General features: G+C 56.0%; 52 protein-coding genes, 1 pseudogene and 1 riboswitch (1 of these 54 running past the window's edge). Of the genes and pseudogenes, 30 read left to right on the top strand and 23 right to left on the bottom strand.

All coding sequences use genetic code 11. The features are described 5' to 3' along the window. The 3 genes from OK412_RS04270 to OK412_RS04260 all read left to right on the top strand — a co-directional run. Positions 1-705 carry the 3' portion of a sugar phosphate isomerase/epimerase family protein gene (locus tag OK412_RS04270; protein WP_264352732.1) on the top strand. Its footprint begins 357 nt before the window's first position, so 705 of the gene's 1,062 nt are visible here — the last part of the coding sequence; its start codon lies off the left edge, out of view; it ends in the stop codon at positions 703-705. A 55-nt stretch (positions 706-760) separates the two neighbouring features. Beyond that, the gene (locus OK412_RS04265; protein ID WP_264352731.1) at positions 761-1,741 is read left to right on the top strand and encodes a LacI family DNA-binding transcriptional regulator; all 981 of its coding nucleotides are present in this window, start codon (positions 761-763) and stop codon (positions 1,739-1,741) included. A gap of 164 nt (positions 1,742-1,905) precedes the next feature. Further along, a complete protein-coding gene (locus tag OK412_RS04260; protein ID WP_031590637.1) occupies positions 1,906-2,631 on the top strand; it encodes a pirin family protein in 726 nt (241 codons plus the stop codon). A 40-nt stretch (positions 2,632-2,671) separates the two neighbouring features. Here OK412_RS04260 and OK412_RS04255 read toward each other — a convergent pair whose 3' ends face one another. Genes OK412_RS04255 through OK412_RS04240 form a run of 4 tightly spaced genes read right to left on the bottom strand, consistent with a single transcriptional unit; the run spans position 2,672 to position 7,458 of the window. After that, positions 2,672-3,493: an alpha/beta fold hydrolase gene (locus OK412_RS04255; RefSeq protein WP_010247190.1), complete on the bottom strand. Its 822-nt coding sequence runs from the start codon at positions 3,491-3,493 to the stop codon at positions 2,672-2,674. Positions 3,494-3,540: 47 nt separating this feature from the next. Continuing rightward, a complete protein-coding gene (locus OK412_RS04250) occupies positions 3,541-5,169 on the bottom strand; it encodes an MFS transporter (RefSeq protein WP_264352730.1) in 1,629 nt (542 codons plus the stop codon). Beyond that, a complete protein-coding gene (locus OK412_RS04245) occupies positions 5,156-5,578 on the bottom strand; it encodes a DoxX family protein (RefSeq protein WP_033769030.1) in 423 nt (140 codons plus the stop codon). The genes OK412_RS04250 and OK412_RS04245 overlap by 14 nt, the downstream gene beginning before the upstream one ends. A 2-nt stretch (positions 5,579-5,580) precedes the next feature. Beyond that, the gene (locus OK412_RS04240) at positions 5,581-7,458 is read right to left on the bottom strand and encodes an amidohydrolase (RefSeq protein ID WP_264352729.1); all 1,878 of its coding nucleotides are present in this window, start codon (positions 7,456-7,458) and stop codon (positions 5,581-5,583) included. A gap of 291 nt (positions 7,459-7,749) precedes the next feature. Here OK412_RS04240 and OK412_RS04235 point away from each other — a divergent pair, with 291 nt between their 5' ends. The 5 genes from OK412_RS04235 to OK412_RS04215 are packed head-to-tail and all read left to right on the top strand — an operon-like array spanning position 7,750 to position 14,947. Beyond that, positions 7,750-8,442 (top strand): hydrolase, encoded by a 693-nt coding sequence (locus OK412_RS04235; protein WP_010670331.1) that lies wholly within the window; start codon positions 7,750-7,752, stop codon positions 8,440-8,442. Between the two features lie 59 nt (positions 8,443-8,501). Next, complete coding sequence (locus OK412_RS04230; RefSeq protein ID WP_033773924.1) at positions 8,502-8,723, top strand: XapX domain-containing protein; 222 nt, start codon at positions 8,502-8,504, stop codon at positions 8,721-8,723. Positions 8,724-8,725: 2 nt separating this feature from the next. Then, positions 8,726-8,980: a XapX domain-containing protein gene (locus tag OK412_RS04225; protein ID WP_010247172.1), complete on the top strand. Its 255-nt coding sequence runs from the start codon at positions 8,726-8,728 to the stop codon at positions 8,978-8,980. A 43-nt stretch (positions 8,981-9,023) separates the two neighbouring features. Continuing rightward, positions 9,024-9,407 carry a response regulator transcription factor gene (locus OK412_RS04220; protein ID WP_010670332.1) on the top strand — a complete coding sequence of 128 codons (384 nt, stop codon included), beginning with the start codon at positions 9,024-9,026 and terminating at the stop codon, positions 9,405-9,407. After that, the gene (locus OK412_RS04215) at positions 9,407-14,947 is read left to right on the top strand and encodes an AAA family ATPase (protein ID WP_264352728.1); all 5,541 of its coding nucleotides are present in this window, start codon (positions 9,407-9,409) and stop codon (positions 14,945-14,947) included. The genes OK412_RS04220 and OK412_RS04215 overlap by 1 nt, the downstream gene beginning before the upstream one ends. A 29-nt stretch (positions 14,948-14,976) precedes the next feature. Here OK412_RS04215 and OK412_RS04210 read toward each other — a convergent pair whose 3' ends face one another. Continuing rightward, positions 14,977-15,597, bottom strand: a complete 621-nt coding sequence (locus OK412_RS04210) for a response regulator transcription factor (protein ID WP_033760375.1) — start codon at positions 15,595-15,597, stop codon at positions 14,977-14,979. An 820-nt stretch (positions 15,598-16,417) separates the two neighbouring features. Between OK412_RS04210 and fdhF the strand changes: the two genes are divergently transcribed. Beyond that, positions 16,418-19,390, top strand: coding sequence for a formate dehydrogenase subunit alpha (gene fdhF, locus OK412_RS04205; protein ID WP_264352726.1), 2,973 nt, complete (start codon positions 16,418-16,420; stop codon positions 19,388-19,390). Further along, a complete protein-coding gene (locus OK412_RS04200; protein WP_022624305.1) occupies positions 19,390-19,875 on the top strand; it encodes a DUF1641 domain-containing protein in 486 nt (161 codons plus the stop codon). The genes fdhF and OK412_RS04200 overlap by 1 nt, the downstream gene beginning before the upstream one ends. Before the next feature lie 16 nt (positions 19,876-19,891). On the opposite strand, the gene OK412_RS04195 is transcribed toward OK412_RS04200, so the two are convergent. Together OK412_RS04195 and OK412_RS04190 are read right to left on the bottom strand one after the other, a co-directional pair. Beyond that, positions 19,892-20,302: a GFA family protein gene (locus OK412_RS04195; RefSeq protein WP_033769017.1), complete on the bottom strand. Its 411-nt coding sequence runs from the start codon at positions 20,300-20,302 to the stop codon at positions 19,892-19,894. 156 nt (positions 20,303-20,458) lie between these two features. Beyond that, positions 20,459-21,229 carry a DeoR/GlpR family DNA-binding transcription regulator gene (locus OK412_RS04190; protein WP_264352725.1) on the bottom strand — a complete coding sequence of 257 codons (771 nt, stop codon included), beginning with the start codon at positions 21,227-21,229 and terminating at the stop codon, positions 20,459-20,461. Between the two features lie 120 nt (positions 21,230-21,349). Here OK412_RS04190 and OK412_RS04185 point away from each other — a divergent pair, with 120 nt between their 5' ends. After that, positions 21,350-22,501, top strand: a complete 1,152-nt coding sequence (locus tag OK412_RS04185; protein ID WP_249654743.1) for an MFS transporter — start codon at positions 21,350-21,352, stop codon at positions 22,499-22,501. A gap of 82 nt (positions 22,502-22,583) precedes the next feature. Here OK412_RS04185 and OK412_RS04180 read toward each other — a convergent pair whose 3' ends face one another. From OK412_RS04180 to OK412_RS04165, 4 genes are all read right to left on the bottom strand, one after another. Then, a complete protein-coding gene (locus OK412_RS04180; protein WP_264352724.1) occupies positions 22,584-23,225 on the bottom strand; it encodes a DUF1109 domain-containing protein in 642 nt (213 codons plus the stop codon). Beyond that, complete coding sequence (locus OK412_RS04175) at positions 23,212-23,766, bottom strand: sigma-70 family RNA polymerase sigma factor (protein WP_010247151.1); 555 nt, start codon at positions 23,764-23,766, stop codon at positions 23,212-23,214. Before OK412_RS04175 ends, OK412_RS04180 begins: the two co-directional genes overlap by 14 nt. A gap of 71 nt (positions 23,767-23,837) precedes the next feature. Beyond that, a complete protein-coding gene (locus tag OK412_RS04170) occupies positions 23,838-25,079 on the bottom strand; it encodes a protein-disulfide reductase DsbD family protein (RefSeq protein WP_010247150.1) in 1,242 nt (413 codons plus the stop codon). Positions 25,080-25,103: 24 nt separating this feature from the next. Further along, entirely contained in the window at positions 25,104-25,661 is a 558-nt protein-coding gene (locus OK412_RS04165; RefSeq protein ID WP_264352723.1) for a peroxiredoxin, read from the bottom strand. 369 nt (positions 25,662-26,030) lie between these two features. Between OK412_RS04165 and OK412_RS04160 the strand changes: the two genes are divergently transcribed. The 5 genes and pseudogenes from OK412_RS04160 (at position 26,031) to OK412_RS04140 (ending at position 30,797) form a co-directional block, all read left to right on the top strand. Further along, positions 26,031-27,239, top strand: a complete 1,209-nt coding sequence (locus OK412_RS04160) for an aldose 1-epimerase family protein (RefSeq protein WP_264352722.1) — start codon at positions 26,031-26,033, stop codon at positions 27,237-27,239. A gap of 272 nt (positions 27,240-27,511) precedes the next feature. Further along, positions 27,512-27,772, top strand: a complete 261-nt coding sequence (locus OK412_RS04155) for a type II toxin-antitoxin system ParD family antitoxin (protein ID WP_033780223.1) — start codon at positions 27,512-27,514, stop codon at positions 27,770-27,772. Positions 27,773-27,973: 201 nt separating this feature from the next. After that, positions 27,974-28,462: pseudogene (locus tag OK412_RS04150) on the top strand (substrate binding domain-containing protein); the annotation flags it as partial. A 453-nt stretch (positions 28,463-28,915) separates the two neighbouring features. Then, complete coding sequence (locus OK412_RS04145) at positions 28,916-29,686, top strand: ABC transporter substrate-binding protein (RefSeq protein ID WP_010670348.1); 771 nt, start codon at positions 28,916-28,918, stop codon at positions 29,684-29,686. 37 nt (positions 29,687-29,723) lie between these two features. Then, positions 29,724-30,797 carry a M14 family metallopeptidase gene (locus OK412_RS04140; RefSeq protein ID WP_264352721.1) on the top strand — a complete coding sequence of 358 codons (1,074 nt, stop codon included), beginning with the start codon at positions 29,724-29,726 and terminating at the stop codon, positions 30,795-30,797. Between the two features lie 2 nt (positions 30,798-30,799). Here the strand turns inward: OK412_RS04140 and OK412_RS04135 are convergent, their stop codons facing one another. Beyond that, positions 30,800-31,573: a 2OG-Fe(II) oxygenase family protein gene (locus OK412_RS04135; RefSeq protein WP_033780229.1), complete on the bottom strand. Its 774-nt coding sequence runs from the start codon at positions 31,571-31,573 to the stop codon at positions 30,800-30,802. Between the two features lie 99 nt (positions 31,574-31,672). On the opposite strand from OK412_RS04135, the gene OK412_RS04130 reads away from it, so the two are divergent. Next, complete coding sequence (locus tag OK412_RS04130; protein WP_033773944.1) at positions 31,673-32,581, top strand: LysR substrate-binding domain-containing protein; 909 nt, start codon at positions 31,673-31,675, stop codon at positions 32,579-32,581. A gap of 98 nt (positions 32,582-32,679) precedes the next feature. On the opposite strand, the gene uca is transcribed toward OK412_RS04130, so the two are convergent. From uca to OK412_RS04100, 6 genes are all read right to left on the bottom strand, one after another. After that, entirely contained in the window at positions 32,680-36,291 is a 3,612-nt protein-coding gene (gene uca, locus OK412_RS04125; RefSeq protein ID WP_264352720.1) for an urea carboxylase, read from the bottom strand. Between the two features lie 164 nt (positions 36,292-36,455). Continuing rightward, on the bottom strand, positions 36,456-37,091 hold the full coding sequence (locus OK412_RS04120; protein WP_010670353.1) for an urea amidolyase associated protein UAAP2: 636 nt from the start codon (positions 37,089-37,091) through the stop codon (positions 36,456-36,458). A gap of 10 nt (positions 37,092-37,101) precedes the next feature. Next, on the bottom strand, positions 37,102-37,830 hold the full coding sequence (locus OK412_RS04115) for an urea amidolyase associated protein UAAP1 (protein ID WP_033787021.1): 729 nt from the start codon (positions 37,828-37,830) through the stop codon (positions 37,102-37,104). Next, positions 37,827-38,612, bottom strand: coding sequence for an ABC transporter ATP-binding protein (locus OK412_RS04110; RefSeq protein WP_033780235.1), 786 nt, complete (start codon positions 38,610-38,612; stop codon positions 37,827-37,829). The genes OK412_RS04115 and OK412_RS04110 overlap by 4 nt, the downstream gene beginning before the upstream one ends. After that, positions 38,609-39,424, bottom strand: coding sequence for an ABC transporter permease (locus OK412_RS04105; protein WP_223564399.1), 816 nt, complete (start codon positions 39,422-39,424; stop codon positions 38,609-38,611). The genes OK412_RS04110 and OK412_RS04105 overlap by 4 nt, the downstream gene beginning before the upstream one ends. A 24-nt stretch (positions 39,425-39,448) precedes the next feature. Next, on the bottom strand, positions 39,449-40,504 hold the full coding sequence (locus OK412_RS04100) for a putative urea ABC transporter substrate-binding protein (protein WP_010247121.1): 1,056 nt from the start codon (positions 40,502-40,504) through the stop codon (positions 39,449-39,451). A gap of 59 nt (positions 40,505-40,563) precedes the next feature. Further along, a riboswitch (guanidine-I (ykkC/yxkD leader) is annotated at positions 40,564-40,662 on the bottom strand. 288 nt (positions 40,663-40,950) lie between these two features. On the opposite strand from OK412_RS04100, the gene OK412_RS04095 reads away from it, so the two are divergent. Next, a complete protein-coding gene (locus OK412_RS04095) occupies positions 40,951-42,000 on the top strand; it encodes an ABC transporter substrate-binding protein (protein ID WP_158132318.1) in 1,050 nt (349 codons plus the stop codon). Then, positions 42,000-42,686, top strand: a complete 687-nt coding sequence (locus OK412_RS04090; RefSeq protein WP_182505402.1) for a molybdate ABC transporter substrate-binding protein — start codon at positions 42,000-42,002, stop codon at positions 42,684-42,686. The genes OK412_RS04095 and OK412_RS04090 overlap by 1 nt, the downstream gene beginning before the upstream one ends. A 70-nt stretch (positions 42,687-42,756) precedes the next feature. Here OK412_RS04090 and OK412_RS04085 read toward each other — a convergent pair whose 3' ends face one another. Together OK412_RS04085 and OK412_RS04080 are read right to left on the bottom strand one after the other, a co-directional pair. Continuing rightward, positions 42,757-43,338 (bottom strand): DJ-1/PfpI family protein, encoded by a 582-nt coding sequence (locus OK412_RS04085; RefSeq protein WP_264352719.1) that lies wholly within the window; start codon positions 43,336-43,338, stop codon positions 42,757-42,759. A 151-nt stretch (positions 43,339-43,489) separates the two neighbouring features. Further along, on the bottom strand, positions 43,490-43,873 hold the full coding sequence (locus OK412_RS04080; protein ID WP_010670360.1) for a cupin domain-containing protein: 384 nt from the start codon (positions 43,871-43,873) through the stop codon (positions 43,490-43,492). 284 nt (positions 43,874-44,157) lie between these two features. On the opposite strand from OK412_RS04080, the gene OK412_RS04075 reads away from it, so the two are divergent. Further along, complete coding sequence (locus OK412_RS04075; RefSeq protein ID WP_010247110.1) at positions 44,158-44,955, top strand: MetQ/NlpA family ABC transporter substrate-binding protein; 798 nt, start codon at positions 44,158-44,160, stop codon at positions 44,953-44,955. A gap of 133 nt (positions 44,956-45,088) precedes the next feature. On the opposite strand, the gene OK412_RS04070 is transcribed toward OK412_RS04075, so the two are convergent. Continuing rightward, a complete protein-coding gene (locus tag OK412_RS04070; protein ID WP_010247108.1) occupies positions 45,089-45,796 on the bottom strand; it encodes a phage antirepressor KilAC domain-containing protein in 708 nt (235 codons plus the stop codon). Positions 45,797-46,185: 389 nt separating this feature from the next. On the opposite strand from OK412_RS04070, the gene OK412_RS04065 reads away from it, so the two are divergent. Beyond that, entirely contained in the window at positions 46,186-46,620 is a 435-nt protein-coding gene (locus OK412_RS04065) for a 6,7-dimethyl-8-ribityllumazine synthase (RefSeq protein ID WP_010247107.1), read from the top strand. Positions 46,621-46,675: 55 nt separating this feature from the next. After that, positions 46,676-47,149, top strand: a complete 474-nt coding sequence (locus OK412_RS04060) for a DUF1348 family protein (protein ID WP_010247104.1) — start codon at positions 46,676-46,678, stop codon at positions 47,147-47,149. 45 nt (positions 47,150-47,194) lie between these two features. Here OK412_RS04060 and OK412_RS04055 read toward each other — a convergent pair whose 3' ends face one another. Beyond that, positions 47,195-47,590, bottom strand: a complete 396-nt coding sequence (locus OK412_RS04055; protein WP_010247102.1) for a hypothetical protein — start codon at positions 47,588-47,590, stop codon at positions 47,195-47,197. 361 nt (positions 47,591-47,951) lie between these two features. Between OK412_RS04055 and OK412_RS04050 the strand changes: the two genes are divergently transcribed. The 3 genes from OK412_RS04050 to OK412_RS04040 all read left to right on the top strand — a co-directional run bounded on the left by OK412_RS04050 (position 47,952) and on the right by OK412_RS04040 (position 50,974). After that, on the top strand, positions 47,952-48,722 hold the full coding sequence (locus tag OK412_RS04050) for a MerR family transcriptional regulator (protein WP_264352718.1): 771 nt from the start codon (positions 47,952-47,954) through the stop codon (positions 48,720-48,722). Positions 48,723-48,844: 122 nt separating this feature from the next. Beyond that, on the top strand, positions 48,845-49,234 hold the full coding sequence (locus tag OK412_RS04045) for a DUF1090 domain-containing protein (RefSeq protein WP_010247098.1): 390 nt from the start codon (positions 48,845-48,847) through the stop codon (positions 49,232-49,234). A gap of 465 nt (positions 49,235-49,699) precedes the next feature. Further along, positions 49,700-50,974, top strand: coding sequence for a Glu/Leu/Phe/Val family dehydrogenase (locus OK412_RS04040; protein ID WP_010247095.1), 1,275 nt, complete (start codon positions 49,700-49,702; stop codon positions 50,972-50,974). A gap of 41 nt (positions 50,975-51,015) precedes the next feature. On the opposite strand, the gene OK412_RS04035 is transcribed toward OK412_RS04040, so the two are convergent. Further along, positions 51,016-52,185 carry an ROK family transcriptional regulator gene (locus OK412_RS04035; RefSeq protein ID WP_010247093.1) on the bottom strand — a complete coding sequence of 390 codons (1,170 nt, stop codon included), beginning with the start codon at positions 52,183-52,185 and terminating at the stop codon, positions 51,016-51,018. Between the two features lie 297 nt (positions 52,186-52,482). On the opposite strand from OK412_RS04035, the gene OK412_RS04030 reads away from it, so the two are divergent. Genes OK412_RS04030 through OK412_RS04010 form a run of 5 tightly spaced genes read left to right on the top strand, consistent with a single transcriptional unit; the run spans position 52,483 to position 57,512 of the window. Beyond that, entirely contained in the window at positions 52,483-53,730 is a 1,248-nt protein-coding gene (locus tag OK412_RS04030; protein WP_010247091.1) for an extracellular solute-binding protein, read from the top strand. A 9-nt stretch (positions 53,731-53,739) separates the two neighbouring features. Next, positions 53,740-54,648, top strand: coding sequence for a carbohydrate ABC transporter permease (locus OK412_RS04025; RefSeq protein WP_022624334.1), 909 nt, complete (start codon positions 53,740-53,742; stop codon positions 54,646-54,648). Then, positions 54,638-55,477, top strand: coding sequence for a carbohydrate ABC transporter permease (locus tag OK412_RS04020; protein WP_022624335.1), 840 nt, complete (start codon positions 54,638-54,640; stop codon positions 55,475-55,477). The genes OK412_RS04025 and OK412_RS04020 overlap by 11 nt, the downstream gene beginning before the upstream one ends. A gap of 2 nt (positions 55,478-55,479) precedes the next feature. Continuing rightward, a complete protein-coding gene (locus OK412_RS04015) occupies positions 55,480-56,427 on the top strand; it encodes a carbohydrate kinase family protein (protein WP_033768974.1) in 948 nt (315 codons plus the stop codon). 2 nt (positions 56,428-56,429) lie between these two features. Then, the gene (locus OK412_RS04010; protein WP_033760468.1) at positions 56,430-57,512 is read left to right on the top strand and encodes an ABC transporter ATP-binding protein; all 1,083 of its coding nucleotides are present in this window, start codon (positions 56,430-56,432) and stop codon (positions 57,510-57,512) included. Positions 57,513-57,671 lie beyond the last annotated feature (159 nt).

The following is a 57,671-nucleotide window of genomic DNA, read 5'->3' as shown; positions in this document are numbered from 1 at the left end:
CTAAAGCGTGCGGCTGCTGCTTCTGAAAAACTCGGCCTGCGCGCACATGCCACCTTTTCCGGCTCGCTCGCCTGGCCCTGGTTCTATCCCTGGCCGCCGCACCATGAAGCCCTGTTTAATGAGGCGTTTGCTGAGCTGGCGCGCCGCTGGCTGCCGGTGCTGGATAGTTTTGACCATCACGGTGTGGATCTCTGCTATGAGATACATCCCGGCGAAGACCTGCATGACGGTGTCACGTTTGAGCGCTTTTTGTCAGAGGTGAATCACCACCCGCGCTGCAATATCCTGTTCGATCCCAGCCATCTTCTTCTGCAACACATCGACTATCTGCAGTTCATCGACCTCTATCATCCGCGTATCAAAGCCTTTCACGTTAAGGATGCGGAGTACCAGTTAAATGGACGCAGCGGAGTGTATGGCGGTTATCAGCCATGGCTGGCGCGCGCCGGACGCTTTCGCTCGCCGGGCGATGGCCAGATCGACTTCAGCCGCATTTTTAGCAAACTGGCCCAGTACGACTATGACGGCTGGGCGGTGCTGGAGTGGGAGTGCTGTCTGAAGGATGGCGAGACCGGGGCGCGTGAAGGGGCGGAATTTATCCGCCGGCATATTATCCCGGTGGCTGACCGCGCTTTTGATGATTTTGCTTTAGCAGAGAACGCCCCTTCGGTGCGCCATCAGCTGGGTCTGGATCGCGACGTCTGAGGCGGCATGGATTCAAAGGTTTTCTGTGGGTGAGTTTTAAAACAGAGGGATCGCTATGTCTATTCAGAAAATCGCCCGGATGGCGGGTGTTTCGGTTGCCACCGTTTCCCGTGTGTTGAATAACAGCGACAGCGTAAAACCGGCTAACCGGCAGAAAGTCCTTGAGGCAATCGAAGAGAGCAACTATCAGCCTAACCTGCTGGCGCGCCAGCTGCGTACGGCGCGCAGCTCGATGATTCTGGTTCTGGTTTCCGATATCTCTAACCCATTCTGCGCAGAGGTGGTCAAAGGCATTGAGGAGCAGGCGGAGAGAAATGGCTATCGCATCCTGTTGTGTAACTCGGGCGCCGATATTGCCCGTTCGCGATCCAGCCTGCAACTGCTCTCCGGCAAGATGGTGGATGGCATTATCACCATGGATGCATTCACCAAGCTGCCGGAGCTGAGCCAGCTGATAGGCACGGCACCCTGGGTTCAGTGCGCCGAACATGATGATAATGGCCAGATCTCCTGCGTCGGGATTGATGATGACGTCGCTGCGCAGTCAGTGGTGCACTATCTGGCCGGACAGGGACGTCAGCGCATTGCGCTGATCAATCACGACCTCCGCTACCGATATGCCCGCCTGCGTCAGCAGGGCTACGCATATCAACTCAAAGAGCAACAACTGGCATGGCAGGCCATCGCTTACGCCAGTGAGTTAAGCTTCAGCGCCGGTAAAGCCGCGATGAATCAGCTGCTGGCGGGCGAGACACGACCGGACGCCGTGTTTGCGGTTTCCGATACGCTGGCAGCGGGTGCCATGGCGGCGATACAGCAGGCGGGTCTGCGGATACCTCAGGACATTGCCGTGGTGGGTTTTGACGGCAGCGAACTGGGCGACATGGTATCGCCGCCGCTGACGACTCTGGCTCAGCCCTCCCGGGAGATTGGCCGTCGTGCCTGTGAGCTGGTGCTGCAAAAAATCATCCGGCCAGACTCTCCGCCACAATGTGTGATCATGCAGGGTGAGCTGGTGGTACGAGCCAGTAGCTGAAGGATTAATCCGCAAAACCTGGCCCCGCTATAACCTCGCCATTATTGTCTACTAAAACGCGACAGTCATTGCCAGTTCACGCCATTGTGTGACTACCTGGTTTACTTATATGCTGTTTCCATCGAAGGGCATTCGCACTTCCCGAATCAACGAAGGGGCAGAATATGATTGAGCAAAGATTGTCAGAGCAACGCGGCGTGGGCGATCACGGCTGGCTGAATTCACGTCACACCTTCTCTTTTGCAAATTACTGGGATCCAAAGCAGGCGGGCTTCTCAGATCTGCTGGTGATCAACGATGACAGGGTAGCCAAAGGTCGCGGTTTTGGCGCCCATCCTCACAGCAACATGGAGATTATCTCCTATGTGCTGGAGGGCGCGCTGGAGCATAAAGATTCTATGGGCACCGGCTCTGTGATTGTTCCCGGGGATGTGCAGTTGATGAGTGCCGGTAGCGGTGTGACTCACAGTGAGTTCAACCACTCGGGCACCGAGGGTGTTCACTTTCTGCAAATCTGGGTGGTGCCGGCAGAGAAAAATAGCCCGCCAGGCTACCAGCAGGTCTCCGTCAGCGAAGCGGATAAACGCGGTAATCTGCGACTGATTATTTCGCCGGAAGGTGAAAACGGGGCATTGCGGGTGCGCCAGGATATTCGCATCTATGCGGGACTGTTCCAGGGGGATGAGCAGCAGACAATCACTCTGCCGGACGACCGCTATGCGTATATTCATGTGGCGCGCGGCAGTGTCAGGGTAAATGGCCTGCAATTTAATGCCGGAGACGGTGCGCGGGTTCGCAATGAGAAAACGCTGTCGTTCAGTCACGGTGAAGGAGCGGAGGTGTTGTTATTCGATCTGCGTCCCAACGAAGTGAATCATCCAACCCGTTAATGCGAAAACTGCGCGGCTTCCACCGCGCAGTTTTTTTGCATCACTGCGCGTTAAGAAACGCCAGCAGATCCTGATTCAGTTGATCCTGATGCGTCACCGCAAAACCGTGCGGCGCATTGTCATAAACCTTGAGTTCAGCACCCTCAATCATCTCCGCCGCCACTTTGCCGGTGGATTCAAACGGAACGATCTGGTCGTTGCTGCCATGAATCACCAGCGTCGGCACATTCACTTTCGCTACGTCAGCACGGAAATCGGTCTCAGCAAAAGCGGTGACGCAATCAACGGTGCTCTTCAGCGAAGCGAGCAGCGCGATGTTCAGCGTCTGCGTCATGACGCCATCAGAAACGGTCTGTCCGGCATTGGTACCATAAAACGGCGTAGCGAACTCTTTGATAAACTGCGCGCGATCCTTAAGCAGGCCATCACGAATCCCTTCAAACACCGACATATCGACACCCTGCGGGTAGTCTGCCGTTTTGCCAAAGATTGGCGTGACGGCACCCAGCAGCACCAGTGCCGCGACGCGATCGCTGCCATAGCTGCCGATATAGCGCGTGACGTCGCCGCCACCCATTGAGAAACCCACCAGCGTCACATTCTGCAGGTCAAGATGGGTGATCAAATCGTTGATGTCAGAAGCAAAGGTATCGTAGTTATTACCGGTCCAGGGCTGATCAGAACGACCAAATCCACGACGGTCAAAGGCGATAACCCGATAACCGTGCTCCGCCAGGAAGTTCATCTGGCTGTCCCACATATCGGCATCCAGCGGCCAGCCGTGGCTGAACAGAACCGGCTTACCGGTGCCCCAGTCTTTAAAGTAGATCTGTGTGCCGTCGGTCGTTTTAAAGGTGCTCATGGTATTGCCCTCTGTATGACGTGATGGATGAAAAGATGGTGTGCCAGTCACGCTGGCGCCACCAGATAGCGAACCTCGGGTGAATGTTCACCCTGATGAAAAGCGAAAACCCGTCGCTCTATCTTTTTGTCGTTGATGGTGTAGCGCTCTTTCTGACGCAGATGCTCGACCCAGGAGCCGACGACAAACGTCTCAACGAAAATGCCGGGCTGCAGAATATCTTCATACAGTGACCAGTTGATGGCGCCACCGCGACGCCTGACCCGACGCATATCCTGCATGCAGACGGTAAAGGCATGTGCATCATCAATAGTAATCCGGTATTCGTAATTCACCATCACCGGGCCGCGTTCGTGACGAATATCCAGTGCGGGCGCGTTAACGCCATCACCAATCATATCGAGATTGAGGTCGGGATCCTGGTCGAGCCGCCAGCGCCAGACGGTGCTGCTGGCCAGCACCATGCCCAGTGCGGCGATGCAGAGCGACAGCGGAATGCTGAAGTGCGAGGCGAGCTGGCCCCAGAGTGCGCTGCCAGCGGTCATGGAGCCGAAGAACACCGTCAGATAGACCGCCAGCGCGCGGGCTTTTACCCATTTCGCGGCGCTGCGCTGTGCGCCGAGATTCAGCGTCGAGAGCACGGCAATCCAGGCAAATCCGGTAAAAAATTCAAACGCATTCAGTAGCCAGAAGTGGCGTACAAAAGCCAGCGCCAGCATGGTCAGGGCGAAAACAAGACTGGCGAGTACCATCAGGCGATCGGAGCTCAGGTGACGACGCAGGCGCGGCAGCAGCACCGCGCCGGTAATCGCGCCAACACCGATACAGGCCAGCATGATGCCGTAGCCGCCAGGGCCAAGGCCGAGTTCACGACGCGCCACCAGCGGCAGTAATGCCCAGCCCGCGCTGCCAAACAGGAAGAAGGCAAAGGTTCGCACCAGCACATTACGCAACACCGGTGCCGCGTGAACGTAGCGCAGTCCGGCACGCACCGCCGGAAAGAAGTGCTCAGGCGGGAGGCGCTGCACGCTCGGCTCCGCCTTCCAGCGCCAGAGCACCCAGGTGACGCCCAGCACTGATAGCGCATTGAGCAGGAAGACCATCCAGGGACCCGTGAACGAGAGGATCAGGCCACCCAGCGCCGGGCCGATGGCACGACTGATATTAATACCGAGTGAGTTAAGGGCAATGGCCGCGCCCAGCTCCGGTTTCGACACCAGATCCGGCACCACCGCCTGAAAGGGCGGTGAACTCATGGCGGCACCGGCGCTCAGCAAGAAAGCTGCCACCAGCAGCACCTCGGGAGTGACATGGCCGGTCCAGGCGAGCACCGTCAGTCCACAGGCGGCGATAAAGGTCCATAGCTGGGAAAACAGCAGATATTTGCGGCGGTCAACGATATCCGCCATCACGCCTGATGGCAGCGCGAACAGGAACATCGGCAGGCTGCTGGCCGCCTGCACCAGCGCCACGGCCAGCGGATCGGCACTCAGCGTCAGCATGCTCCAGTTCACACCCACATCGTTCATCCATGAACCGATATTGGAGACGACGGTGGCGATCCACAGCATGCGGAACACCGGCCTGCGTAGCGGCTGTAACGGCGAAATCTCGCCAGTGGCCTGGACCTCAGGCTGCTCCTGCGCCAGCTGGTGGATATCATTAACCTGCGCCATGACGAACCCCCTGATGTTTCACCGCGCCGATTCGCCAGCCGCCAGGCCCGGTCAGCGCCAGCGTGGTAAAGATAATCAGCAGCAGCCAGCCGAACTGGCCTTCCGCCAGTGACCAGCCAGGGTGTACCACCAGCATCGCGACCAGCAGCACCGCGATGATCGGCAGGCAGGCAATCCGGGTACCCCAGCCGAGAATAATAAAGATCGGGCAGATGACTTCTGCCACTATCGCTGGCAGCAGGCTCATCATCGGTCCCAGACCAAACGGGTCTTCTATACGCGTCAGTTCTTCGCTGAAATGCAGAATTTTCGGCAGTCCATGCACCTGTAACAGCAGCAGGCTGCCGGTCAGGCGCAGGAAGAACAGCCCCGCGTTGATGCGGGGCGATTGAGTGATAGCGTTATTCATGATTAAAACGCGAAGCAGCTGCAGCCGAGCGCGCCCCAGAAGGCGTTATCTTCGGCAACCGGAACGCTGGAACCACGGGCGATCTCATGCGAGTGGCGATGAACACCGCAGGGGCCGCTGCAGTGGTGCACGGCGGGCATCATACCCGCACGGCTCTGCGCAACCGGCGGAGCGCTGCGATAGTGACCTGGCACATTCACCACCGGTGACCACTCAGGCAGAACCGGAATAGCGGGCGGCGCATCCGCGCTGAACGATCCGGCGGCATAGACAATATTGCCATCCACCACTGTCAGCACTGACTCAATGCCTTTAATTTCCTCTTCCGGCACGCTGAAGAAATCTTTGCTCAGCACGGCCAGATCCGCCAGAAGACCTACCTGAATCCGACCTTTTTTATTTTGTTCGCTGGAGAACCATGCGCTGCCCTGTGTCCAGAGCATCAGCGCCGTTTCACGGTCAAGGCGGGCATTGACGTCATACATCTGCATGCCGCCTACGGTGCGACCGGAAACCAGCCAGTAGAGCGCGGTCCAGGGGTTATAACTGGCGACGCGGGTTGCATCGGTGCCGAGTCCGACCGGGACGCCGGTTTCCAGCATTTTCTGAACCGGTGGGGTATGGCGGGTGGCTTCAATGCCGTAGCGTTCGGCAAAGTATTCGCCCTGGAATGCCATGCGATGCTGCACCGCAATGCCACCGCCCAGCTCTTTGATACGATCGATATTGCGCTGAGTGACGGTTTCCGCGTGGTCAAAGAACCAGTGCAGACCATTAAACGGGATATCGCGGTTGACCTTCTCAAAGACATCCAGAATCCGGCTGATCGACTCGTCATAGGTTGCATGCAGACGGAAAGGCCAGCGATGTTCCACCAGATGACGCACCACGCGCTCCAGTTCATCCTCCATGCCAGGCGCTAAGTCCGGACGTGGCTCCAGAAAATCTTCGAAGTCGGCGGCCGAGAACACCAGCATTTCGCCTGCGCCGTTGTGACGGAAATAGTCGCTGCCCTGGCCTGGCGTCAGCATATCCGTCCACTTCTCAAAATCTTCCAGTTCATGCCCCGGACGCTGAGTGAAGAGGTTGTAGGCGATACGCAGCGTCATCTGCTTTTTCTGATGCAGTTCAGCGATCACTTCGTAATCTTCGGGATAGTTCTGGAAGCCGCCGCCCGCATCAATGGCGCTGGTCAGACCCAGTCGATTCAGCTCGCGCATAAACTGACGGGTCGAGTTGATCTGCTGTTCCAGCGGCAGTTTCGGTCCTTTGGCCAGGGTGGCGTAGAGGATCATCGCATTGGGACGGGCGATCAGCAGGCCGGTGGGATTGCCGTTGCTGTCGCGCTGGATTTCGCCACCCGGCGGGTTCGGTGTCTCTTTGGTGTAGCCGACGACTTTCAGCGCTGCGCGGTTGAGCAGGGCGCGGTCATAAAGATGCAGCACGAAGACCGGCGTGTCGGGTGCCGCTTCGTTGATCTCATCCAGCGTCGGCATCCGTCGCTCGGCAAACTGGAACTCGGTCCAGCCGCCTACCACACGCACCCACTGCGGTGACGGCGTGCGCAGCGCCTGCTCTTTCAGCATTCGCAGCGCATCGGCAACCGACGGCACCCCTTCCCAGCGCAGCTCAAGGTTGTAGTTCAGACCACCACGTATCAGGTGCAGGTGGGAATCGTTCAGGCCCGGCACGGCGGTGTGACCTTTCAGATCGATCACTTTGGTGCCGTCGCAGTGATACTCCATCGCCTCTGCCAGTGTGCCTACCGCAACGAATTTGCCATCACGAATCGCAACCGCTTCTGCCACCGGATTGCTGCGGTCAACAGTATGAAATTTGCCATGGGTCAGTATCAGTTCTGCTTTACCCAGCGTAACCATAGATCCTCCTCAACGGGGTTGTCCGACGTAGTGCGGGACAGGAAGTGCCGCAGATAACAGGGCACGAATAAGCCGGATTATGGTGAGCGGGTTAATGCGTCGTCTAGTTATACAGAGGGATACCTATACCTTCGTATAGTTATACGCAGAGATAATAGTTTGCCTTCGCCCGTCGCCCTACACTGCGACCAGACAGACAGCCAGCAGCAGGACGTTAAACCTGCACTGACCGTCCTTTTGCTCCGCGCCAATTGGCGAAAATTCCGTTACATAACCTCTATGGGTGAACGCATGTCCAACGCTAAGCTTGAAGTCCTCACGCCACATAACAGCCAGATTATTTTCATCGACCAGCAACCGCAGATGGCCTTTGGCGTGCAGTCGATTGACCGCCAGGTGCTGAAAAACAACACCGTTGCGCTGGCGAAGGCGGCGAAAGTCTTCAATATCCCCACCATCATTACCACCGTCGAAACCGAAAGCTTCTCGGGCCACACCTATCCTGAACTGCTGGATGTGTTTCCGGGTCAGGACATTCTGGAGCGCAGCTCAATGAACTCCTGGGATGACCAGAAAGTGCGTGATGCGCTGGCCGCGAACGGCAAGAAAAAAGTGGTGGTGTCCGGTCTCTGGACGGAAGTGTGTAACAACAGCTTTGCGCTGTGCGCAATGCTGGAAGGGGATTACGAGATCTATATGGTGGCGGATGCGTCAGGCGGTACCACCAAAGAAGCGCACGACTACGCGATGCAGCGCATGATTCAGGCGGGTGTGGTGCCGGTCACCTGGCAGCAGGTCATGCTGGAGTGGCAGCGTGACTGGGCCAACCGTGACACTTACGATGCGGTGATGAACATCGCCAAAGAGCATTCAGGTGCCTATGGCATTGGTGTGGATTATGCCTACACCATGGTACACAAAGCGCCGTCACGTCAGAAAAGTGAACATCGTACTCTGGCACCGGTTCACGCACCGGTCCGCTAAGGGACGTCCTGCTGATCGGCTTACGTCTGCCGGTCAGCAGGCATAACAGGAGTCCGGTTATGAATCCTTTACTGCTTTCTCTGGCTGCAGGGGTATTGATTGGCCTGCTTTACGGCCTGCTAAAGGTGCGTTCACCGGCTCCGCCCGCGATTGCGCTGGTGGGGTTGCTGGGGATGTTGCTGGGTGGGGCGCTGGTGCACGCAGTCTTGCCCGCAGAGCATACGACCACCCTGCAGCGATCGGATGCGCCGTTTGTTACACCTGTTTCGCGGGTAAGCTGAACATGTTGAAATCCTACATTATTTCTCTCACGGTGGGGCTGCTTGCCGGGGTAATCTATGCCCTGATCAACGTGAACTCTCCGGCACCTCCGGTTATTGCTTTAGTGGGGCTGTTTGGCATGCTGGTGGGTGAGCAGTTGATTCCGCTGGGTACGCGTCTGTTCCGCCGTCAGCCGGTGACGCTGAAGTGGTTTCGCCATGAGTGTGTGCCAAAAATCAGTGGGACACCGCCACCCGATGGCGATGACCACCCTTAAGTCCTCGCGTGCCGTACGATGAGGCGTTTCAGAGGATAACTGCATGGCGCTGTCACAGCGTATTGTCATTGTGGACGATGAACGCGCGGTCCGCAGTGGACTTAGCAATCTGTTGCATTCAGACGGCTATTCGACCCGACTATTTGAGTCAGGTGAGGCGCTGCTGAGCGATGACGATGCGCTTTCAGAGGTGGGGATGCTGATCATTGATGTCGGACTCAAGGGCATGTCCGGCTTTGAGCTGTTCACTATTTTGAAACAGCGGGCAGGTCTGCCACCGGTGATTTTTATCTCAGCAGATCTGGAAGAGACCACCCTGTGGTATGCCATTGCCTTGGGTGCCGTGACTTTTTTGCGAAAGCCGATTGATGTTGATACGCTGCTGACACTGATCCGTTGCGAGTTATCTCAGGGAAAGGTGCGCTGATGAGCATGCTTTCGGTTAATTTTCAGGAGAGTGACGATGCAGGGAACGCGATTGAAGATTTCGACACGCTGACGCCGCTGGCGCAGGATGGCTGCCTGCTCTGGATGCTGGCGCGCCGTCACTCAGGTGAGTCGCTGATAATCGCCACCGGACAGAGTGACGACGTCACGTTTCAGGCGACGCAGCGGTTGAAAAATGAGCGCGCGCTGGCCGCTTATCTTTCGCCCCGCTGGGCCATCACCGCGACGGGCACCACCCGTTACCTCAACCGCTATGCGCTGATCTACCCCACGTTTCCGTTTCGCAGCCTGGCGAATAACCTCGCGACCCCTCCCGATAAAATCGCTGACTTCCTGCAGGTTGCATTGCAGCTTTGCTACACGCTCGGCCAGGCGCATCATCAGGGCATCGTGCATGGGGATATCAAGCCGGGCCATTTTTTTATCAGCGACGAGGGCCGGTTCCGGCTGGGCGGGTTTGGTCTCGCCTCGCTGGCGGCGCAGTCGGCGGAAAAAAACAGCCTGCGCGTCTCAGGCGGTACGCTGGCCTATATGTCACCTGAACATACCGGCCGCACGCCGCATCCGGTCAGTAGCCTCAGCGATCTCTACAGTCTGGGTGTCGTGCTGTATGAATATCTCACCGGTAAGTTGCCGTTTGGCTCACCGGATGCGGGGGAGGCGGAGTGGATTCATCATCACATCGCCAGCGCGCCCCGGCCAGCCGTACAGGTCAGAGAGGATGTGCCGCCGATGCTCTCTGTGATTCTGCTGCGTCTGCTGGCAAAGTCACCTGCTGACGGGTATCAGACCGTGCAGGGACTGATGGCTGATTTACGCCGCTGTCAGGCGACGCTGACCGCAGAAAACACCATTGCGCCATTCACGCCCGGTCTGCAGGAGCGGTTCAGCACCAGTTTCCGGCCCGAGACACTCTTCACGCAACATCCGCAGGCTCGGGTGCTGCTGACGACGCTGGATGCGGTCAACCGTACCGGCACGCAGAGCCTGGTGATGCTGAGCGGTGCGCCCGGCTCGGGTAAGTCCGCCATTATCGCTTCCGCCCTGAAAACCCTGCAGCACAGACAGATTCTGCTGGCAGCCAGCAAGGCCGATCAACATTCGCCTGCCGCACCTTATGCCGCAGTCGCCTCAGCGTTTCGCACGGTCACGCTTTATCTGCTGGGATTGTCAGCCCTGGAGCTAAGCAAATGGCGAGTGCGCCTGTTGCGCTTGCTGGGTGGCTATACCGATTTAGCCATTGAACTGGTGCCTGAACTAAAACAGCTGCTGAATATCCGGACAGTGCAGCCGGTGGTGCGCCATGCTCCGGACGCCCGCGAGCAGTTTAATCAGATGGCGTCCGCGCTTATCCAGGCCTTTGCCACGCCGGGCCGTCCGCTGGTGATGCTGATTGATGATGTTCACTGGGCAGACAATGCCACGCTGCAACTGCTGGAAAATCTGATTACCCGTAATGAGCATCTGCCTTTTATGCTGGTGCTCGCCTTCCGGGAGGGTGAGTCGATGCCCTGTCCGATGATTGCCGGGTTTCTGCTGCGCCTCAGAGCATCAGCGGCACGGGTCGTGGCGCTGACGCCGCAGCCGCTCAGCGTTAAAAGCATCACCCGCTGGCTGGCGGGAATGCTGCATACCCGTCCCGGTGGCAATCGTGAGCTGGCACAGATTATCTTTGAGAAAACCGGCGGTAATCCGCTCTCGATGCAGGAGTTCTTCCGTCAGGCGGTAGATGATGGGGTGATTGTCTATCGTCAGAACCCGCTGAAGTGGCATTACGACAGCCAGGCGCTGATTGCGCGTCAGTACACCGACAATGTGGCGACGCTGGTATTAAATCAGCTGGCGCGGATGCCGGAGGCTACACGCCAGCTGCTGGGTTCGCTGGCCTGCCTGGGGGCCAGCGGCGAGCTGTCTTTATTAAGTCATATCAACGCGACGTCCGTATCGCGGATTCAGCAGCAGCTTGAGCCTGCCGTCAGCGACCGTTTTATAACCCTGACTGGCGGGAACTACGCCTTTACCCACGACCGCGTGCATAACGCAGCGTTTTTACTGCTCGACCTCCGGCAGCAACACTCTCTTCATCAGCAGGCGGCGGCATGGCTGTCGGCCGCGGTGGTAAATGCCGATCACAGTGAGACGCTATTCCGCGCGGCTTATCACATCGGCATGATTGCTGAACTGCCACTTAGCGTCGCAGATCGTGAACGCTATTATCCCCTCTGTTTACGTGCTGCGCAGGGAGCGAAACGTGCCGGAGATTATCTCTCAGCGCTGCGCTATCTGCGCAGCGCCCAGCAACTCAGCCAGCGGATGGTGACCGGCAATGACTTTATGCTGGGCATTGATGAGGCGGAGTGCGAATTTCTGCACGGTAATCTGACGACCGCGCAAAAGCTCTGTACCCGACTGCTGAGTGAGCCAGGCACGCTCAGTGAAAAATCGATGGCAGCCTGTCTCTCTGCTGAAATTCATATGCGTCAGTCCGACAACCATCTGGCGCTGGAAACTGCGCTCGCCTGGCTGGCAGTATTTGGTGTGCATCTCAGGCGTGATCCGGACGACGCGGAGATTGACGCCGCCTGGCAGGCGATCAGGGCGCGGATTGGCGATTCCCCGCAAGCGGCTTTTTCCCGACTGCCACGCAACACCGATCAGGAAACTGAGTCGGTGCTGAACCTGATGGCCAGCACCATTTTTGTCTCCGCCTACGACTGCCCGCAGCTGCATCTGTTGCTGGTCTGCCGGATGCTGGAGATGACGCTGGATCACGGCGTGACCGGTGCTTCTGCGTTTGGTCTCGCCTGGTTCAGCGTGCTGATCAGCGAACGCTATCAGGCCTGGCATTTTGGCTATGCCTGTGGTCGGGTGGCCCGTGAGCTGGTGGAGCGGCATGACTTTACCCGCTATAAAGCCCGCACACTGCTGCCTCTGGATCAGCTGGGGATCTGGACGCAGCCGCTGGATGTGGCCGTAGAGAGTGCCCGTGATAGTTTTCGCGTCGCGGTGATGCACGGTGACCGTTCCTTTGCCTGCCTCTCGTTGCGTCATCAGATCATGAACACGCTGACACGCGGCGATCACCTGGAGTCGGTCATGACCTCCATTGAGCGCGGACTCGCTTTTACCCGCAAAACCTTTTATCCCGATGTTGAGAACGTGCTGGTCATGCAGAAGCAGCTGGTGATGCAACTGCGGAACAGCAACGGGTTCAGGGCAGGCGATCGCGATGGGGCTTTGCCGATGGTGGCGGGCAGCGAGCCGGGCGTGATCTCTGGCCCAAAAGCGATGGTGCTGTTCTGGGCGGGGTTGTATCGGGGAATGGCACATTTCTTTGCGGCAGAATACCGGGAGGCGCTGCGCTGTTTTGCAGAAATTCGTCCGCTGACCAGCGCAGTGCCCGCTTACATCTACCTGATGGATATGCATTTTTACAGCGCACTATCGCTAAGCCTGCAGCCCGGTGCGGCTGACAGCAACACGCTGCGCTGCGATCTGGACAAATTTGCGGGCTGGGCCGACCTCAATCCCGGACTCTTTGCTGATAAATATGCCCTGCTCAGGGCAGAGTGTGCCCGTCTTGCGGGCAACACGGGCGAGGCGCTGAAACAGTATGAAAATGCGATCTGTCTCTCCCGCCAGGGGGGATATCTGCACATTCATGCGCTGGCGAATCAGCTGGCTGGCCGCTACTGCAAAGCATTACAGCTAGATACCGCCGCCGATGCCTACGTTAAAGCGTCGATGAGAAGCTGGGAGAGCTGGGGCGCGCTGGCGATGGTGCGCCAGCTTGAGCAGCACTATCCGCATCTGACCACGCCGATGCAAAACAGTGCGGTGGCGACCATTCCCTTTACGCAGGATGCCTCGTTCTACGACCTGGAGAGTGTGCTGACCGCCGTGCGCGCCCTGACGGAGGAGATCAACCTTGATCGGTTGATTCATACCCTGATGCGCATCCTGCTGGAGCGGGCCGGTGCCCAGCGCTGTCGGCTTATCCGGATTCTGGATGGTACGCTTCCGGAAACCCAGGCCTGGGCAGAAAGCACGGCTGATGGCGTGCGGGTGCAGATTGTCAAAGAGCGCCCCGTCGCAACTGACCTGCCGCTATCGGTACTGGCCGCGGTGATCCGTACCGGTCAGGAGATACGTACTGGCAAGCCGGAAGAGTTCAGTCCGTTCAGTCAGGATCCTTACCTGGTGGCCTCGGGCGCTGCGGTGTTATGTGTTCCTATGTTCAGGCAGGCCAATATGGTTGGGGTGCTCTATCTGGAGAATCGCCTGATGCCCGATGCGTTCACGGCTGAGCACTCCCACATTGTTAAAACGTTGAGTGCTCAGGCGGCAGTTTCGCTGGAGACGGCGCGCCTCTACGCTGAGCTGCTGGAGGAGAACAACCATCGGCGACGGGTTGAGAAGCAGCTACGCGCCAGCAAAACCTCGCTGATGCTCGGCGAGAAGATCAGTCATACCGGCACCTGGCGCTGGGAAGTGGCAGAGGACATGATGATGGTGTCTGAAGAGTATGGCCGTATTCTGGGCCTGCCAGCCCATCAAAAAGGGTTGTCGATGGCAGATTTTCTGACCCGCGTTCATCCCGATGATTATGAATGCATCAGCGAACTGGTGACGCACAGCGTCAGTCAGGGACGTAGTATGCAGGCTGAGTTCCGTGTGCTCAGGCCGGATGGTGAATGCCGTTATATCAAAGGTATCGGAGAGCCGGTAGAAAACTTCCCCGAGGTGAAAGAGTACTTCGGCACCATTTCCGATATCACCTCGCAGCGCCAGGCAGAAGATGCCGCGCGCATGGCACAGGCGGATCTGGCCCGTGTAACCCGCGCCACCACAGTCGGGCAACTGACTGCCTCAATCGCCCACGAAATTAACCAGCCACTGATGTCGATCGTGGCCAATGCCGGTGCCAGCCTGCGCTGGTTAAAGCGTGAACCGGTGATGCTGGAGAATGCCAGCAGTAGTCTGGATGAAATTATCAAAGAGGGAAAACGTGCCGGAGAGATAATTCGTGGCCTGCAGGCGCTGACCCGCAATCATGAATCGAGCTTTGCCTCGGAAAACCTCCATCTGATCGCCCGCGATATCCTGGCGCTCTCCAGAGTGGAGCTGGAGCGACGCGGAATTTCGCTGGAGCTGAAACTGAGGGCCGGAAAGGCGGATATCTATTGCGACCGCGTTCAGATTCAGCAGGTGCTGCTGAATCTGGTAATCAATGCCATCGATGCCATGTCCGACGATTTACCGCGCGCGGCGCTTTTGCGGCTGACGTCAGAGAACCCGACGCCGGACACGCTGCGTTTTGAGGTGCTGGACAGCGGTTGCGGCTTACCTGATGGCGTGCGTGAACGGATTTTTGAGTCGTTCTACACCACGAAGAAAAGTGGCATGGGCATGGGATTAACCATCAGCAAAGGGATTATCAAAAAGCATTGTGGTGAGTTAGGCGCAGAGAACAGGGCGGAAGGCGGCAGCCGTTTCTGGTTCACTCTGCCACTGGGATAATCGTATTGAGGACAGGTGTCTGCCTGGCCTTAGCGGCGTCGGGTATGATCAATATTGAGCCGCTCTGCCGCCCGCACCAGATCTGTGAGCGACCGTGCCTTCATCTTTTCCATCACCCGCCGCTTGTGAACTTTTGCCGTGATCTCACTGACGCCCATTTCGGCGGCAATCTGCTTATTCAGCAGGCCGCTAATCGCCAGCAGCATGACCTCGCTTTCACGCGGTGTCAGGGTCTGATGTCGCTCCAGTATCTCCCTTCGCTCCTCGGAAGAGGCCATATTCTGCCCGGCGATCTGTAAGGCTTCTGCAACCGCCTGCAAAATACGATCGGGATCGACAGGTTTAGTCAGAAACTCATAAGCACCGGTTTTCATCGCCCGCACCGTGACCGGAATGGTCCCGAAGCCGGTTAAGAAGATAGTGGGAATGGCGTAGCCACGATCAATCAATGCCTGTGCGACATCAAATCCATCTGCACCAGGCAGATTAATATCCAGAATCAGGCAACAGGGAAGGGGAGTAAAAGCGTGAGCCAGGAAATCATCAGCCGAAGAAAAAGAGATAACCGTGTAATCGTCGGCAGTGAGCAGATTACGCAGTGCAGCAGTCACAGCAGCGTCGTCGTCAACGATATAAACGATGGGATTCATAGGGACCTCATTTCAGCCAGGTATTTACTGATAATTTAATTAAGCATGACGCGTAAAGAGGCCCTGATGAGAAAGTGTCGGGCAGGGTTAACAGGATATTACCATAACAGTTATCATTATCATCTTATAATTATCAGCTTGCTAAAATTAAGATAAATGGCTGATAGGTATGACTAAAATGTGAGCGTCAACTCTGGGGGGGAGCGCCACTGTTCTGGGCGTCAATGCTGATAACTGTCATTTGATCGACATAGCTATGCCATAAATTGTTCGCTCACTCACGGGCAGGAGAATAGTCCCGTTTAATAGCTAAAATAATCCATAAACCCGTTATCCAGATTAAATCGTTTCAGCCTGATATGTACTGGAATAAGTTAGTGGCGGTACGTAATTAATTTGGGAGTAGTCTGTTAACTCGCGGCGGACCTGATAATTAATTCACTGAGGGAAAAACGACGGATTGATAAGCGTGCCGATCATTACCCTGCGTCTTATAGCGAAATAAGCTAGTTGATTATATAGTTACAACATACATTGTGCTTTGTTATTAACCCTAAGCTTCACCATTGTGCGGCCAATGCTTATCAACGCGAAGCCTCTGTGCCAGTTTCTCACTATCAGCCGGGTAAAAGCTGACCCGTTTTTATCCGGTAAAAAGTCATTACATTTAAAAAAGCCTTGTCTGTCAGCAAGTAACCTTGATAAGCGTAGCGGTATTCATGGCGTGGCTGTTAATCCTCACTAAGCTTGTGAAGCAACCCTTTAAATAGAGGGAGATTTTCCATTCGGTAGCTCGTCGCAATGTCGTCATGAGGCTTATATGAGTCAAAATTACTGCACCATTATCTACAATGGTGAACGGTTAAAAGGGTTAGCTGATCAACCGCTAATCGATTTTCTGGATGCTCAAGGGAAAAAACTACCTCATGTCTGTTACCACCCGGCGTTGCCGCCGCTGCAAAGTTGTGATGTCTGCTGGGTAGATGCCAACGGCGAGCGGGTTCGCGGCTGCACGCTCCGCACTGAAGAGGGGCTGGAGGTGCAGAGTGAAGGCAGTGCGCTTAAGGCCGCGCAGCAGGAGGGAATGGATCGGCTGCTCAATCGTCATGAGCTTTACTGTACCGTCTGTGAACACAACACCGGTGACTGCACGCTGCATAATGCCGTGGCAGATATGCACATTCCGGTTCAGTACTATCCTCATGAGCCCAAGCCCTACGCAAAAGATCATTCCAATCCGTTTTACACCTACGATCCTGACCAGTGCATCTTATGCGGTCGCTGTGTCGAAGCGTGTCAGAATGTCGAGGTCAACGAAACACTTTCGATTGACTACACCCAGGCACATCCTCGCGTGCTCTGGGATGGCGGAACGGAAATCGCCGGTTCCAGCTGCGTCAGCTGCGGACATTGCGTCACAGTTTGCCCGTGCAATGCGCTGCTCGAAAAAACCATGCAGCCAGACGCAGGCCCCTTTACCGCGATGGATGAAGGGCTGAAGCGTCCGCTGATCGACTTTGTTAAAACGCTGGAAAACAGCATCGGCATGGAGCCGATTACCGGCGTTTCGAAAATCGATGTGGCGCTGCGCCAGTCGGAGATCAAACGCACCAAAACTGTTTGCACCTATTGCGGCGTGGGCTGTAGCTTTGAAATCTGGACCCGTGACCGCCACATCCTGAAAGTTCAGCCGGTTGCCGAAGCGCCGGCCAACGGCATCTCGACCTGCGTTAAAGGTAAATTCGGCTGGGACTTCGTCAACAGCCCGGAGCGCCTGACTACGCCATTGATCCGCGAGAATGGCCACTTCCGGCCTGCCAGCTGGGATGAAGCACTTCAGCGGGTTACCGAAGGATTACAGGGTATCGCTCAGAATTATGGAGGCGATGCGATTGGCTTTATCGGCTCCAGCAAGGCCAGCAATGAAGAAGCCTATCTGACCCAAAAAATCGCCCGTTTAATTTTTGGCACCAACAACGTTGATAACTCCTCGCGCTATTGTCAGAATCCGGCCACAGAAGGACTGTTCCGCACGGTGGGCTACGGCGGAGATGCCGGGACGATTGAGGATCTGCAACAGACCGATTTGATCGTGCTGGTCGGCAGCAACCTGGCCGAGAACCATCCGGTGATTGCTTCACACATCAAACAGAGCCACAAACATCGCGGTCAGAAACTGCTGGTCGTTGATCCGCGCCGTCATGAAATGGCGGAACGTGCTGACTGCTATCTGCGCATCCGACCGGGTACTGACCTGGTCTGGGCCTCGGCGATGGCAAAATATATGTTCGATCACGGTTATGCGGATGAGGCTTTTCTGGCCCAGCGGGTCAACCAGGTTGATGAGTACCGCGCGTCACTCGCTCCCTTTACGCTGGCCTTTGCCAGTGAGACATGTGGACTGAGTGAATCAGAACTGATTGAAGCAGCGGAAATGATCGGCCAGGCGGGCAGCGCCTGTGTGTTGTGGGCGATGGGAATTACCCAGCACAGCCACGGGGCAGACACCAGTACGGCGCTGTCGAACCTGCTGCTGGTCACCGGCAACTATGGCCGACCTGGCACCGGCGGTTATCCGATGCGCGGACACAACAACGTACAGGGCGCCAGCGACTTTGGCTGCCTCAGTAATCTCTATCCCGGCTATGAAAAAGTCACTGACCCAGCGGTGCGCGAAAAATGGGCGCGCGCCTGGGGCGTCTCACCTGAAGCGCTTTCCGATCAGCCTGGTGCTGATAATTTCAAAATGGTGCAGCAGGCCGGTGAAGGCAAAATTCGCGCGATGTATATCACCGGTGAAGAGACGGCGTTTGCGGATGCCGATGCCACTTCGGTGCATGCCGCCTTCAGCAAGCTGGAATTTATGGTGGTACAGGACATTTTCATGTCACGCACTGCCGAATTTGCCGATGTGGTGCTGCCCGGTGCGCCCAGCGTGGAGAAGGAGGGCACGTTTGTGAACACCGAGCGGCGGATCCAGCACTTTTCACCCGCCATGAAGCCGCTGGGTGATTGTCGGCCCGACTGGGAGATCTTTACCGATCTCGCCGCCCGTCTCGGTCATCCGTGGCATTACCCGAACCCAGGCGCGATTATGGCGGAAGCGGCAGGCATCGCAGAGATTTTCGCGGGTGTCAGCTATGAGCAACTGGTCGGCTGGCAGTCCCAGCTCTGGCCCGTCAGCGCCGCAGGCGAAAGTACGCCGCTTCTCTATACAGAACGATTTAATTTCCCGGATGGCAAAGCGCGACTCTATCCGCTGAGCTGGCAGCCGCCCGCGGAGCAGGAGGATTCACAGTATAATCTGCTGCTGAATAATGGCCGGATGCTGGAGCATTTCCAGTCGATGAATCAGACCGGGCAGGGTGGCTGCATGATGTCGCTGTCGCCAAATGCCTTTGTTGAGATCTCACCGGAGCTGGCCGCCGAGCGCGCGCTGAACGAAGGAGAGTGGGTACGCATTACCTCGCGGCGCGGATCGCTGGATGTGCCTGTTGTGATCACTGAGCGTGTGGCAGGCAACGTGCTGTTTATGCCAATTCATCATGGCAAAGATGGCGTCAACGCCCTGACCGGCGAACATCACGATCCCGACGTCAACACACCGGCTTATAAAGAGATTGCCGTAAATATGAAGCGCGTTGATCGCCGGTCGCAGCCTAATCCGGTGCCACTACACAACTTCCGTCACGGCAGTCGTACGCCGCTGGATCACCTGCCGATAGAGCAAAAATGGCAGCAGGCTGGCTATCGGGAACCGCCTGAACATGTCGAAAAACCGGAGAAATTCTAATGGCAGAACGGATGAAATATCAGGTCCCGCCGACACCTACCGAGCCGACCGCCCGGGAGGCGATGGATGAGCTAATCGAAAATCTTCACCAGCACGGTTTTCTGCGGCTGGCGAACGATCTGGTTAAATCAAACAGCGAGGTGGGGAAAATCCTGGTCTCAGGCCTTAATCAGCCGGGTACGCAGAACGCGCTACAGAATCTCTCGCTACTGATGATGACGCTGGGCAGCGTGCCGCCAGAACGGTTTAATCATCTGCTGTTGGCCGTTCGCGATGCCGCGATGGCCGTTAAACCAGCGCGCGATGAGGCCCGTCAGGATAAAGCCGCGCCGGGCATCCGCGGCATTATCCGGTTACTCAATGATGAGGATCTGTGGCGCGGACTTCGCCCCATCTTCGCGGCGCTTGAAGTCTTCTCACAACAGATTGACCGTGAAGAGCAGAAGCCGATTACCCGCTTCAGTGGCAAGCCCACACGGGAGTAGTTCAGCCTGCGATCGTTCAGGATTGCGTGGGGGTGTAGATCAGATGACCGGCTACACCGCCCGCGCCGCCATCTTTTGGATGATTGATACCATCGGAGACAGGGACATCGGTGAAATCAAACGGCGAAACCCCCTCAAGGCAGGCGACATTCACCCCGAACTGATCGGGCTGTGAGCGGCTCTGATGAAAGGTGTAAATGCCGCAAACGGAACAGAAGTAGTGGCCCACCTCTTTGCTGTTGAAACGATACTCTGTGAGCTGCGCTTCACCCCGGGTCAGCTCCACCTTTGTCGCAAATACCACCACCGCGCCGCGCATCCGGCAAAACGAGCAGTTGCAGCGGCGCACCGTATTAAATCCATCCTTCAGCGTCACCCGGTACGCCACGGCGCCACAGTGGCATTGTGCTGTCATTTCATTTTGCATCGTGATCTCCTGTGTAGTGAAACCAACCAGCTTTCAGCCTACGCCAAAGCCTGGGATTTGGCAGCATCGGTTGCGGATTTGTCGACCATTAGTACAGCCAGGGCAGGGTGCGTTCATCGGGTTCGTCTGCGACACGATTTATTTCATCACCCCGTATCAGACAGTAATAAGCGTTATCTCTTCCGCTTCAAACGCCTCAAGCAGTTCTTTATCGAGCTTCTCTTCCACGACGAGCGTTGAAATTTCACGGCATTTCGCCACGCTGAATCGCGCTACTGCGGGGATTTTATCCGCTGTCAGCCCGACAATGACCTGATTGCTTTGCGCCATGGCAACTTTCTTGAATTCGCAATCCGCATAGTTAAAACCGGTCAACCCGGCCTCCGGGCTCATGGCACAGCCGCCAATAAACGCCTGATTAAACAGAATCCTCTGGATCTGGTTGATCGCGGTTTGCCCGACCGCGCCGCCGGTGCTCTTCTGTATCTGCCCGCCCAGCATAATCACCTCCGCAGCAGGATGGTTGATCAGTAGCGCAGCAATATCGGGTGCATTGGTGACGACGGTGATATTCAAATCTGGTGATAGCGCCTGTGCCAGCGCCAGATTGGTTGTACCGGCATCAATAAAGATGCAGCTATTGGCTTTCACCAGGCTGGCACAGCGCTGCGCGATCAGGGCTTTTGCTGCGTGATCGTGAGCTTTCCGGCTGACAAAGCTGTCCGCCTCCTGAAGCTGTAACACCGCACCGCCATAGACCTTTTTACATAAACCCTCTTTACTGAGTTCATGGAGGTCGCGGCGGATAGTGTGCTCTGACACGGCCAATTGCCGTGCCAGGTCAGCGCAGACCACCCGTCCTTTGTCCTGCAATATCTCACGAATCAGCGCTTGTCGCTGCTGCGGGAAAGCTGCATAATCGAGCATATAAACCTCAAAATATTCACAATCGAGCTATAGTGAGCATAATCGTTCACTGCCGGGCAGGGAGTCAATAGCGATCTCTCGGTCCTGTCAGCTCTCCCCGACATCCCTGAAAGGAATGCAATGGCTAATAACGTCTCTTCCACGCTGGCAACACGCATCATCTTTTTTATAGCCGGATTTATAACCGCGACCTGGGCGGTGATTGTGCCCTTCGCCCGCGGCAATACCGGCGTTAATGAGGCGCAACTCGGCACCTTGCTGCTTTGTCTTGGCGTCGGCGCGCTGATTGCGATGCCGGTGACGGGCTGGCTGACCAGCCGCTTTGGCTGCCGCCGGGTGATTCTGGTCGCTGTCGCGCTGGTCATCATCAGTACGCCATGGCTATCGGTGCTGAGCAACCCGCTGTTGCTGGCGCTTGCGTTGCTGGTTTTTGGCGTCGGCATCGGAGTAACCGACTGCGCCATGAACATCCAGGCGATCCTGGTGGAGAAGCAGGCGGAAAAGCCAGTCATGTCAGGCTTTCACGGCATGTATAGCGTGGGCGGCATTGCCGGGGCGGGCTTTATGACGCTGCTGCTGGCGATGGGTTTTAGCGTGCTGACCGGCTGTTTGCTGGCGGTCGCGGCGGTGATTATCATGACGCTGGTCAGCGCATCGGGCTTACTGACCTACGCGAACCCCGCTGAAGGCCCGGTGTTTGCTGTTCCGCGCGGCAGCGTACTGATTATCGGCATCATCTGCTTTGCCGTCTTCCTGACCGAAGGCACCGTGCTGGACTGGAGTGCTGTCTATCTGACCGACGTCCGGGCCATTCCGGCATCACTGGGCGGACTGGGCTATACCTGCTTTGCCATTGCGATGACCGTGGCGCGTCTGACCGGGGATCGGATTATCTCATCGCTGGGACGTTTACCGGTTGTGCTGGGCGGCGCACTGATTGCCGCCGCTGGCATGGCGATGGTGACCTTTATCGCCTCCTGGCCGATGGCGTTGCTGGGCTACACCCTGGTCGGCGCAGGCTGCGCCAATATCGTGCCGGTAATGTTCTCCGCCGCCGGACGTCAGACGGTGATGCCGCAGGCGGTCGCCGTGCCTGCCATTACTACTCTGGGCTATCTGGGGGTCCTGAGCGGGCCAGCCGTGATTGGCTACGTGGCGCATTACACACATCTCGCTTTCTCGTTTTCACTGATTATGGCGCTGATGCTGGTTGTCGGTGCGGTCTCTCTGACCCTGGATCTGGGCCGTAGCCGCGCGGGGGAGAATGCATAAAATTACCCAATCCGCGCTCCTGACAGAATTTCATTGAACGGGGCGCGGAGTCATCTTCAGGAGGAACGGAAGCGGCGTGCCATTACTCTCCCAGCCTGACCAAGCGGCGGCCTGCCAGCACCGTCAGCGCCACGATGGTGATGCCCGCAGCCAGATGCATAGAAAAATCGATGGCGTGCAGATGGGTATCGTGGCACAACGACAGCAGCATCGATGAGGTAAACGCACTGCCGCAGCCGCTCAGCGCCAGACTGCGCGCCGGATAGAGGGATCGGGTGCGCTGCAGGGCGAACACGGACATCAGCATCATCGGGACACTGGCCGACAGCATAAACAGATAGCAGTGCATCCCTTCACCCAACCGGTTCGCGCTCGATGGCGGTGCTGAAGATGACATATTGATCAGATTCAGCACCAGCCACATCATCGCCATCAGCAGCGGCCAGCGCAGGCTGATGGGTTTTCTGCCTGCAATACTCAGCGTAAAGGCTGCCGCCAGCGTGCTGCCCGCGATGATAAGTGACAGCAGCAGGGCAACCAGCGCAAAAAACGCGCCAGGCTGCGACCAGTCAGTGAAACGGCTGTGAAAAGCCCAGCTGGTCAGCGCGCCACAGGGCAGGGCAAGCGCAATCCAGCCCGCGACGCGCCAGGCGGTGGGCCAGACGCGTTGCACCGGCTGGGCAGACGCGCTGAGCTGATTAATTAACTGGTCATGATTTCTCATGATGACCCCGTCCATATTTACGAAGGTTGACCATTGCGCGATGCAACAGAGATTTAACCGCAGAGAGTGACTGATTGGTTTCAGCTGCTGCCTGCGCCAGGCTCTGCTCGCGCAGATGCACGGATTCGACGATCTCCCGCTGGCGCAGCGGAAGGTTATCCAGATAACCGGAGAGGATATCCGTATCGGCTGAGGACTCTGCACTTGCAGCGGGTTGTCGTTGCAGCTCTTCCTCATCCTGTACTTCCTGGCGACGGCCGCGATGGCGCAGCGCATCAATGGCCCGGGCAGAGGCGATGGCAGCAACCCAGGGGAGTATCGGACGCTGCGGATCGTAAGTATGCCGCACCCGATGAATCGCCAGCAGCGTCTCCTGAATGACATCCTCAACCAGTCCCTCATCACGGATTTTTTTGCATACCAATGCCCGGATGGCCGGAACCATCGCTTTCAGTAACTGGTTATAGGCAGCTCTGTCACCCGCCTGCGCCCGGGCCATTAATGCTGGCCACTGCTGTGCGCGTTGATCAGTTTCTGGCATCGATCATCAGCAGTTCAGCACGCTGTCGCCGCGCCCTGACCACGCGCCAGGCAATTGTTTCATCAGTAATCTCAGGATTTATTTCCTTTTTCTGTTGCCTGATTCAGCGCTGAAATCACAATGCCAGGCGTCAGCACCTGTGGCAGCACCTCAGGTTTACCGCCGTCAGCCGGATAGACCACGTAGAGGGGTAATCCACCGCGCCCGAAATCGCTCAGCGCCTGTTCAACATCGGGATTGTATTTGGTGGAATCCGCGACCATATAAATGGTGTTGGTTCGCGCCATCGCCGCTTTTACCGCCTGCGTCGAAAGCGAAGTACGATCGTTAACCTGGCAGGTAATACACCATGATGCGGTAAAGTTCACCAGTATTGGCTTGCCCTGACCTTTGATGGCATCAACGTTCTGGGGCGACCACGCCACAGCGGCGGCAGCCTGTGAGGCGGTTGCCGTTTCAGCCGGAGCCTCGGCAAACCTGTTCAGGTTCAGTAACGGCACTACGACCAGCGCCAGGAAGAATGCGGTCGCCACGTGCAGCACCCAATGACGCTGTCCCATCATACGGCGTTTCTGCGCCATGCCATACAGCCAGGCGGCGAAACTAAACAGTAAACAGCAGGCCAGAATGGCAGCCAGCGCCGCCGATCCCGCCTGACGTTCAAGTACCCAGATCAGCCAGCCCACCGCGCCCAGCATGGGAAACGCCAGCCCCTGCTTTAATGTGATCATCCAGGCACCCGGCTTTGGCAAAATCCGCGCCAGCACCGGGAAGAATGAGATGAGAGTGAAGGGCGCAGCAAAGCCCAGCGCCAGTGAAATAAAGATCACCAGACTGATCAGCGGAGGCTGGGTAAGCGCATAGCCTACCGCGCTGGCCATAAAGGGCGCGCTGCAGGGCGTCGCGACAATGATGGCCAGCGCGCCAGTCAGTGCTGAACCGACTAAACCACCGCGATCGCCTCCCACTTCGCCAACCCGCTGTACCGATAATCCTACTTCAAACAGACCGAGCAGGTTCAGTGCCGACCCAAGCATCACCAGAATCAGCGCGGCGATGACCAGCGGCGATTGCAGCTGGAATCCCCAGCCCACCGATGCACCGCCCGCCCTGGCCAGCAACAGAACTGCGGTCAGAGCGACCATCGTCACGACTACGCCCAGCAGAAAGGCCAGGCCTTCGGCTCTGGCGTGGGAAGGTGATTCGTGATGGCGGATCAGGCTCAGTGCTTTCAGCGAGATCACCGGAAACACGCAGGGCATGAGGTTCAGAATAATGCCGCCCAGGAAGGCGGCTGCAATCGCAGTCAGCATGATGTACCTGCTCTGAAGATGAAGTTATGCCGGATTGGCCTGACGGTATTTTTTAACGGCATCCATCGCTTTCTGGATATGCGTATCAGGATTTTTATCGGTGAAGCTCAGCAGGATTTTGCCATCGGGCGCAATCACGTAAGAGGTACGGTCTGAGAGTTTCTGACCTTTCATCTCCATGGTGCTCTTATATTCTGCCGCCACTTTGGCACCGGGATCGGCTGCGACGGTGAATTTGTCACGGCATTCAAGCTGCGAGAATTTCGCAATCTGATCGGTATTGCCCGCCGTCACGCCAATGACGGTCGCACCCTGCTTTTTAAATTCATCGGTCGCTTCAGCAAAATCGTGTGCTTCCAGCGTACAGCCTGCACTGAAAGCAGCAGGGAAGAAGTAGAGGACAACCGGGCCTTTCTGCAGCGCCTGTTGCAATGAGAAGGTGGTCGATTTACCGGCCAGCGCGGCTTCCAGTTTAAAGTCCGGCGCTTTTTCACCGACCTGTAACGCTGCAAAAGCAGATGTTGCCGGAACACTCAGTGCCAGCAGTGTAGCGACGGTCAGGGTTTTCAGGGTGTTTTTCATTGGCTTTACTCTCTCCATTGACGAACAGACGGAGTTGTCTGACGTCCCTGATAACAGGTTCGTTTAAAAATGGAAAAAGTTGCGCGTTTGAAGATTTTTTTTAAATTATTTTTTAAATAGCGCTTCATCCGCCATCTTTTATCAGATCCCTCTTTTTGAGCTGAATCGAATAAAGCTAATGTCAGCAAACTTCACCTGATTCGCTGTAGTTATTCCTCTCTGGCCTGTAATCACTGTGATTTGGCCCACAATAATAGGTCTGAGTCGCTGCCTTTTCCCAACAGGTGAGCATCATCACGTTTATCTTCAGTCCCATTAAGTAAATTTCCCTTACGGAATGAAAAAACGATTCAGCCAATGGGGTGAAGGATGAAGATTAAACTGGCGTTAACGGTACTGGCAGTGCTGGTTTCAGGCTCTGCAGCGGCGAAAACCTGGGTGCTGACGAGTGCTGAACAAGGCACCGAGCAGGGAAACTGGAAGATTTCCAGCAGTGAGCTGAAGTCTCAGGGCAAACCGTTCAGCATCGAACAGAAAGTCCTGCATGGCGGCAAGCAGGAAGGCAGTAAAATTCTGACGATCCGCAGTGAGGATGGCCTGACGATTACGCTAAGCCCGACACGTGGCATGAACTTACTGCGTGTTGAAGGCTTTGGCACCCGTATGGGCTGGGATTCACCAGTTAAAGAGGTCGTCAATCCTGCCTACATCAATCTTGAGAGCCGCAACGGTCTGGGCTGGCTGGACGGTTTCAACGAGATGATGGTGCGCTGCGGCTACGAATGGACCGGCCATCCGGTCACCGATGAAGGCCGAATCTATACGCTGCACGGTAAAGCAGGGAATACGCCGGTTTCTCAGCTGGAAGTTGAAGTGGCAGATGCGGCACCACACGAAATCCGTATTCGCGGCCTGATTAAAGAGAGCACCTTTAAGAAAGCTGATTTGCAGACCATGACCGAACTGCGTTACGTGCCAGGCAGCAACAGTTTCAGCCTGCATGATGTGTTAACCAACCATGCCGACTATCCGCACGATTACCAGATCATCTATCACAGCAATTTCGGCAAACCTATTCTGGAAGAGGGCGCACGCTTCCTGGCGCCGATGTCCGGCATCAGCCCATTCAATGACTACGCGAAAGCCGGGTTAAAAGAGTGGCAGACCTATAAAGGTCCGACCAAAGACTTCGATGAGATGGTGTTCAACATCAAGCCGCTTTCAGACAGCAATCATCAGACCGTCGCTGCGGTGATAAATAAAGCGGGCAACAGCGGCGCATCCATTCAGTACGATACACGTCAGCTCCCGATGCTGACCTTATGGAAAAATACCGACACCCTGAAACAGGGCTACGTGACCGGTATCGAACCTGGTACCAGTTACGCCTATCCGGTCACCATTGAACGTGAACAAAAACGTGTGAAGCAGCTGCAACCGGGTGCCAGTACGGCATTTGATCTGACTTACACCTTGCTGCACAGCAGCGAGCAGGTTAATGACGTTGAGAAACGCATTAAGGGCATTCAGGGCGAAACGAAGATTGATGTGAGCGAGACGCCGATAGCGAAAGAGTAACGACCCTTTATAACCCCAGCTAAATTGTTGGGGTTTTTAGTTTACAGGTCAGCGTTCCGTCACGGGATGACAACACAAATGCGGGAAAGAGGCAAAGATCTGCGCAGGATACTGGCGATGCTATAAGGTCGCGGGGTTGGTCAACGCAAAGTTACACGCAGGTAAACATCCGGCAAACCTGTGGAAGGGTGTTAAGCCGAAAGTTGATAGAGAAGAGTAACTCTGAAATACTAACAGTTAATAACTGATAGTAATTCAGTGGGAGAGGAATCATGCCAACCAGCGTAGCACTCAGTCCTTATTTCGAAGCGTTCATCCGCGAACAGATTGAAAGCGGGCGATATAACAACACCAGTGAAGTGATCCGTGCGGGCCTCAGGGCACTGGAAGAACGGGAGCAGCAGATGAAACTTGATGCTCTGCAAACAGCGGTCAGCGCAGGTATAAACAGCGGCGAAAGCAAAAACGCGGAAGAGGTATTTGGTCGCCTGTCGCAAAAATATCGGCGGCAGGCCGAAGGTGGTAAAGGGTAATGAAGTACATGTGCGATATGTTATTTAACATAAGATAGATTATGCGCACTTAAGGTAAGGAGGTAACGTAGAGGCTAAAGCTCTAAGCTAACCTTATTCGGGCGCTTCAGACAACCTGCTGAAGCCCCTGTATGACGGCCTCTGGTGCGGGATTTTCGCGATCAATAAAGCCGTCGCCTCACCACCGCTGTATCTCTCACGGCGATACGACTTGACCATCTTGTCGATTCCAGTCATCACGCCCGCCTTATCGATCAGTTTGATATCCTGGCGGTCGCTGCACCTTGTTATCTCAACAGCCTGAATGAAGCGTCTATCCGGGATCTTTCACATCTCGCGTCAGCAAAATGGATTGCGCATAGCCGTTTATCGACGCCACTCAGCTGGCAGGTGATCACGCCCGAAGGCGAGTCTGTGCTGATGAGCGCATTTCAGCCTGCCATGATCACGGCTGACAGTGCCTCTTCTTTGCTCGCTTTTGCTTTAGCCGGTGCTGGCGTGGCGATTCTCCCCGCCTGGCTGGTACAGGATGAGATTGAAAAAGGTGGATTAGTACGGCTACTGCCCGATCATCAATTCCCCCGTCAGGGAATTTACGCGCTCTACCCTAATACTCGTCATGTGCCAGAAAAAGTACGCGCGTTTATAGATTTCCTGCATGAACGTTTGGCGCACTCCAGCAGAAAATAAGCGCATCCATCACATTATTCTGATGGGCTAAGCGTTAATTTATCTGAACTGATTTAAACCCCATAAACTTTATTTTAAGCAGCGCGGGAAGGTAAATATTTACTGTCTGGCTAATGACAATTGAGTTTAACGCAGGCGCATTACTTAATTCCCTGTCCTGATAAATCACTGCTGCGCGATAACCTGTAAAACTGGCGCTGGGGCTTGTCTTGTTATCCCATCCCCAGCGCCTGCGGCTTCAGGCCCGGACCTGCGCCATACCCTGGTATGGCTCAGTCATTTGATGCACAGTATTAAGTAAAAATTAACGCCGTATAAATAATTCGCACAGTCACTTAATAACATAAGATTTTAATCTGGATGATTGCGTTTTATTCGCTGGCAGGAAAACAGGTCGCATGTTATTAAATTTGAATGTCGCGCTTAAATTCATTTGCATCCGGGAATTAAAACATGAAAAAGAGCTTATCCCTCGCATTACTGTTTTCGCTCACAACAGTTAGTCACGCGGCACTGGCGCAGCAGACCCTGCGCTTTGGCGTTGACCCTACATTCCCGCCGTTTGAATTCAAGGCGGCTGATGGATCATTGCAGGGCTTTGATGTTGATCTGGGCAATGCCATCTGCGCTCAAGCAAAGGTGAAGTGCCAGTGGGTGCAAATGGGTTTTGATAGCAGCATCCCTGCCCTTCAGGCAAAGAAATTTGATGCCATCCTGTCAGCGATGTCGATGACCGATAAGCGTCGTCAGCAGGTGGCTTTCAGCGATATGTTGTACAACACGCCCAGTGCTTTACTGGCACCGGCTGCCAGCACGCTGACGACCGATGTTGCCTCATTGCGCGGTAAGACGATCGGTGTGGCACAGGGCACCATCCAGGAAACCTATGCCAAAACCAAATGGGAGCCGGAGGGCGTTAAAGTCATCTCCTATCCTAACCAGATGGAAGTTTATCCGGATCTGGTCGCCGGGCGTCTTGATGGCAGCCTGGCCAATGCGGTCTCTGCTGAACAGGGATTCCTGACCTCAGCCGAAGGCAAGCCGTACGCCATCAAAGGGACCCTGGTGGATAAAGTGATTTTTGGTGATGGCGTGGGTATCGCGCTACGCAAAGGAGATGAGGCAAACCTGAAGATGATTAATGCGGCACTGGCGGAGATTCATAAAAACGGGACTTATGACCAGCTCACCAAAAAATATTTTAAATTCAATGTTTATCCCTGAGCCGCTCAACGTGAAGAATCGCAGGAATATGAAGACTATGGCATTGCCCGAATACCACGTTCAGCGCGCGCGCTTTATGGCAGCGGCGCAGAGCAAAGGTGCTGAGACGACCTCTTATCCGCATCCTCTGCCTGGTCCTCTGGGAGAAGCTCTGTATACAGACGTGGCACGGATAGGACCGGCCAGCGCATCACGTCTGATGCTGGTCGTTTCCGGCACTCACGGCGTTGAAGGCTATTATGGTTCCGATTGCCAGATAGCCTGGCTCGAGACGCTGGATGAAAAAGCCTTGCCCGCTGATACCGCGCTGTTGCTGATTCATCTGCTCAATCCATGGGGCGCGGCGCATTTACGGCGCGTGAACGAAGACAATATTGATCTGAACCGTAACTTTATCGATTTCAGTCAGCCACCTCCTGCTAACCCGGATTATGCACAGTGGCACGGTTTTTATCATGGCGACCGTGCAAGCGCCGATCGGCAACTGGCCGACGCACTCGAGGGCGCAGGCTGGCAGGCGGTTAAACGTGTCACAGAAGCCGGACAGTATAGTTTTGCTGACGGCTTTTTTTTCGGCGGTGAGAAGCCCTGCTGGTCACACCTTACGATGGCGGCGATCGTTGACCAGCATCTCTCTGTAGCGAAAACCATCATCAGCTTTGACCTTCATACCGGGGCTGGCGCATGGGGGCATCCGATGCTGCTCTCTATTGCGGAGCAGCGTTATCCGGCGCATGACTGGGGCAAAGTCATTTACGGTGAGTGGCTGACCTTATTGTTTACTGGTGCCGGACGTGACAGTGTAACTGGAATTACAGCAACGGCAACCGGCTATCTGTCGCACTATCTGCTGACGTCGCTGGCTGACACCCGGATTTTGCCTCTGGTGGTGGAATGCGGGACTTACGAGGGTCAGGATATGCATCAGCTGGTGCGTGAAGATCACTGGCTGCACCTCTATGGCGACCCTGCCAGTGAGGGCGGCCATGTGATAAAGCAGCAACTGGTCGAGGGGTTCTGGCCAGAAGATGCGGACTGGCGTGCATTGGTGGCTTTCCGCACGCAGCAAATCTTTCTGCGCGGCTGGCGTGCCCTTGCAGACACGCCATGATGTCATAGTCTGCCGTAAAAGGTCATACGCGCGGTTTCTGACAACGCAATATCCGGCTGCGTATTGTAAGCCAGCACGGCCAGCATACGGGTGACCTCGCCTTCAGTTGGGGTCACACGGTGCAGGGAATTACGGCCACGAAACAGCACCAGATCCCCGGCATCTATCTCCAGCGCGTCAACGGTCTGGCGTTCTTCCAGCACTGCGTCGACACCGGCAAAGTTCATCTCACCGGCATCAGCATCCCGCAGATCTTTTACATACTGAAACACGCCGCCCGCCAGCGGTTTCTGTACCAGTAAGGTGATGGCAAATGAGGAGTTGTCGAAGTGCCAGCCCAGCTCCTGACCGTGTGATGCATAGTGCAGGTTGATCGAGGAAAGCGGGTCAGCATAGGGATAGAGCGCTTTTTCACCCAGTACATCGCACAGGAAATGTTTGAACAGCTCATCATTATAAAGCTGACGCAGCGGCGAGTCGGCAGCGATAACATCATCAGTGATGCAGCCTTTGGTGCTGATCACATCCCTGTTACGCGGATGCTCAGCACTGAAAGCGTCATCAGGTTTCATCAGATAGACATTGTGCATGCTGCGGGTGTGATAAGCCTGGTGACGTTGTGCATTGCCCTCTTCGATGATCGCCTCTAAAGCGTGTGGTTTTAAAAACTGCCGCAGTACCAGCGCGCCGGACTGGTTTAACTGCTCACGACAACGTTGACGCCAGCCATGATCGGCCAGTGGATGAAGATCGAGACGGACAAGGGAACCAGACATAGCAACAATTCTCATGATGAGCAGGTGTGATGTTACTCTACCGGTCGCCTGCAACGCTGCGTAACGATAAAAACTTAATGCCCTGATAAGGAAGAGTTAATGCCTGCCCAATTGCCAAGGTTGCCAAAGATCAGCGTCATACAGTCATTTAAAGTGGCTGCCGAACTGGGCAGCCTTGCAAAAGCGGCCGCTCAACTGGCCTTAACCCCCGCGGCAGTCAGTCAGCAGATTCGCCAGCTGGAGGAGCAACTCGGCAGCGCCCTGTTTTTACGTACGCAGAGCGGCGTGATGCTGACCGAAACCGGCAAAGAGTATCTGCGCTATGTCACTGAGGCGTTTGATATTCTGCATCTCGGTCAGCAAAACATCCGCCATGCGGCCAGCGCGCCAAAACTCACCGTTTACACATTACCGGCGCTGGCGTCCAAATGGCTGTTGCCCCAGCTGGCGAGCTGGCGCGACCATTGCCCGAATATCGATCTCTCGTTACACGGTACGCATTCTCAGGTCGATTTCACCGCGATGCCCGCCGATTTTGTGATCTGCTTTGGTGAGGATCGTTACCCGCAGTCAGATAAGCTGAAGTTGTTTCATGATGACGTACTGCCGGTGGCCAGTCCTGCTCTGTTACATCGCTTTACGCCGGAAACGATCTTAAGCCAGGCGCCGCTGATCCACCTCGACTGGGGTAATGAAGGCCGCTTTCTGCCGGACTGGCGAAGCTGGTTTCAGGCTAAAGGCATGGACGAACCTCTGCCGCAGCCCGCATTCAGCTTTAATCTGACCTCGCTGGCGATTGATGCGGCCGTCGCGGGAGCTGGTGTGCTGCTGGGGCAGCGACGCCTTATCGCGGCGGAACTGGCGCGGGGCGATCTGGTGGTAGTGGATGATCTTTGCCTGCCGCTGAGCAAACCCTATTACCTTGTCTGGCCGCAACGCACCCTGAGCCAGCCAGGCAGTGAGGCGATGATCAGCTGGTTAAGCCAACTGGGCGCGAGCGGCGGATAGCCCTTCGCCGTGATCGGACTCGCCTGCGCCCGCCAGTCTGGAACCATCAGCGGGCACAGGATCAGATTATCACTGCGCCACCAGGTGACCAGGTGTCATCATCCTTCCGCATTATCCTCAACAATCACCGCCACGCGTTGCCCTGCACGTACAGCGCTGCCTGGCTGCACGCTGACCTGCTGAACAATGCCGTCGCACGGCGCCAGAAGCGGGATTTCCATCTTCATCGACTCCAGCACCACCAGAATATCGCCTTCCCGCACCCGGCTGCCCGCCGTCGCCTGCACCTGCCATAAATTGCCTGAAACCGGGCTTTCAACCCCCTGCTCGCCTGGCTGCAGCGGCGCGTCGCCGCCTTCATCGGCCACACTTTCCTGACTGTCAAAATGGGCCTGTCCGCTGGCGATCCAGCGGTCACGTTCCGCATTGAACGCGGCTTGCTGGTGATCGCGAAACCGACCGATACTCTCCGCTTCACGGGCGAGGAAATCCTGATATTCCGCCAGCCGCAGCGTGCTGTGCTCGATGCGCAGCGGATAGCGACCGAGGGGAAAATCGCGGCGAATCTGCAACAGCTCACTGGCCGGGACCGGATAAAAACGGATTTGATCGAAAAAGCGCAGCAGCCAGGGTTTACCGCCAAAATCGGCGACTTCATGATACCGGTTCCACATCTGCAGCGTGCGGCCGACAAACTGATAGCCGCCTGGCCCCTCCATGCCATACACACACAGATAGGCACCGCCGATGCCAACCGAGTTTTCCGCCGTCCAGGTGCGGGCCGGGTTATATTTTGTCGTCACCAGCCGATGACGGGGATCCAGCGGCGTGGCGACCGGCGCGCCGAGGTAGACATCGCCCAGCCCCATCACCAGATAGCTGGCTTCAAAGACCGTGTTCCAGACAGCCTGCTCATCCGGCAGATCGTTTATACGGCGGATAAATTCCAGATTACTCGGGCACCACGGCGCATCCTGCCGCACGATGGTCATATATTTTTCGATGGCCTTCTGACAGGCCGGATCGTCCCAGGAGAGCGGCAGGTGCACCACGCGTGTGGGAACCTGAAGGTCATCACTCATGCAGACCTTCTCCCACTCACCGCGCACCCACATCAGCAGCACGTCGGGCGTCAGCGTCTCCGGCTGAAAGTGGATTTGCAGCGAGCGGATCCCCGGCGTGATATCAATAATGCCGTTGCGGGATTGCGCTTCCAGCGCCTGCATCAACGCATGAATGCGAAAACGTAACACCAGATCCAGTTCCGGCTCGCCAGCCTCCAGCAGCAGATGCGTATCGCCAGAGAGGCGCGCCACCAGGCGTTTATCCGCTGCGCTGCAGGTCATCACGATGGGCGAAATCAGCGGTGCAGGCTCCCAGTCTGTTTCCTGTGGCTGGAGCATGGTCAGCTCGGTGCGTCGGCCCTCTGCCAGTCGGCGGGCGGTAGGAATATCCACCGCGACAAACTGCACTTTGTCACCGGCTTTGAGCTGTCCCAGTTGCCAGAGGTCCGCCTCGATTACCGTCACCGGGCAGACGAACCCGCCAAGGCTCGGGCCATCCGGCCCCAGAATCACCGGCATATCACCGGTAAAATCGACCGCGCCGATCGCGTACGGGTTGTCATGGATGTTTGAGGGATGCAGCCCTGCTTCACCACCGCTATCGCGGGTCCAGATTGGCTTTGGCCCGATCAGGCGAACGCCGGTGCGGCTGGAGTTAAAATGCACTTCCCATGCTGTGGCAAAAAACGTCTCGATATACTCCGGCGCAAAAAACTCAGGCGCACCGTGCGGACCATAAATGACGCGCAGCGTGCGCACCGTAGCAAGCTCTGTGTGCAGTCCGACGGGCAGTTCCGTTCCGGTTGCGCTCGCAGAACGCGGAGCGAGATGCAGCACGTCACCGCTACGCAGTGCCCGTCCGGCATGTCCGCCAAACTGACCAAGGGTGAAGGTGCTTTTGCTGCCTAAATAGTCCGGCACCTGAATGCCGCCGCTCAGACAGAGATAACTTCTGACGCCTGCGCCACTTATCGCGCCCAGCTTCAGCGTTGCCCCGGCCGGAATGGTAAAAACAGAATTCATTGACTGTCCGACGCCATCCAGTGTGACAGTGAGCGGCGCGCCAGAGATCACCGCCTGAATCTCAGTGTTGAATTTCAGGGTGGGTCCATTCAGGGTGATTTCCAGCGCGGCGTCACCCTCCTCATTGCCCAGCAGACGGTTGCCCAGACGCAGTGCGCGATCGTCCATCGGCCCCGACGGCGGCACGCCCACCGCCCAGTATCCCAGACGTCCGGGATAGTCCTGAACGCTGGTCTGGGTTCCGGCACTCACCACTTCAACCGTTGCCGCCTGATAGGCGAGCTGCTCCAGGCAGCGGGTCCAGGGTTCGCCAGCCGTAAAAGGCGAGAAGGCCAGAATCTGCAACAGATAGAGGCGATTGGTTTCTACGCCATAGAAACGTGTCTCCGCCAGCGCCTGTGCCAGGGTGGCGATGGCTTCCTCGCGAGTGGGGCGCCAGGTGATAACTTTTGCCAGCATCGGGTCGAAGAATGGCGGGACTTCGCACCCCGCTTCCACCCAGCGGTCAATACGCAGGGTTTTACCGTCGGCTGCCGGAAAGAGGGCCTGGGTTAACAGCCCTGGCGAAGGCTGGAACTGACGCCCCGGATCTTCCGCATAAATTCGCGCCTGCACGGCATGGCCCTGAGGATTCAGCGCGGCGGCTAACGCATGAAGCGGAGGAAGATCGCCTGCTGCCAGCTCAATCATCCACTGCACCAGGTCAACGCCCCACACCTGCTCCGTGACGCCATGTTCAACCTGCAGCCGGGTATTCACTTCAAGAAAATAGAACTGCTGCGCCCCGCTGTCATAGACAAACTCAACCGTTCCGGCGCTGCGATAGTTCACCGCTTTTCCCAGCGCGATAGCCGCCGCGCATAAAGCCTCCGCCATACCTGCTGGCAGATTCGGCGCTGGCGTCTCTTCGACCACTTTCTGGTTACGCCGCTGTACCGAGCAGTCGCGTACGCCCAGCGCGATTACCTCGCCCTTGCCGTCACCGAAAATCTGCACTTCAAGATGACGGGCGCGTTCGATATATTTTTCGAGAAATACCCCGGCATCGCTGAAGTTGTTCTGGCCGAGGCGCTGGACCGTTTCAAACGCCTCTGACAGCGCATTCGCATCACGACAGACGCGCATACCGATGCCACCACCGCCCGCGGTGCTTTTGAGCATTACCGGATAGCCGACCCTCTCTGCGGCGCGGCGGGCTTCACTGATATCTGCCAGCAGTTCACTGCCTTCCAGCAACGGCACCCCTTCGGCTTCCGCCAGCGCGCGGGCCGTGTGTTTCAGGCCAAAAGTCCGCAACTGCTGCGGTGTGGGGCCGACAAAAATCAGACCAGCAGCCTCGCACGCCTCAGCAAAGGCGGCGTTTTCCGAAAGGAAACCGTAGCCAGGATGAATCGCTTTCGCTCCGCTCTGCTGCGCGGCGGCGATGATCTTTTCCGTTACCAGATAGGTTTGTGCGGCCGGGCCTTCGCCAAGACTTAGCGCCACATCCGCCTCGCGGATATGTAAACTGCTCAGATCGGCTTCGGAGTAAACGGCGACCCCTTTCACCTGCATGGCACTTAGCGTGCGCAGGATGCGACAGGCGATAGCACCGCGATTAGCAATCAGTAAGGTATCAAACATAAGCGAACTCTCAGGGATGCGGGTCGTCCCGCAAAATTCGATATTCCCTGGGGCCGTCCCCGGGGCTGACCGGCACGTAACAGGCGTGCGCCGGTGGTGTGTTGAGAGGTCTGACGCACAAGGCTGAGAAACTCAGTCCCGCTTGTCGCCATGGCAACGCTGACTCAGTTCCACACCAGCACTTCAGCGGGCGTCGGGTTCCAGCCGTTACAGGGGTTATTCAGCTGCGGGCAGTTGGAGATCAGCACCATCACATTGCATTCGGCTACCAGCTCAACGTATTTGCCGGGCGCCGATAGCCCATCCTCAAAGGTCAGACCGCCTTCCGGCGTGACCGGAACGTTCATGAAAAAGTTGATGTTGGCACCGATATCACGTTTGTGAAGGCGGCCATCGTGCAGGCAGGCGCAGAGAAAGTTATCCCGACAGCTGTGCATGTAGCGCTTATCCTGGGCATAGCGCACGGTGTTGCTCTCCTGCGAGCAGGCTCCGCCCAGGGTATCGTGACGACCGCAGGTGTCGGCGACGATAGTCAGCAGCGGATTGCCGAGATTCGAATAGAGCACGCTGCCGGTGGTCAGATAGACGTTTCCCTGACGACGCAGCGTGCGCTGAGGATCGTAGCGTTCCCGCGGGTTATCGCTGTTATAGAACAGGGTATCAATTGCCTGATTCCCTTCGAGGTCGAGCAGGCGCAGCGTCTGCCCTTTTTTCACTTCGAACAGCCACGGCTCGCCTGCCGGTATCACGTGGCGATAGACGGCATCTTCAGGACGACGATCAGAGTTGATAAGGGTCATCGCAGCCTCCTTACAGGGCAAAAAGTTGGGTGTTATGAAGCGCGCGCTGGTTTTCACCGCGCGTGACCATCGCTTCGCTGACGGCCTGCATATCGTCGGCCTGATACCAGCTCAGCTGAACCGGTCGCGGGAGATAGTCAGCGGCGGGATCCTGCGGATGTGGCAGCGCGGTCAGCACCATCAGCACGTCCATGGGTGCGTACAGTTCAGTGAAATCGCCGGCGCGGCTGTTGCCCGCGCTGAACCGGAAGCGGCCCTTCTCATCAACCGTGACCTTGCTGAAAAAATTGACGACCATCAGCAGATCTTCCAGACCCAGATCCCATTTGCCCATCTCAACCAGCAGGTTATCGGTGCCGTTGCGGTAGAAGCCGTTGCGCAGCTCCTGATAGCGTCCGGCTCCATACTTATCGTGCGTTTCCGCCGCGTTGAGTACGCCGCCAAACGGGTCGTGCCAGCCGCAGCTATCCGCCACGATCGCGGCCAGTACGCGTCCCATGTCGGAGTAGAAACAGTGCCCGGTGGTCAGGCGAGCCGTATGCTGGCCTTTCAGGGTATCCGGCAGATTCAGGCGTTCACTTTTCTCGTGGGGATTGAGCATCATCATGCTGACGTTAGCGCCACCCTCGATGTCGGTCAGGCGCAGGATCTGCCCTTTGCGCAAAATCAGCGAGGTGTGCCCTCCGCCAGGCAGCTGCTCTTCGCGCAGGCTCGGAGCTGAATGAAAAAGTGCGGTCATTGAGCGGTCTCCTTGAGGGGATAAATGTTGTTTTTACTGCCGGTTGCCAGCTGCGACAGCCGGGTTTCATTAAGCGGGATGTCGTAAGTGATACGCGCGCCCCAGGCATTGGGGGCCTGAGGATCGATGCGCACTTTGTCGAAAACCAGCAGCCGGGTGCCAAGATTGAAGCCTTCGGCAAGGTCGTGAGTGACCATAAACACCGTCATGCGGGTTTCGCTCCAGAGCTGGAGCAGCAGCGCATGCATATCTTTGCGGATGCCGGGGTCCAGCGCGCCGAAGGGCTCATCCAGCAGCAGTACGCGCGGCTGCATGACAAAAGCCTGCGCAATCGCCAGCCGCTGCTGCATCCCGCCCGAAAGCTGCGCCGGATATTTATCGAGCGAATGGCCCAGCCCGACTTTCTCCAGCATCTGTTTTGCCTGCTCACGGGCATGGCGTTTTCGGGTGCCAAACAGTCGGCCAGTAAACGGTGAAGCCGGAAGTTCGAGGCCAATGGCGACGTTATCCAGCACGTTGAGATGAGGGAAAACGGAGTAACGCTGAAACACCACGCCACGGCTGCGATCGGGTTCCGCGCGCAGCTGTTCACCATCCAGCGTGATTGTTCCCCGTGTCGGCCTTTCCTGCCCCAGCAGCAGGCGTAAAAACGTCGACTTACCACAGCCGGACGCGCCCACCAGCGAGCAGAATTCACCTTCTTTGACCTGCAGATTGATGCGTTCCAGCACCACGTGGTCGCCATACTCCTGCCAGATATTTTTGATATCGATAAAACTCATTCCCGGCCTCCTTCCGCCCAGGGGAAAAAGGCTTTGTGCAATTGACGCAGCGCGAGATCCATCAGCCACGCCAGCAGCGTTATCCAGATGACATAGGGAATGATCACATCCATCGCCATATAGCGACGAACCAGGAAAATGCGATAGCCCAGTCCGGCGGTTGCGGAAATGGCTTCGGCGGAGATCAGAAAGAGCCATGCGGATCCCAGCAACAGGCGCAGCGAGGTGATCAGCCGCGACAAGAGCTGCGGCAGCACAACCCGCAGCACCACCGTCCAGCTGTTCGCCCCCAGAGTTTGTGCTTTGATAAACAGCTCTGCGGGGATTTCCCGCGCCCGATGTTCAAGGTCGCGCGCCAGCATCGGCGTAATCCCGATAACAATCAGCATCACTTTTGACAGCTCATCCAGCCCGAAGACGATAAACAGCATCGGCAGGAGCGCCAGCGGTGGGATCATCGACACCACGGTCATAAAGGGTGACAGCGCCGCGCGACTCATCGGGAAGACGCCCGCAGCAACACCGATGCAGAGACCAATCAGTGAAGAGATCGCCAGGCCAGTCAGCAGACGGCTTAAGCTAATCCACGTATCCGCCCACAGCAGATATTCGCCGCTGCGCTTGTCCGGCGTGAAGGCCATCCGATCAATGGCGGCGATCATCTGTGACAGGCCGGGCAGCAGTTTGTCGTGTGGGTTGGCTTCAAGACGCACCGCCGAACTGATAAACCAGACGGCGATCAGCAGCACAAAAGGTAATAGCATCAGCGTCAGGCGCATTCCCTGCCGGGGATAGCGGTTGATGTGGCGCATGGCAAATACTCCTGAGATCGGTGATTACAGCTTGCCCGCAGCGGCCATCTTCAGATAGCTGTCGTCAAAGCGCAGTTTGATGTTCGCTGTATCACCGACGGTGATGTTGCCAGGGAAGCTCATACCGATGAAGTCAGCGCTTTGTGCACCCTCGCCCAGTAATCCCTTATCAAAGGAGAACGCGGCGACGCGCTGCATGGTTTTCGCCAGATCGGGGGAAGAAACAAATGTCTGGGTTTCGGCTGGAGTCCAGAACAGGTGGGTGGTTTTCAGCTGCGCCTTGTATCCGGCGAGGTCAGTACCGGAATCGGCAGCCATCGCGCTAAGCGCCTGCGCATCTCCGGCCTGCATTTTCGCCATCATCTCAAACCAGGCCCCGGTCAGTGCCTTACCCAGCGCGGGGTTATCTTTCAAGGTCTCTGTATTCACCACCATCATGTCAATCAGTTCGCCCGGCACGGCTGAAGAGCTGAATACTTCTGTGGTTTGCGGGGTCTTCTTGATCACTGAAAGCTGCGGATTCCAGGCAACCGCCGCCTGCACGCCACTGGTACCAAAGGCGGAGACGATATCGGCATCGGAGGTGTTCACGACCTTAACGTCTTTTTCCTGTAAACCGGCCTTCTCCAGACCGCGAACCAGCAGGTAGTGCGAAACCGACAGCGCAGGAAGATAGACAGACATCCCTTTCAGGTCGCTGAGTTTTTTATTTGCGCCTTTCAGCACCACACCGTCATTGCCATCGGAGAAGCTGCCGGTGATCAGCGCCGTGGAATCAATGCCGCCCGCCGCCGGAATGGTCAGGGCATCCATGTTGGTCATGGTGCAGCCGTCGAACTGACCCGCGGTGTACTGGTTGATCGACTCGATATAGTCATTGAGCTGGGTGATATGAATTTTGATGCCGTATTTGCTGGCCCATTTATCGATGATTTTCTCGTTGCTGATGGTGCCCCAGGGCATCCAGCCCGCATAGATAGTCCAGCAGATATTGAACTCTTTTTTGACCGCGGCGAAAGATGGCGCGCTGACCAGCAGCGTCAGCGACAGAATAAGCGTCAGGAGGGGTGATTTCTTCATGGTTGACCTCTGGTTGGCACAAAAAACGGGAGCAGCGCAAGACACCATTTGGTGCCGCTGTCTCCCGGGCTTTTGTCCCGCCGTGTAACCTCACAGAGGTCGCCAGCTCTCGGACCAGACATTCACCTGCGTGAACCGGAACCCTAGCCAGCTATTTGCTATCAATTGTGTCGAACGCTGCTTACTGTTCAGACTTCAGCAAATGGCGTGCCAGAAATTAACTTACGTAAAATCAGAGAAATAGAGAGAGCATAATCCAGAAGGCACCGGGATGGTGAGTCAGTAACGGGCGTTGCACATTATCAGTGCCGGACAGGCAAGAGATATCAGAACCCTCAGTCAGTCTCTTTTCGTACTCACATCTATGCCGGAATGCAGACCCGGACCGTGACGCCCATCACTTATCGCTATATAATCCAATGCATAACGTATTTTGAGGATAGTTAATGAAGCGCTTCTGGCAGGCATGCACACTCGGTTTACTGATACTCCTTCCGCTCTTTTCCCAGGCATCGCGCCAGATAACCGATCAGACAGGCCGCCAGGTCACGATTCCTGATCGTGTTGATCGTATTGTGGTGCTTCAGCATCAGACGCTGAACCTGCTGGTGCAGATGAACGCGACCGATAAAATCGTCGGTGTGATGGCGAACTGGAAGCAGCAACTTGGCGATAGCTATGCCCGCCTGGCTCCTGAGCTGAATCAGAAAGCGACACTGGGGGATCTGACGCATGTTGATCCCGAAAAACTGGTGGCGCTGCATCCGCAGGTGGTGTTTGTGACCAACTATGCGCCGCATGAGATGATCGACAGCATTACCGCGCTGGGCATTCCGGTGGTGGCTATCTCACTGCGTCATGACGAGCCGGGTGAAAAGGCAAAAATGAACCCCTCTATCCGCGACGAGGAAATGGCCTATGACAAAGGACTACGTGAAGGGATTACGCTTATCGGCGAGATCATCAATAAACCGGCAGAAGCAAAAGCGCTGATTACGGCCACCGATGAGGGCCGCAAAATCGTCAGCGACCGCCTGAAGGATGTTCCGGCGGAGAAACGCATTCGCGCCTATATGGCGAACCCGGAACTGACCACCTACGGCTCAGGAAAATATACCGGCCTGATGATGCTGCATGCGGGCGCGGTCAATGTCGCCGCAGCGACCGTAAAGGGATTTAAAACCGTGTCGATGGAGCAGGTCATCGCCTGGGATCCACAGGTGATTTTTGTGCAGGACCGTTATCCCTCCGTCGTGAATGAAATCAACAGTTCACCACAGTGGCAGGCTATCGACGCGGTAAAAAATCATCGCGTCTGGCTGATGCCGGACTACGCCAAAGCATGGGGTTATCCAATGCCGGAAGCGATGGGGATTGGCGAATTGTGGATGGCGAAAAAACTCTATCCGCAGAAATTTCAGGATGTGGACATGAATAAGCTGGCCAATAAGTGGTATCAGCGCTTCTATCGCACCGCTTATCAGGGAACAGAGTGATGCGCGTACTGGCGGCGGGCAGCCTGAAGGCGGTCTGGCCCGCGCTGATGGCGTACTTTCCTGAGCCAGTTGAAACCCGGTTTGGCCCCGCCGGTCTGCTTCGCGAACGGATTGAAGCCGGTGAACCCTGCGATCTCTTTGCTTCAGCCAGTGAGGAGCATCCGCAAAAATTGCTGAACGCTGGGCGAGCGCTGGCAGTCATACCGTTCACAACTAATAAACTCTGCATCACGGTTCGCAGCGATCGGCTACAGGCGGGAGACGACTGGTATCAGCTACTGACCCGCGACACACTGCGGATCGCAACCTCTACACCCACAGCCGATCCCTCTGGCGACTACGCGCAGGCCCTTTTCACCCGGATGGGCAAAGCCGGTGAAGCGGTGCGCCAGCGCGCAAAGGCACTGGTGGGTGGGCGCGACTCTGCACCCATTCCCGCAGGCAGGCTGGCGGCAGAATGGATTATCCTGGAGGATCAGGCGGATCTGTTTATCGGTTATGCCAGCCATCGGGCTGCCCTGAGCCAGATTGCCGGGCTGACAGTCGTTGATATCCCTGCGGCTTTCAATTCTGCTGCGCGCTACGCCTGTGCAGTCATTACCCCCGAGGCGCGTCGGCTGGCGGATTTTTTAGAATCGGAGCAGGCAAAAAAGGTACTGCGGGAAGCGGGATTTGGCGGGAAGTAAATGCCTTTTCTGTCGCGGATGACTTTGCGCCCTGCCAGCATCTCGCTTTAAGGGCGCGAAACACCGCTCATTAAAGCTTAGCGAAATCCACCTTAAGCTTGTGACTGATATGTTCAGCCTGCTCGGTGGCACTATCAGCGTCGCCAGTCAGGATAAAAGCGATCGCGAAGGCGAAATCAAACGCCGCGCCCAGATCCTGTCCACTCAGCAGATTGCCATCTTTCACTACCGAGGCATTAACGTAAATGCCATCGGTGACACCTTCTGATGACGTCCCAGAACTGACATAGCGACGCCCCCTTAAAAGACCCTGTGGCGCCAGCACTCTGGCCGCTGCGGAGCAGATTGGGCAGACCAGGCGGCCCGCCTCATCATGGCGGCGAATAAAATCTATCACTGCCGCATTTGCCGCCAGATTTTTGCTGCCGTCAGGACCACCCGGCACAATCACCGCATCAAACAGCCTGTCCCGATTCGCCTCCAGCAGCTCATCGGCGACAACCTTCACATGATGATAACTGTTCACTTCGCGATAGGGCTGACAGGCCAGGGTTGTAACCTGAACGCCCAGGCGTGAGAGGATGTCGAGAGTGATAATAGCCTCAGCTTCTTCAAAGCCTGGGGCAAGCAGCAGAGCAACATTCTTATCCATGAAAATTCCTTTTTAATTGGTGTGGATGAAGCAGAGAGCGTTTAATCCTGGTCTGTGCAGGCGCACCCTTTACTGATCCGAATCAAGTCTGAACAGGGTTTTTAAACGGCAGCGGGCGACACTACCGTGGTGCGTCATGAAGTAAGTGCGTTTAAAACTCTTCCGGCTCGCCCGGCAGTGGCTCGGTCAGTTCCTGCCCCTTTACACCGGCATAGGTAATCACCAGTTCGGCTGGCTCATCCAGTGTGTAACCGCGATGCGCACTGTTGACCGTCTCATTGAGGGCTTCACCCGCATGGAAGGTGCGCTGTTCGCCGCTCTCTTTATCCTCAACAATCAGGGTGCCGGAAAGAATAAACGCCGCATTCGGCATTGGATGGGTATGCCAGGGCAATGACGTATGGGCAGGTAGCGAGAGCCGCATAACGGTCAGCTCAGGTTCGCCGGTGGGATAGGCCTCAAGAACGTCACCGTTCCAGGCCTGGCTGCTGCGCATCACTTCAACCGCGTTAATTTCGTTATCTTGCTTCGACATGGTTAATCCCTGTTAATAATCAATAGAATGCCAGTAGTCACCGATAAGTAAGCTTAGAAGAAAACTGTGTTGATGCCCGCCTGCGTTTTAATAAGCCTGTTAACAGGAATTTTCCGCCAGCGAACAGAGGGATGAAAACCGGCCATTAGCGGACTGGCTGAATGACTGATTAATTAATGTTCAATATTTGCGTTGTGGTTATAAGATATATTCCTCAGTCAGTACGCAACCTGTGAGTTCTGTATTATCTTTGAAGCCATCAACCACCTGAGGGATTTCTGATAATGAAAGGTCTGTTTACGGCATTACTCGCCAGTTCTGTTCTACTATTATCCGCCTGCTCAAAAGATGACGATAACAAAGTTAAAGTTGCTATTAATACCGGGCCTGATGAAGCAATCTGGCAGGTGGTAAAGCAGGTGGCGAAAGATAAATACAAGCTGGATGTCGAAGTGCTTAACTTCAATGACTATGTGCTGCCAAATGAAGCGCTGAATAACAAAGAAGTCGATGCTAACGCCTTCCAGAGCCTGCCTTATCTGGAATCACAGTCTAAAGAGCGCGGCTATAAGTTTGCGGTAGTGGGTAAAACGTTCGTCTTCCCGATTGCTGCCTATTCGCACAAAATCAAGAACATCAGTGAGCTGCAGAATGGTGCCACTATCACCATCTCTAACGAAGCCACCACGCTGGGACGCAGCCTGCTGCTGCTGCAGGCGCAGGGTCTGATTAAACTTAAACCGGATGTGGGTTATTTACCGACCTCACTGGATATCATCGAAAATCCAAAAAATCTGAAGCTGGTTGAAGTGGACACCCCACAGCTGACCCGCACCTTAGACGATCCCAACGTGACCCTGTCGATCATTAATACTAATTTCTCGGCTCAGGCTGGATTATCAGCGCACCGCGATGGCTTATTTATGGAAAGTGCCTCATCGCCTTACGTCAATGCGCTGGTATCACGTGAGGATAATAAAGACAGCGATAAAATTCAGAAGCTGAAGTCTGCGCTGCAGTCACCGGAGGTGGCGGCCAAAGCCGAAGAAGTTTACAAGGGTGATGCGATTAAAGGCTGGTAATTCGCCTGATAATCGATCATTAACGATCCAAAAAGGCCGCACTCTGTTGCGGCCTTTTTTTATATCTGCACTTTTACAGGCACATCTGCCAGCACTTATACATCCGCGCCAGCCCGCAAGATCACAGGAACGGTTACGCGGCTGCGCCTTTTGGCTGAGCAGAGAGATGCCCTGCCCACAGACTGGCGACCCATTTCACCCCTTTAGACGTAAAACGTGCCTGAGAGAAAGCGTGCTGATTTTCGCCCGTGCCGGTATGCAGCGTAAAGTAGCCGGCCTGCATATGGTAGTGCTGCGGCGTCAGGGTGCCTTTTGCGCGATACATGATGTTGCGCTCCAGCAGAAACTGGCGAAACTCCGGTTCTTTCACTTTCAGCATTTTGCAGAGCTGCCGAAAGCCCAGCGAGTCATCAACCTCAACGAAGTTATCAAAGAACGCCGCCTTGGGTGCCGAGAGAGCCAGTTGCTGCTCCGCCGCCTGACGCTGTTCAAACTGCTCAGCCCAGGCGCGAGCGGCTTCAGCCGGATTGGTAAAGTCAGGCAGATGGGTCGTCTTCTCGCGGTCCTGCCAGCGATCCAGCACTTCTGCAGTGAAGCCTGGCGACAGGCGTGCCACGGCCAGCAGCGAGTCACGCTTGCACAGACGGTACTCCTGACGCACTTCCCCTTCCCGCTCATACTCATTCACGCTGAGCGGCTGGGAGAGACGCTGAGCCGTCTCCAGACTTTTGATTAACCGCTTCACTTCTCCGTGTGTAATACCGGTCATCTGAGCCAGTTCACGACTGCTCATTGTGACCGATTGTTCCAGAGATTTGAGGCTTTCAGTTGAAATCATCATGGGTTCACCCCTCGCTAACGCTACCAATACCCGGCGGGCAGTCGATTAATTATACAAACACCTGTTCAAATATCCAGTATTTTATTTAAGCAATAACGTAACTGGAAGCTGTTACGCAAACAACAGGGTGTGAGGCGGTTTGGCGGGCTGAAGAGTGCGTGCTGAATGCCTTGCAGGAGGCGTTGCGGGCTTTTGCGGCAGCATAAGCGGGTAATCCATCGCTAAGTTATTTACATATAATCACAATGATGGACACAGACTCTTTACATTACAGTATAGTGAAGGCTGTCAGCAGGTTACTGGCCTGCCGGGCTCACTATTTTGATTCGGGGTGCAGGGGCGAAATCTGGCCCGTTACCACTGAATGTCACCTTTTACTGGAGTAAGTCATGCAGCCGTTGAAAGTCGCCTTTATTAAAGCTAACTGGCACAGCGAAATCGTTTCTCAGGTTCTGACAGGATTCGAACAGGAACTGGAAAGCCGCGGTACCTCATATGAGATTAAGACATGGGATGTTCCGGGCGCTTTTGAAATGCCGCTGCTGGCGCAACGCCTGGCGCAGACCGGCAACTACGATGCGATTGTCTGTGCAGCACTGGTGGTGGATGGCGGCATCTATCGCCATGATTTCGTCGCGCAGGCTGTGGTAAGTGGTCTGATGCAGGCACAGCTGGCAACCAATGTGCCCGTCTTCTCGGTGTCACTCACGCCGCATAATTTCCAGCCATCGGCCGAGTTTATCGACTTCTATACTCAGCATTTCGTGAAAAAAGGTCAGGAAGCGGCGCGTGCCGTCTGCCAGATTCACGCCCTGGAACTCTGATACGACTGTAACGAATGCTGACAATGCGTTTGCCTGCGCTGTTAAGGAGAGAAAGTTGGAAAATACACGTCCGCCTCTACCGCCATTTACCCTGGCTGCACAGGCGATTGAAAAAGTCCGGCTGGCTGAGGATGGCTGGAACAGCCGGGATGCGGAGCGAGTCGCTCTGGCCTATTCAGCGGACAGTAAATGGCGCAATCGCGATACCTTTCTGACCGGCCGGGCAGAAATCATCGCCTTCCTGCAGCAAAAATGGCAGCGGGAGCAGCAGTATCGGCTGATTAAAGAGTTGTGGAGTTTTGACCAGAACCGGATTGCGGTGCGGTTCGCCTATGAATGGCATGACGAGCAACGGCAGTGGTATCGCTCATATGGCAACGAGAACTGGGCCTTTGATGAGCAGGGTTTAATGCAGCAGCGTTATGCCAGCATCAACGATCTGAAAATCAGTGAAGAACAGCGGCTGTTTCACTGGCCGCAGGGCCGACGCCCTGACGACCATCCTTCACTGAGCGAACTGGGCTTATAGCGCCTGCCCTTCCAGCGGAGAGCGCAGCTCTCCGCCGTCATCCACTCAGCCCTGCTCGTCCTTGTTCTCAACAAAGGTCGCTTTGTTGCGTGTGACCGTATAAGCCACTTTTTTAACATCTTCCGGTGACGTGGTCACTTCTACCGGTGCAATGGTCACCCGACCCATACCAAACAGAGTGGGGACATAGCCACCGACCTGGTGTTTTCCGGCCGGAACATGCAGCAGCATGCTTTCGCCGTTAGGTAATCTGCCGGCGTCTTTACCATCTACAGTCAGGAATACACTGGAGCCATCATCTGCGCGGGTCTTGATGTGTGAGACATCAATCTGCGTCGGGCCAGCAGCAAATTCATCTGGCGCATCGCTGGCGGCATGTTTTGCACAGCCAGTCAGTACAGCAGCAACCGTTACAACGGCGAGACTAAAACGATAACGCATTGGACACTCTTTCTCCTGATCATCAGAACCCGCTATTTTAGCGATTTAGCGGGAGGATGTAAGTGGGATAAGAGTCGGCATGCTCTTAAAAGAGGCTTAAAAGTACCGATTTCCCGGTATATTTGCGTAAAGAATATTTACTGAATAAATAAACAGTATTTTTATTGCCTGATCGCAGCGCTTTTAACCTGCTGATCAGCATAAATTTAATCGGAGAATAACAACGAATAAGCGTAGCGTCACAGGCACATAGCGCCGATTTGCCTTAACTCTGCCTCTGTTAATTGACTGTTATAAGGTTCATAGTGGTGGTTCATCCCCGGTTAATCCCGGCGGCCTTCCCCTCTACAGAGGGCACGATATGCATTCTTATACCACCGATACTGTTTGCGCCATAACCGGCACCCATCCCGCTAACCTGAAGAGCTGGATGAAGCAGGGATTACTGACGCCGCAGCAGTATCAGGAACGCTGGAGTGATCATCACCTCAGTGAAATCCAGACCCTGGTTGGCTTAACAGCCACTGGCGCGACGCTCGACGAAATCTGGCAAGGTCAGCAGGCTGCTTCGACGGTCACCACCTATGGCTGGGCGGCGCGCAAAGGCGACCTGCTCTGGCAACTGGAATTTGGCACACCGCTGTCGCTTTCACGCCAGATGCACACGATGTCCAGCCACTATAGCGGTGATGATTTCGTCATTAATCTGCTGCGGCCGCTGAGCGCCTGGCTTTACGCCGATCTCCGTCGGGGAGCGTCACGTCGCCTCAACCGTTTTGAGCAAACCGTGCAGCAGCAGGCGGATAAAGTCATGCGCGCCTCATCGCGTAATGAATCTTCTATTCCTCTGTTTCTGGAAGCGGTGAGCGTACTTGATAAAACCGAAATCTGGCTTGAAGCCATTCGTCTTACTGCGATGGGCTTTAATGTCGAGGTTGACTCGCGTGCAACCGGGCTGCCAGCCGTTAAAACCGACCTTCATCAGCATCATGTGATGTGGTGTGGTGCCGGCATCAGCCAGCAGATGCAGGACTATTTTGAACAGCAGACTCTGGATGGCCATCCGGTAATGCTCAGTGGACCTGATTGTAACCTGCAATTTGCCCAATCCAACGCCTCCAGCGCTGCCTGACAGCAGGCAGCGCCTTCTTTACCCCTGTTTTTCCGCGCCAGTAAATAATTTTTTTCGTTAAGAATCTCTTAAGGTGGTTCCGTATACTGGTGCCACAACCCTGACTCATTGACGAGACTAAGATGAAAAAGACCTTACTGACCTTCAGCCTTCTCCTGTTACCACTCACTTTTACTGCTGCTCACGCGGCCTCTGGCCTGACCGGTTGTGCAGCTAAAAAGCAGGAGATTGAGACCCAGCTCTCTTTTGCCCGCCAGCACAATAATACCCATCAGGTTGCCGGCCTTGAAAAAGCGCTGAGCGAAGTGAATCAGAACTGTACCGAAAGCAGTCTGCTAAAGCAGCGTCAGGAAAAAGTGGCAGAGAAAAAGTTGAAGGTACAGGAACGCGAACAGGAACTGGCTAAAGCGAAAGCTGAAGGCCGCAGCGCCAGCAAGATCCAGAAGCGCGAAGATAAACTGGCTGACGCTCGCCAGGAACTGAAAGAAGCCGAGCAGGCTCTGCATCAGTAAAACTCATTCTGGCCAGCCACTGCGCTGGCCCGTTATTCTCCTTTCCCCAGCCCTGACCCTCTCTCCTTTCTAAATACCTGATTAGGCTGCGCTATTAACGTCCAATCCATTACTTTATGTAATCCTTTGATTACTTATTCTCATGCACTTAATTGGTGCAGTAAAGTCAACATGGTTACGATCAATTATTTAACTTTTTGAACGCCCTCAAAGATCTGAAAGATAGTGATATTTCCTGTCCTATGCAGAAAATACGCACTCCACGCGCATCTTTATTCGTCTGTATGGGGCCAGCAATACTAATCTATTCACTTACCCTGCCCCAAAACAGGGCATTACTGCGTTGTGTCATGGCTGATGCCACATCTTATTTGTTTCAGGAGTGTTAGATTATGTCGGCGCAATGCAATGCGCTCTCCATCCACGGCTCCACACAATAAATAACTTCATTAAGAAAGGTTTTTTATGGATAAGTTATCTTATGCGTCTGAAAGCAGCACATCTGCCTGGTCCACCTATTTACAGCAAATCGACCGGGTTGCGCCCTATCTGGGCGATCTTTCACGTTGGATAGATACTTTGCGTCATCCAAAACGTGCGTTGATTGTTGATATTCCTCTCCAGATGGATGATGGCTCAATTCGCCATTTCGAAGGCTATCGCGTTCAGCACAACCTTTCGCGCGGCCCAGGAAAAGGCGGTATTCGCTACCATCCGGATGTAGACCTTAATGAAGTGATGGCGCTCTCCGCATGGATGACCATCAAATGCGCGGCGGTTAACCTGCCTTATGGCGGCGCTAAGGGCGGCATCCGCGTTGATCCGTTCAAACTGTCCGACGGTGAACTTGAGCGACTGACCCGCCGTTACACCAGCGAGATCGGCATCATCATCGGGCCGCAAAAAGATATTCCTGCGCCAGACGTCGGGACCAACAGCAAAGTGATGGCATGGATGATGGATACCTACTCCATGAACCACGGCACAACGATTACCGGCGTTGTCACGGGCAAACCGATTCATCTGGGCGGTTCACTGGGGCGTGAAAAAGCCACCGGTCGCGGCGTGTTTATTACCGGACGCGAAGTGGCACGCCGTGCAGGTATTGAAATTGAAGGCGCACGCGTTGCGGTCCAGGGCTTCGGTAACGTCGGCAGCGAAGCGGCACGCCTGTTTGATGAGGCGGGTGCTCGTGTGGTAGTGATTCAGGATCACACCGCGACGCTGTTTAATGCCGATGGCATCAATATGGCTGCCCTGACCGAATGGCAGATCGCCAATAAGCAGATTGCCGGTTTCCCTGGTGCGCAGAGCATTGATAAAGAGGCGTTCTGGACCACAGGGATGGATATTCTGATCCCGGCGGCACTGGAAGGTCAGATTACCCGCGAGCGTGCTGAAGTCCTGAGCTGCAAAATCGTGCTGGAAGGCGCAAACGGCCCGACCTATCCGGATGCCGATGACATGCTGGCCACCCGCGGCATTATTGTGGTGCCGGACGTGGTCTGTAATGCCGGTGGCGTGACCGTCAGCTACTTCGAGTGGGTTCAGGACATGGCCAGCTTCTTCTGGAGCGAAGATGAGATCAATCGTCGCTCAGACAAGATCATGACGGAAGCGATGGTACATGTCTGGGAAAAGTCGAAGGAGAAAGATTGCTCGCTGCGCACCGCGGCCTATATCGTGGCCTGTGAGCGTATTCTGATGGCGCGTAAAGATCGCGGTATCTACCCGGGTTAATGTCTGTGGCGCTGTTGCCTGCAGCAGCGCCTTTTCCCTGCCTACTTCATCAGCACCTGAAACTTCGGATTAAATTCATCGAAAATCGGTAAAGCGGCGGCGCCGAGAGCGGCTGTATCGCTGCCGGTCATGCCAATTTTTAGTCGCATATCATTAAGGTAACGTCCGCGCACCGACTGATAAAGCGGCGGCAATCGCTGCACCATCTGCTCCAGCAGCGGCGCAGGCATCATCCCGCCAATAATCACCGCCTCAGCATCAAACACCGACTCCAGAATATTGATCGCCTGACGCAACGGCGTCGTCACATTCTCAATCCATGCGGTAAAACGCGCGGGTTCAATCTGCAACAGATCTTCGGGCAGCGCCCGCATTGGATCGAGACCGCAGAATTCATAAGCGGCCTGCAGCGAGACGTAACGCTCGAGGCAGCCCTGATTTCCGCAGTAGCAGTCGCGACCGCCCGGCTCGACCACAATGTGTCCGATTTCGCCCGCATTATGAGCGTGGCCGGTATAGATATGACCATCGGTGAAGATCCCCGCGCCCAGGCCGGTGCCGATATAGAGATAGATAAAGGAGTTAAGGTGGCGCGCTGTGCCGTGAAAGCGTTCGCCGATGGCGGCGACCGTAGCATCATTTTCCAGCGTCACCGGCAGACCGCTAATGGTGGCGAGTTCAGCCTCGATATCGACCTGCTCCCAGCCGTTCAGCGTGGTCGGTCCCACTGATGAAATGCCCTCCACACCAAAAGGCCCTGGCATCACCACGCCAATCCCCAGCACTTTCTGCCACTGAGTACCCAGGAAGGCGCGCATCTCCTCCAGCACGCTGGCAATGCACGCCAGGGTGGCAGCAGGCTGGGGCTTTTGCACCAGAACGAGGCGGCGGAAACGCACTTCGCCGCTGAGATCGACCAGAACCAGCAGCAGCGTCTGGTGATCAAGATGGATGCCGATCGACCAGGCACTGGTGGGATTGAGCGTAACCGGAATTGAGGGCTGACCACGCCCGCTGCGGCGCGGCTGGCGGCTGGTCAGCAGTTCGGCCTGCTCCAGTTCCGCCACGATATTCGAGACGGTCTGCGGCGTCAGTGCCGTCATGCGGGCCAGTTCGGCACGGGTCAGTTCACCGTGCAGGCGAATGGCTTCAATCACCACACGTCGGTTATGCGCCCGCGCATGTTCAAGGTTGGTACCCGAGGTTTTCATGTTGTTTTCCATTTCAGCGGGACCCGACAGTATTGGTCTCCGAATGCATTCGGGCAAACAATATCTTTGATGCTGCACGCAATTCTCGCGCATCAGGATAGGCAATTTTGCCATAAAAGCGCAGTCTGAGTTTCAGCGTTGTTACGGCTTTGTTGCTATGCCCTCCGGCACTGTGGCACGCCGTTTGCTTAGATTCAGACAGGTCAGTTCACCCACTGACCAAAATTACGCCCCCGATTAAATCAATCAAATTGATTTAATTAACCGACAGCCTGTTGCTGCACAGTGGAGAAGACCATGTCACAGCGTTACACACCCCAACTAAAAGCCGGTTTTGCCGCCTTACTGATGTTAAGCGCAGGCAGCGCGGCGGCGGCCAGCCAGATCAATGCCCTGTTTATGACCCAGGCGGCTTACAGCGAAAATGATATCCGCGCGATGACGCAAAATTTTCAGAAGCAGCACCCGGATGTCAGCGTCAATCTGGAGTTTGTTCCTTATGAGGCGCTGCACGACAAGATTGTGGCGGCGCGTGGCGCGGGCGGCAATGGCTATGATGTGGTGCTGTTCGATGCCATCTGGCCAGCGGAATTCGCCCGTTTCGATCTGCTGCAGGATGTCAGCGCACGCATTACGCCAGAGGATAAAGAGAAGGTCTTCCCGGGCGCGATGAACACCGTGGTTTACAAAGGTAAAACGCTGGGTATGCCGTGGATCCTCGACACCAAATACCTTTACTACAACAAAGCGATGCTGGCTAAAGCGGGCATCACCACGCCGCCACAGACCTGGCAGCAGGTGCTGGATGACGCGAAGATCATCAAGGATAAAAAGATTGTCACCTGGCCGCTGGTCTGGAGCTGGTCCCAGGCTGAGGCGCTGGTGTGTGACTACACCACGCTTGTTTCAGGCTTTGGTGGTCAGTTCTATCAGAACGGCAAACTTAACTTCTCCAGCCCGGCTTCACTAAAGGCGCTTAACCTGATGAAAAGCTCGCTCGATGAGGGCCTGAGTAACCCGGCGTCGCGTGAATATCTGGAAGAGGATGTGCGTAAATCGTTTTCTAATGGCGATGCGGCTTTCGCGCTGAACTGGACCTACATGTACAACATGGCGAACGATCCGAAGCAGAGCAAAGTGGCGGGCGACGTTGGGATCATGCCTGCGCCCGGCGATGCGCCAGGAAAAGTGGGGGCGGTAAACGGCTCAATGGGGCTGGGGATCACCAAAGGCAGCACCCATGCCAACGAGGCGTGGCAGTACATTCAGTACATGACCTCACAGCCGGTACAGAATCAGTATGCGAAGCTCAGCCTGCCGATCTGGAAATCCTCTTATCAGGATGAAGCAGTGAAAAAGGATCAGGAGAGCCTGATTGCCGCGGCGGACAAATCGCTAAACGTGATGCTGTCACGTCCGGAGACCGCTGACTATTCCCGTCTGTCGAACCAGCTGCAACAGCAGTTACAGCAGGTGTTGCTGGGTAAAGCCCCGGCGCAGGACGCGATGGCGACGGTTGATAAAAGCGCCGCCCGGCTGCGTTAAGGAGTTATGATGCTGAGTTTGCGTCAACGCGAACAGCGTCAGGCATGGGTGCTGCTGGCACCCATGCTGCTGGTGATGCTGCTGTTAACCGCCTGGCCTCTGCTGCGTACCATCTGGCTCAGCTTTACCGATGCTGCGCTGATTGGCAGTGGTGAAACGCCTGCCTGGATTGGGCTGGAAAACTATCTCTATGCGCTTAGCGATCCCGACTTTCGGGCGTCGATCTGGCGCACACTCTATTTCACCCTTGTGTCTGTCACCGTTGAAGGGATTATCGGCGTGCTGGTGGCGCTGCTGCTGAATCAGAAATTCATCGGGCGCAACGTTTTGCGGGTGCTGGTGATTCTGCCGTGGGCGCTGCCGACCATCGTCAACGCCATGATGTGGCGGCTTAACTTCAACCCTGATTACGGCAGTATCAATGCCCTGCTCAGCCAGCTCGGTATCATTGACGGTTATCGCAGCTGGCTGGGATCGCCGGAGGCGGCGCTCAATGCGGTGATGTTTGCGGATATCTGGAAAAACTATCCGCTGGTCACCCTGCTGGTGCTGGCGGCGCTGCAGTCGATCCCCGAGGATCTGTTTGAAGCGGCACGACTGGACGGTGCCTCCGCCTGGCGGCGTTTCCGGGCGATTACCTTCCCGGCGATTGTTGCACCGCTCGGCGTCGCGCTGGTGTTACGCACCATCGATGCCTTTAAAATCTTCGACATCATCTACGTGATGACGCGCGGCGGCCCGGTGGACAGCACCAAAACCCTGAGCTTTTTCGTTTATCAGGAGTCGTTCAGCTATCTGCGTGCCGGCAGCGGTGCCGCCTACGCGATACTGATGACCCTGATGTGCGCCCTTCTGATCACGCTCTATCTGCTGATGTTATGGCATCAGCGCCGCCGGAGTACCGCTTATGAAAACTAAACTGCGACGGGTCCTGCGTTACGGGGCTGCGCTGCTGGTCGCCGTCAGCATTCTGGCCCCGATGGGCTGGCTGTTTCTGATGAGTGTCAGTTCTGCCAGCGATCTCTCCCGCGTGCCGCTGGAGTGGCTGCCGCGTCAGTGGGATTTCAGCCGCTATCAGGGGCTGATTTCGCTGGCACCGAATCAGCCCGGCAACGTTTTTCTGCACGCGCTGGGCAACAGTTTGCTGGTAGCGACGGTGGCCACAGCGATCTCGCTGCTGCTGGCGATACCCGCGGCGTTCAGCTTCTCACGCTACAGTGGTCGTGATGCCTGGCTTTCCGGCGCTCTGGCGATCTATATGGTGCCGCCCGTGGCGTTTGTGCTGCCGCTCTACTTTCTGCTGCAACAACTGGGGCTGCTCAACACCCGTCCCGGCCTGGTGATGGTCTACTGTTCGCTGATCCTGCCGTTTCTGACCTGGATGCTGAAGAACCAGTTCGACTCACTGCCACGTGATATCGAACAGGCAGCACGGCTTGATGGCCTGCGCTTCTGGCAGGTTCTGCTGCGCATTACGCTGCCGCTGGCAAAGCCGGTGCTGGGCGCTGCCGCGCTGTTCGGCTGGCTGCTCGCCTGGGATGAGTTTTTCTACGCGCTGCTGTTCACCAGCAATATTTCGGCACAGACCCTGCCGGTCGCCATTGCCGGTTTTACCGCAGGACGCGCGACCGATGACGGGCTGATCGCGGCAATCGGCATTCTGGCTTCGGTGCCGCCACTGTTTATTGCCATCTGGTTGCAGAAGACGCTGGTCAGCGGTCTCACCAGCGGCGGAAGTAAGGGATAATTATGGTCACTACCCTCACGCCCACCCTCTATGTGGTGGGCAATATAAATGTTGATTTAATCATGAGTACGCTCAGCGACTGGCCGCAGCGCGGCACGGAAGTGATGCTGCAGCACAGCGAGTTACGTCCCGGCGGGTCCGCAGGTAACTGTGCGCTGGCGCTGGAGGCGATGCAGGTGCCGCATCGGGCCATTGCCAATCAGGGCGACGATGGCTTCAGTCACTGGCTCGCCAGTCACTTTCCTCATAGCGCTGCATACTGGCCGCGCTATGCCTGTGAAACCTCGCTGACGGTAGGCGTGACCCATCCCGATAACGAACGCTCGTTTCTCAGCAATCACGGCCATATTACCGTGCTGACCGCGGACGATGTGCTGGCCCAGTTGCCGTCGCAGGCGACGCCGGGCGACATCGTCCTGCTGTGCGGCACCTTTCTCTGTCTGGAACTCTATGATCACTACCCGGCGCTGCTGGCCGCGCTGCAACAGCGTGGCTTCTGTGTCGCCGTGGATACCGGCTGGCCGCCTGCCGGCTGGAGCGATGCGCTTCGCTTACAGATTGGCAACTGGTTAGCGGACTGTGACTGGCTGCTGCTGAATGAGGTGGAAGCGCTGGGCTTATCGGGCGCAGAACTGCTGGATGAAAGCGGTAAACAGCTGGCAGCCCGGCTCAGTGGTCGCGGCGGCTGTGTGATTAAGTGTGGCGCAGAGGGCGCACGTCTCTGGTCTGCCGCCTCTGTGCAGTATGCTGCTGCCCAGCCGGTGACGGTGGTAGATACCATTGGAGCCGGTGACAGTTTTAATGCCGGTTTTCTTACTGCACTGCTCTATCACCAGCCATCGCACACGGCGCTGCGCTGGGGCATTGAAGTGGCATCACAGGCGATAAGCAGCTCTCCGCGCCGCTATCCCAGCTGGCAACAACTCCAACTATCAAATGAGGTGCGCTGAACATGGCCAGTGTTGAACTTGTACAGGTGGCGAAGCGCTACGGTAAACAGAGCGTGCTGCACCCGCTGGATTTAACCATTCCTGATGGCAGTTTCACTGTGCTGGTCGGCCCCTCCGGCTGCGGCAAATCAACCCTGCTGCGGCTGCTTGCCGGTCTGGATACCGTCTCTGACGGGGCGATCATGCTGGATAAAAAACAGATTAACGATCTCGATCCTGCTGACCGGGATATCGCCATGGTGTTTCAGAGCTATGCGCTCTATCCGCATCTCACCGTCGCGGAGAATCTGGCGTTTCACATGCAGGTGAAAAAGGTGAAGCGCGAGGAGCAAAAAAGCAAAATCGCCCGCATTGCCGGCATTCTCGGCATCGATCAGCTGCTGCAGCGTTATCCAAGAGCGTTGTCGGGTGGACAGCGGCAGCGCGTGGCGATGGGCCGCGCCATGGTGCGCAATCCGCAGGTGTTTCTGTTTGATGAGCCGCTTTCTAATCTTGATGCGCAGTTACGCATGGAGCTGCGGGCCGAGATCAAGTCGCTGCATCAGCGTTTCAAAACCACTATGGTCTATGTTACCCATGATCAGGTTGAGGCGATGACGCTGGCGGATCAGATTGTAGTGATGAAAGAAGGGGTCATTGTGCAACAGGGTGCACCGCTGGCGATTTATGACCGCCCGGTTAACACCTTCGTGGCGCGGTTTATCGGGTCACCGCCGATGAATCTGCTGGATGCCCGTTTCCAGACACGCGATGGGCTGCCTGGCGTCTGCTGTGGCGAGCAGTGGCTGCCGTTGCCGCGTCGCTGGCACAGTGCGGCACAGCAGCAGGCCGATCAGCCGGTCACGCTTGGCGTACGACCCCACGATCTGATTTTTGATGCCAGCGGGCAACCGGCGGCGGTCAATATTGTTGAGATCACCGGCGAATCGACCCTGTTACATCTGAACTGGCAGGGTTTCCCGCTGCATATGCAACTGACCGGCCGCAGCGATGCCGTGCCTGGCGGCACGCTGCCGGTGACCGTTAATCCGGATAAAATGCATTTGTTTGATGCCAGCAGCGGCATGCGGCTGACGGAACAGTGATAAAAATAAACCCGCCAGCGGTAATGTCAGTCAGTTAAGCGACAGGTGATAACGCAGTCTGGTGCCGGGCAGGGGCTGGCGGTCCTCGCGCCGCTTCGCGGTTCCTTCACTTCATTCGCCTGCCTGACGGACCGCCGGGGATGGCACATCCTGTGCCGC

The organism is Pantoea sp. JV6, from assembly GCF_025910055.1.
Lineage (GTDB): Bacteria > Pseudomonadota > Gammaproteobacteria > Enterobacterales > Enterobacteriaceae > Pantoea > Pantoea agglomerans.
This window is presented reverse-complemented; position numbering and strand designations above follow the sequence as displayed.

Coding starts and splice junctions, on each gene's coding strand:
- OK412_RS04240 (WP_264352729.1), bottom strand. CDS start 7,458: ATGGTTACGCTGGGTAAAGCAGAACTGATACTGACCCATGGCAAATTT.
- OK412_RS04135 (WP_033780229.1), bottom strand. CDS start 31,573: ATGTCTGGTTCCCTTGTCCGTCTCGATCTTCATCCACTGGCCGATCAT.
- OK412_RS04025 (WP_022624334.1), top strand. CDS start 53,740: ATGCTGAGTTTGCGTCAACGCGAACAGCGTCAGGCATGGGTGCTGCTG.
- OK412_RS04215 (WP_264352728.1), top strand. CDS start 9,407: ATGAGCATGCTTTCGGTTAATTTTCAGGAGAGTGACGATGCAGGGAAC.
- OK412_RS04130 (WP_033773944.1), top strand. CDS start 31,673: ATGCCTGCCCAATTGCCAAGGTTGCCAAAGATCAGCGTCATACAGTCA.
- OK412_RS04225 (WP_010247172.1), top strand. CDS start 8,726: ATGTTGAAATCCTACATTATTTCTCTCACGGTGGGGCTGCTTGCCGGG.
- OK412_RS04020 (WP_022624335.1), top strand. CDS start 54,638: ATGAAAACTAAACTGCGACGGGTCCTGCGTTACGGGGCTGCGCTGCTG.
- OK412_RS04010 (WP_033760468.1), top strand. CDS start 56,430: ATGGCCAGTGTTGAACTTGTACAGGTGGCGAAGCGCTACGGTAAACAG.
- OK412_RS04250 (WP_264352730.1), bottom strand. CDS start 5,169: ATGGCGCAGGTTAATGATATCCACCAGCTGGCGCAGGAGCAGCCTGAG.
- OK412_RS04075 (WP_010247110.1), top strand. CDS start 44,158: ATGAAAGGTCTGTTTACGGCATTACTCGCCAGTTCTGTTCTACTATTA.
- OK412_RS04180 (WP_264352724.1), bottom strand. CDS start 23,225: ATGAGAAATCATGACCAGTTAATTAATCAGCTCAGCGCGTCTGCCCAG.
- OK412_RS04230 (WP_033773924.1), top strand. CDS start 8,502: ATGAATCCTTTACTGCTTTCTCTGGCTGCAGGGGTATTGATTGGCCTG.
- OK412_RS04040 (WP_010247095.1), top strand. CDS start 49,700: ATGGATAAGTTATCTTATGCGTCTGAAAGCAGCACATCTGCCTGGTCC.
- OK412_RS04045 (WP_010247098.1), top strand. CDS start 48,845: ATGAAAAAGACCTTACTGACCTTCAGCCTTCTCCTGTTACCACTCACT.
- OK412_RS04155 (WP_033780223.1), top strand. CDS start 27,512: ATGCCAACCAGCGTAGCACTCAGTCCTTATTTCGAAGCGTTCATCCGC.
- OK412_RS04165 (WP_264352723.1), bottom strand. CDS start 25,661: ATGAAAAACACCCTGAAAACCCTGACCGTCGCTACACTGCTGGCACTG.
- OK412_RS04185 (WP_249654743.1), top strand. CDS start 21,350: ATGGCTAATAACGTCTCTTCCACGCTGGCAACACGCATCATCTTTTTT.
- OK412_RS04095 (WP_158132318.1), top strand. CDS start 40,951: ATGAAGCGCTTCTGGCAGGCATGCACACTCGGTTTACTGATACTCCTT.
- OK412_RS04085 (WP_264352719.1), bottom strand. CDS start 43,338: ATGGATAAGAATGTTGCTCTGCTGCTTGCCCCAGGCTTTGAAGAAGCT.
- OK412_RS04260 (WP_031590637.1), top strand. CDS start 1,906: ATGATTGAGCAAAGATTGTCAGAGCAACGCGGCGTGGGCGATCACGGC.
- OK412_RS04175 (WP_010247151.1), bottom strand. CDS start 23,766: ATGCCAGAAACTGATCAACGCGCACAGCAGTGGCCAGCATTAATGGCC.
- OK412_RS04245 (WP_033769030.1), bottom strand. CDS start 5,578: ATGAATAACGCTATCACTCAATCGCCCCGCATCAACGCGGGGCTGTTC.
- OK412_RS04105 (WP_223564399.1), bottom strand. CDS start 39,424: ATGCGCCACATCAACCGCTATCCCCGGCAGGGAATGCGCCTGACGCTG.
- OK412_RS04265 (WP_264352731.1), top strand. CDS start 761: ATGTCTATTCAGAAAATCGCCCGGATGGCGGGTGTTTCGGTTGCCACC.
- OK412_RS04235 (WP_010670331.1), top strand. CDS start 7,750: ATGTCCAACGCTAAGCTTGAAGTCCTCACGCCACATAACAGCCAGATT.
- OK412_RS04100 (WP_010247121.1), bottom strand. CDS start 40,504: ATGAAGAAATCACCCCTCCTGACGCTTATTCTGTCGCTGACGCTGCTG.
- OK412_RS04015 (WP_033768974.1), top strand. CDS start 55,480: ATGGTCACTACCCTCACGCCCACCCTCTATGTGGTGGGCAATATAAAT.
- OK412_RS04050 (WP_264352718.1), top strand. CDS start 47,952: ATGCATTCTTATACCACCGATACTGTTTGCGCCATAACCGGCACCCAT.
- OK412_RS04115 (WP_033787021.1), bottom strand. CDS start 37,830: ATGACCGCACTTTTTCATTCAGCTCCGAGCCTGCGCGAAGAGCAGCTG.
- OK412_RS04120 (WP_010670353.1), bottom strand. CDS start 37,091: ATGACCCTTATCAACTCTGATCGTCGTCCTGAAGATGCCGTCTATCGC.
- OK412_RS04110 (WP_033780235.1), bottom strand. CDS start 38,612: ATGAGTTTTATCGATATCAAAAATATCTGGCAGGAGTATGGCGACCAC.
- OK412_RS04200 (WP_022624305.1), top strand. CDS start 19,390: ATGGCAGAACGGATGAAATATCAGGTCCCGCCGACACCTACCGAGCCG.
- OK412_RS04070 (WP_010247108.1), bottom strand. CDS start 45,796: ATGATGATTTCAACTGAAAGCCTCAAATCTCTGGAACAATCGGTCACA.
- OK412_RS04160 (WP_264352722.1), top strand. CDS start 26,031: ATGAAGATTAAACTGGCGTTAACGGTACTGGCAGTGCTGGTTTCAGGC.
- OK412_RS04035 (WP_010247093.1), bottom strand. CDS start 52,185: ATGAAAACCTCGGGTACCAACCTTGAACATGCGCGGGCGCATAACCGA.
- OK412_RS04220 (WP_010670332.1), top strand. CDS start 9,024: ATGGCGCTGTCACAGCGTATTGTCATTGTGGACGATGAACGCGCGGTC.
- OK412_RS04195 (WP_033769017.1), bottom strand. CDS start 20,302: ATGCAAAATGAAATGACAGCACAATGCCACTGTGGCGCCGTGGCGTAC.
- OK412_RS04090 (WP_182505402.1), top strand. CDS start 42,000: ATGCGCGTACTGGCGGCGGGCAGCCTGAAGGCGGTCTGGCCCGCGCTG.
- OK412_RS04145 (WP_010670348.1), top strand. CDS start 28,916: ATGAAAAAGAGCTTATCCCTCGCATTACTGTTTTCGCTCACAACAGTT.
- OK412_RS04030 (WP_010247091.1), top strand. CDS start 52,483: ATGTCACAGCGTTACACACCCCAACTAAAAGCCGGTTTTGCCGCCTTA.
- fdhF (WP_264352726.1), top strand. CDS start 16,418: ATGAGTCAAAATTACTGCACCATTATCTACAATGGTGAACGGTTAAAA.
- OK412_RS04065 (WP_010247107.1), top strand. CDS start 46,186: ATGCAGCCGTTGAAAGTCGCCTTTATTAAAGCTAACTGGCACAGCGAA.
- OK412_RS04210 (WP_033760375.1), bottom strand. CDS start 15,597: ATGAATCCCATCGTTTATATCGTTGACGACGACGCTGCTGTGACTGCT.
- OK412_RS04080 (WP_010670360.1), bottom strand. CDS start 43,873: ATGTCGAAGCAAGATAACGAAATTAACGCGGTTGAAGTGATGCGCAGC.
- OK412_RS04140 (WP_264352721.1), top strand. CDS start 29,724: ATGGCATTGCCCGAATACCACGTTCAGCGCGCGCGCTTTATGGCAGCG.
- uca (WP_264352720.1), bottom strand. CDS start 36,291: ATGTTTGATACCTTACTGATTGCTAATCGCGGTGCTATCGCCTGTCGC.
- OK412_RS04255 (WP_010247190.1), bottom strand. CDS start 3,493: ATGAGCACCTTTAAAACGACCGACGGCACACAGATCTACTTTAAAGAC.
- OK412_RS04190 (WP_264352725.1), bottom strand. CDS start 21,229: ATGCTCGATTATGCAGCTTTCCCGCAGCAGCGACAAGCGCTGATTCGT.
- OK412_RS04170 (WP_010247150.1), bottom strand. CDS start 25,079: ATGCTGACTGCGATTGCAGCCGCCTTCCTGGGCGGCATTATTCTGAAC.
- OK412_RS04055 (WP_010247102.1), bottom strand. CDS start 47,590: ATGCGTTATCGTTTTAGTCTCGCCGTTGTAACGGTTGCTGCTGTACTG.